Here is a 57,295-nt window from a genome sequence, read left to right as displayed (position 1 = left end):
AGAGCAGGGTGAAATAGTTGTCACTGCACTACCCCATCAGGTATCTGGGGCTAAAATTCTGGAGCAGATTGCGGCGCAGATGCAGCAGAAAAAACTGCCGATGGTCAGCGACCTGCGTGATGAATCAGATCATGAGAATCCAACCCGTCTTGTGATTATTCCTCGCTCTAATCGTGTGGATGTTGAACAGTTGATGGCGCACCTGTTTGCCTCAACTGATTTAGAGCGTACTTATCGTGTCAATATGAACATGATCGGTGTTGATGGTAAACCGCAAGTTAAAAACCTACGCCAGATTTTGGTTGAGTGGTTGGGCTGGCGAACCGATATAGTTCGCAAACGTCTACAGCACCGATTAGAGAAAGTATTGGATCGGTTGCATATCCTTGAAGGTTTAATGGTGGCCTACCTCAATATTGATGAGGTTATCGCCATTATCCGTCACGAAGATCATCCCAAAGCTGAGTTGGTTAAGCGTTTTGGGCTGACGGAAGTTCAAGCGGATGCGATTCTGGATTTGAAATTGCGTCATTTGGCTAAGCTGGAAGAGTTTAAAATTCAGTCTGAGCAAAATGAACTGGATGAAGAGCGTCAAAAGCTGGAAGCCATTCTTGGTTCTGACAGCAAGATGCGCAAGCTTATTAAGCAAGAGCTAAAAGAAGCAGCAGAGATCTATGGCGATGATCGCCGCTCACCGATTGTTGCCCGCGAAGAAGCGCAAGCGTTCAGTGAGAAAGACCTACTAACCTCAGATCCTGTGACAGTAGTTATCTCGAAACAGGGCTGGGTCCGTGCCGCTAAAGGCCATGATATTGATGGTGCGGGTTTAAATTATAAATCCGGTGATGCCTTTAAGCTTGAGTGTAAAGGCCGAACGAATCTGCCGACGATTCTGTTTGATACGACCGGACGAAGTTTTACGGTTGATACGCATAATCTACCGTCTGCCCGAGGGCAGGGCGAGCCGATTACTGGCCGTATTACCTTACCAAAAGGCTCGACCATTGATGCAGCAATCGCGGGTAAAGACAGCGATAAGGTCTTAATGGCATCGGATGCGGGTTATGGTTTTATCACTAAGATTAGTGACCTCACCAGTAAAACTAAAAATGGTAAAGCGGCACTCACGCTACCTAAAAATGCTCAGATCTTAGCGCCCACACTTGTGAGTGATACCTCAAACCTATTGGCGGCAGTGACCAATGAGGGGCGTCTCTTGGTCTTCCCTGTGGCGGAGTTACCGGAGCTAGTGAAAGGTAAAGGGAATAAAATTATTAATATTCCTTCTGCACGAGCAGCAAGCAGAGAGGAGCTGGTGGTTGCCATTGCTATTTTATCGGCGGATGACACCTTACTCGTGCATGCGGGTCGACAACATCTGAAACTGAAACCTTCAGATATTGAGCATTATCGTGGTGAACGTGGCCGACGGGGCAATAAGCTTCCACGGGGTTACCAACGGGTGGATAGTTTAGATGTTGAGCGCGCAGAAGTTGAACCAGTAGAAACGGTGGAATAAGTGCGATTGTGTAAAATTTTTCTAGGTTGTTGGTTTGCCCTGTTTGCTAGTAGCGCTTTGGCTGTGGACTTTTATGTGGTTACGGTGGATGCGCTAAATGTTAGGCAGGGGCCCGATTATACTTGGAATGTAATTGCCAAAGCGCCGCAAAATCAGTTAGTGCTGGAAACCCGCCGAGAGGGTGCTTGGTCAGAAGTTTTTTATCAAAATGCCAACAAAGCTAATGTTAAAGGCTGGGTGTATAGCAAATATATTCAGCCTCAAACATTAACACCAGAGACAGGAAAATCGGCTAAGTTTGCTATAAAAGTTACGGCAGAACAGCCTGTATGTGAGGGTCGTTCGATGATTACTGGAGGCTCTCTATGCTATTTGGATGTTAGTTTTAATGTCCAAAGTAAAACCGTTTCTCAAGAGCGCATAACCGTTAGCTGTTGGGCTGATTTTGTTGTGCCAGGTCGAGAGAGTGTAACGCCTGTACAGGCGACGGTGACGAAAAACTACCTGTTAGACCGTGGTGGCGTTGGGGATACCGTACGTTTAAAGGCAGGGCTTAAACAGCAGTTAGATTTAACAAACTTGAATGTTGCTTACTATAATTGCAGCGTTAATTAACATGGATTGTAATTAAGCCGCTTTGATTACCGGTTCAGATGATTAAGAGCTAACCTCGATTAGGTTAGCTCTTGCTACGCTGATTTAGAAATATGGATCAGCGAGGTTTATCTCTTAGTTAGTCAGGTACATTGCTGACAGCGGGAACAACTGCTGATGGCAGATCTGACAGTGCTGCCAGTGCAGCTTCTTGGATTTGAGCCGCTGGAACATCTTTTCCTGTTACTTTTGAAGGTAGGGCTCTTGTCGCTGTTGCTGATGCGACGACTGTCGGGTTGTAACCTAATGTAAACGCTGCACGAGCGGTTGAATTCACGCACATGTGAGACATAAATCCGACCAATATCAGATTCTTAACCCCAGTTTTTTCAAGTAATTCATTGAGCTCTGTTTGTGCAAATGAATTAGGATAGTTTTTAGTGATTACTGCTTCACCCTCTATAGGTGCTACTACCTCAGCAATTTGACCAATATGTTCATTTACATCGTAAGGTGTGCCTGGGCCTGCATCGTGTCTGATGTGGTAGATAGGTCTGCCTGCTTTACGGAAACGCTCTAAAAGCTTTCTACATTCAACTAAGGCTTCTTCTACACCCTCCAGTTTCATTATCCCTTCGCAATAGGTGTTTTGCGCATCAATAATAATCAGAGCGGATTCTTGTACTGAGCTTGCTTCATGTCCTAGACCAGCAAGATCGCGAATAGTGCTTAAGCTTGTCATATAAAATACCCTATCAATTGTTATGGCTGATTTAGTTTTATGTATGGAATAATCATTGGCTTATCGCTGTCTATTATTCGATGATTTTAAATCATATACTGGGGGCATAATTGGCATAAAAGAGGTTGTATATGACAATAAAGCGGATTGAAATAGGTATAGTGCATTATCCTGGTGCTTTATTGTCGGCAGTTCAGGGTATCGCTGAGCAGTTCTATCTGGCGAATCAGATCTGTCAGCAGCATGAGTTGGGTGAAGTGTTTAGTACTTCAATTTGCGTGAGTCAGCAGCTTGATGATGTTGATCATCATGGGGCATTTAAACCGCTTAATATTATTGTTTTACCACCCTGTTTAGATGACAGTTATTATCTTAAGCCGCAGCCCTCTTTATTAGCTTGGTTAAAGCAGCAGCATAAAAATGGGGCCATAATTTGTTCTGTGTGTGCGGGGGCTTTTGTCTTGGCTGAAACGGGTCTATTGGATGGCCGTAAAGTGACGACTCATTGGGCGTTAGCGGATGATTTTGCTAAGCGCTTTCCTAATGTCATGCTTGAGACAAACAAGTTACTAATAAACGATACCGATATTATTACAGCGGGTGGTTTGATGAGCTGGATCGATTTGGGACTGGAGTTGGTTGCGCAATTCACAAACTCAAAAGTGATGCGGCAGCTAGGGAAGTTTCTGATCGTTGATACGGGGCCGCGAGAGCAAAGTTATTATCAGAGCTTTTCGCCAAAATTAGACCATGGTGATGAGGCTATCATTAAAGCTCAACATCAGTTGCAGCGTAATTTTAAGAATACGATTGTTATTCAACAACTTGCTGAACATTCCCATTTAACTGGACGGACATTTTTACGGCGTTTTGTGAAAGCTACGGGGCTGAAGCCTACTCAATATTTACAGCGCCTTCGTATTCAAAAAGCGTGTGAAATTATCGAGACAAGCACGACCTCTTTTGAGAACGTTGCAGCAGAAGTCGGTTATGAAGATTTAAGTGCTTTTAGAAAAACCTTTACTAAAATTACCGGCCAGACACCTAAAGAGTTTAAGAAGCGCTTTGTAAAATAACGTGTTTTACAGTAGCTATCAGGACTTTTTGAAGATTTTTGTCAGAAGATGGTTTGCTTGTTTTTGTAAGAGTGCTTGATGCTTTGGTGTGACTTTAAGCAGCAATACTTTATCTTCATCTTCTCGGCGAATATCCGCTTGTTCCAGCAAGGCGCGTTTTAGTAAAGGCGCTTCGGTTAGGGCTGTATGGCTAATTAGTTCGTTGCTGTTTGTGGTGCGGGTGAGGAAATGAGCTTCCTCTTTGACTAAAGGATATTTGTCATAATGCCCACGTGATAGGGACATTTGTAGGCTAAGAACAGGCTGAAAACCTTTAATTCTTGCTTGGTTGAATCCTTTATATAAGAGACTAAAAAGTATGGCTGCGCATAGTGCGTTTATGCCATGGCTATCGTTGCTGTCTCGTAATTCAAAACGTAGCAGTATGTCGTTATTTTCTAGCTGTTCAGACTCGCCATTATAAATTCGCGCGACCTGTTTAGCTAAATGCAGGTAGACATTGAGCAGGGTCGCTTTTTCATCAGGGGGCATATTATCTGAGCTGGCTGTATTGCTATCTATGTAGAACAGGTAAATGGCATCTTGAGGTGCTAGAAATAACTCCAACTCATCTTCAAATGAATAGAGCCCAAGCTGGATCTCTTTTCGCTCGCGCGTTTCATCCGACATTGCTCCTTTAAAGAGCGGATTTTTAGTTTTTGTTGGGCTTTCGTCGGCATTGCCCTGTTTTTTATCAATAAGCTCCTCTTCAACTGAGAACTCATCTGGGTTTGCAGTATCTTCAGTGGGCTCTAAATCTTGCGGGTGATGCTCGAATTTTGGCATCTGCGGAGCATTACTATGTTCCGGTTTGAGTAGATCAACAAGAGATTCGGTGTGCAGTTGGTCGTCTTGTGCGGCGTCGTTGTAAGAGTCCGCTTCCTCTTCCGGTTGCGTTACCGTTTCTCGCCGGGGGTGGACATTAGCAGTGGTTTCAGGAGTTGTATCTACTTCCTTCAATGCTGATTCTGTGCCGCTTTCTGTCGATATAGGTGTGTCTTTGCTTGAGAGGGGGCTTTCTTCTGTCGCATTAATGTCGCTAAAGCGCCCTTCATTTTGTATAGCTAAAGATTCAGAGAATGTTAGACCGGATAAACGATCAGATGCGGGATCGTCCGGTGTTTGCTCCTCCTGTTCATCGGCTGCTGGATAGTGCCCAAAGTACCAAATAGCGAGTAATGACAAGAGAGCTATTACACAAGCTAGAAAGAGTAGAGGCCAGAACTGACTGCGTAGAGCTTTTTTGAGTGGGTCAGGGGTTAGCCATAAAGTGACTGTAGCAATGGTTTTCTCTTGCTGTATAAGTCGCTGTTGTAATTTTATGTCGTTTGCTTCGCCAGACCTGGCGATAATTACCCCGGATTGATCGGCTACTTGTAAACCTTTGATATAGGGAATCTGTTGCAGTTCATTTAAAAGGTAATTAAGGCTGACGCGATCATTTGAGAGGAGTAGCGGGCGAATTAAAATATCGCTTTGCTGGGCAAGTGCCTGACCTAAATGTTGGGTTTCACTTTCAGCTTGCCTCGCAGTAGAGAACTGCATGAAAAGGATGCCAAGGCTTAACCCTGAAAATAGAATTAAGCCGACAATAACCAGAAGGTTTTGTCTTGAACGGTTGTTTTTGAATCGGCTTAATGTCACAGGGCAAAATTAGCTCAAAATAGATCGAAAGTCAGATAATAACAGTTCATAACGGCGAGTGTGAATATCAATTGCATTCTGACCATGACCCCGCGTTGTCAGGCAGGTATAATACTGGGCTTAATGATAGGAAGGACGGCGATGAACGTACAAGAATATATGATCGAATTAGGCGAGAACGCACGTGATGCGGCTCGTTTAGTAGCAAAAGCAGATACTAACCTGAAAAATCAGGCTCTGTTGGCCATGGCTGATGCAATCGATAGTAGCCGACCGGAACTACATGCAGCGAATGCTATAGACCTAGAAGGTGGTCGTAATAACGGTTTAGATTCAGCGATGTTAGACCGTTTGGAGCTAACTGATGCTCGAATCGATACAATGATCGAAGGTCTTCGTCAGGTGGCGACACTGCCTGATCCTGTTGGCGCGATTAATGATCTTAAATATCTGCCAAGTGGTATTCAGGTGGGTAAGATGCGTGTGCCTCTCGGTGTTATTGGTATTATTTATGAGTCTCGTCCTAATGTAACGGTTGAGGCGGCAAGTTTGTGTCTTAAGTCGGGGAACGCAACGATTTTGCGTGGTGGTTCCGAAGCGATTAATTCCAACCGAGCTGTAGCTAACTGTATCAAAAAAGGTTTAAAGCTAGCAGGTTTGCCTGAAAATGCGGTGCAAGTCGTTGAAACGACTGATCGTGAGGCGGTAGGGCAGATGATTACTATGCCTGAATATATAGATGTTATTGTGCCGCGTGGTGGTAAAGGGCTGATTGAGCGCGTTAGTCGCGATGCGAAAGTTGCTGTTATCAAACACCTTGATGGTATCTGCCATGTTTATATTGATGATCAGGCTGATGCGGGTAAAGCGGTTAATATTGCGTTAAATGCTAAAACTCACCGCTATGGTACTTGTAATACGATGGAAACGCTGTTGGTGAATAGCTCGATTGCTGAGGAAATTCTATCTGAGCTGTCTGAACGTTATCAGGCCGCGGGTGTCGAATTGAGAGGCTGTGAGCGTACCCGTAAGCTGCTTCCGCATATTAAATTAGCGACAGAAGAGGATTGGAGTACTGAGTACCTTGCTCCTGTTTTGTCGATTAAATTGGTTGATAGCATGGATGAAGCTATTCTCCATATTAATCGTTATGGGTCGCACCATACGGATTCAATCGTGACTGAAAACTACACTAAATCACGGGCATTCCTCCGTGAAGTGGATTCCAGTTCGGTGATGGTGAATGCATCAACACGTTTTGCGGATGGTTTTGAATATGGTTTAGGGGCTGAGATCGGTATCTCTACTGATAAGATCCATGCCCGTGGTCCAGTGGGTCTTGATGGATTGACCTCAGAAAAATATGTTGTTCTAGGTGATGGTCATATCAGGCAGTAATGATCATATGAGCGTTAATGCTTACGTGTTTATGGGTGGAACCTTTGATCCTATCCATAATGGCCATTTAAGAACGGCTTTAGAACTTCAACAATGGATGGGAGTAGAGAAGGTATGTTTAATTCCTTCTAGAGATCCTGTTCATCGTAAAACGCCAGGTCGAACAGCTGAACAGCGGCTGGAAATGGTTGAGTTAGCGGTGGCTGATGAGCCTGCTTTAGCAGTGGATAAGCGAGAAGTGCTGTCCACTCAACCATCATACTCATTGCATACATTGGAATCGTTGCGTCGTGAGTTAGGCGAAAACGTATCACTTTGTATGATAATGGGGATGGATGCCTATCAGACATTACCCCATTGGCATGAGTGGCGGCGTTTTACGGATTTTGCACATCTGCTGGTGGTCAAACGGCCTGGTTACAGCTTGCCCCAATGTGATGTGCTGAATGAATTTACAGAAAAACACCAAACGACAAGTTTACAGCAAGTGTTATCGACCCCTGCTGGTTGTGTGCTTTTCCATGAGCTGACACCTATTGGGGTTTCAGCGACTCAGATTCGCCAAACTATAGCGCAAGGGCACTCCCCGCGTTATCTGTTTCCAGATCAAGTTTGGCAATATATCCAAGACAACCGTCTTTACGGTTTAACTAATTGAAGCGAAATAATGCAAACTGAAAAAGTAATTGAGATTGTTCATAACGCCCTTGAAGATATGAAAGCAAAAGAGATCGTGGATCTTGATGTGCGAGGCCGCTCAACCGTTACCGATTATATGGTTATAGCTAGTGGTACCTCTAAACGTCATGTGGGAGCTATTGCCGAAGAGGTCGGAATCCAAATTAAAGCGGCAGGTCTTCTACCTTTAGGTTCAGAAGGGCAAAGTGTTAGTGATTGGATACTGGTCGACTTAGGTGATGTGGTTGTCCATATCATGATGCCTGATGCGCGTGAGTTTTATGATTTAGAGCGCCTATGGGGCGTTGAAAAAGACGCATAAAACTTTTTATGAAAATTCGGATCATAGCTATTGGTGGAAAGATGCCTTCATGGGTTAATGAAGGTTATCGTGAGTATGAAAAGCGTCTGCCGAATGACTTTCAATTAGAGATGATTGAATTGCCTTTAGGCCACCGCGGTAAAAGCAGTGATATAGCTAAAGCAAAAAAGCAGGAGGGTGACCAAATGCTTGCGGCTATTCCTAAAGGGGATCGGGTTATTGCTTTAGAGGTGCTTGGCAAAAACTGGTCAACGGAGCAACTTGCTGCTCAAGTGGAAGATTGGCGTATGGATGGGCGTAATATTAGCTTGTTGATAGGTGGACCTGATGGTTTAGATAGCCGTTGTTCCGCTATTGCGGATCAAAAGTGGTCCCTTTCTGCATTAACTCTACCCCATCCGTTGGTTCGTGTGATGTTAGCTGAGCAACTTTATCGTGCTTGGACTGTCATTCAAGGGCACCCCTACCATAAATAATGTTTATTAATTTACCTATAGAGAAGAAGCGCTGACGTATATGGGAGCAGAACGCTTAAAAGATCACTCAAAAGAGAGTCGCACATTTAAAGTGCGTGCCGTTTTGGCCTTTTTTGTTGTGGTTGTGATGTTGTGTGTACTCGTTGGCCGACTCTATTACCTTCAGGTTGTAGAGCATGATCGCTACGCCGCTATGTCGGAAGCTAATCGTGTTCAATTGCAACCGGTGCCGCCGACCCGGGGGCTTATTTATGATCGTAACGGTGTATTGCTGGCTGATAACCGGCCTAGCTATAGCGTTACTATTTTAAAAGAGGAGGTGGAAGATCTAGACACCACCTTAACTGAACTACGCTCTTTAATCCCTATGACTGAGCGTGAGGTTGAGAGCTTTAAAAAACGTTTAAAGCAACGTCGTCGTCCTTTTGAATCTATTCCGGTGCGTTTTCGTTTAACTGAGGATGAGATTGCTAAGATCTCAGTGAACTATCACCGTTTACCCGGCGTGCGAGTGGAGGCGGAGCTGATCCGTTACTACCCTTATGGTAAATCTTTGGTGCATGCGATGGGGTATGTCGGACGTATCAATGAGAAAGAACTTGGTCGTGTTGATCCTACTAATTACGCTGCAACCCATTACATAGGTAAGCTGGGTATTGAGAAGTTTTATGAAGATGAACTTCATGGCGAAGTGGGGTTCCAGAAAGTAGAAACAAATGCGCGTGGGCGCGTTATGCGTGTATTGGAACGCCGTGATCCAAGGCCTGGTAAAGATATTGTTTTAAACCTTGATCTGCGTTTACAGCAAATAACTGAAAAATTGATAGAAGGATATCGCGCATCTATAGTCGCGATTGAACCTAAAACAGGTGGGATTTTAGCACTGGTATCTACACCCGCTTATGATCCAAATATGTTTGTTACGGGGATCTCTTCAAAAAACTATAACGCTTTGCGTGAATCTCCTGACCTACCTTTATTTAACCGCGCGATCCGCGGTCGCTATCCCCCAGGTTCAACTATTAAGCCTATGATCGCATTGTCAGCGATTGATAGTGGCATTGTGACGCCAAGTTATACGATTTTTGATCCCGGTTGGTATTCGTTGACCCATGGCGGTCGTAAATACCGAGACTGGAAAAAAGTGGGTCATGGTCGGGTTAATATGTACGAGGCGATTGCCCAATCATGTGACACTTGGTTTTACGATGTATCTCATAAGATGGGGGTAGACCCCATGTCAAAATATTTAGGTATGTTTGGTTTTGGTCAAGTAACAAGTCTTGACCTTCCTGAAGCTTTAGGTGCTATTTTGCCCTCAAAAGAGTGGAAGCGAAAAGCCCGTAAAACACCCTGGTATACAGGTGATTCCCTTAACATGAGTATTGGGCAGGGGTTCTTTGTTGCGACCCCTCTACAGTTGGCAACTGCAATGGCCGTTATTGCTAATCGTGGTGAGTGGGTGCCTCCGCATATGCTCAAGGGGACGAAAAAGATCAATGATGCAGGGGCCGAGGTATTAGAGCCTTCTGATTTCTCTGACGGCAAACCAACCCCCGCCGATGTTGTGTTAAATGATGATAAGCATTGGGATGATATTATCAAAGGTATGCGCGATGTTATGCATTCCAAACATGGTACCGCCAGACGGTCGGGTGCTAATTCCAGTTATGAGATTGCAGGTAAAACAGGGACAGCTCAAGTGGTTGGTATTAAACAGGATGCGGTTTATGACGCTGAAAAATTAGCAGAAATTCACCGTGACCATGCCTTGTTTGTTGCCTTTGCGCCGGTTGATGACCCTAAAATTGCTATCGCCGTTATCGTTGAAAATGGTGGCGGTGGCTCAAGTACTGCAGCACCTATTGCGCGTAAGATCCTTGATGCGTATCTCTTAGGTACAGATCCATTAGTTGAGGATCAAGATGATAAATAATCGCGAGTTTGAGCGTTATATGCCAGAAGCGCATGACCATCTGCGTCAAAGGCCTAGTCTTTGGAGTTACACGCGCTTAGATGGTTGGCTGTTGTTGCTTCTTTTTTTATTGTGTGGATTTGGTTTATTTATTCTATATAGCGCTTCAGGCCAAGATATAGGCTATGTCACGCGCCAAGCGATACGTATGGGTGCGGGTTTTGTTGTGATGGTTTTTTTAGCCCAGTTAACGCCACGTTTTTTTGGCCGCTGGGCTCTTTGGCTCTATGTTATAGGCGTACTATTACTGGTATGCGTAATGCTATTTGGGGTTGGCGCTAAAGGTGCACAACGCTGGATAGCTTTACCTGGGTTCAGATTCCAGCCTGCTGAAATTATGAAGTTGATTCTGCCCCTAACGGTTGCCTATTACTTGGCCCATCGCTCTCTTCCGCCTAGTTTTAGGCATATATTTATTAGTTTAGTGCTGATTGCTGTACCGACTGTGCTGATTATGAAACAGCCCGATTTAGGTACATCCCTACTGATCGCCGCATCTGGGGTGTTCGTTCTTTTACTGTCGGGTATTTTGTGGCGATATATTTTTATAGCTGTAGGTGTTGGAGCCGCGGCATTGCCTGGTTTGTGGGCAGTGATGAAAGATTATCAGAGGCAGCGTGTTCTTACCTTTCTTGATCCGGAGAGCGACCCGTTAGGTTCAGGTTGGAATATTATTCAATCCAAGACGGCTATAGGTTCGGGAGGCATTGATGGCAAAGGTTGGCTAAGTGGCACACAATCCCAGTTAGATTTTTTGCCTGAATCCCATACGGATTTTATTATTGCGGTGGTTGCTGAGGAACTTGGCTTCATTGGTGTACTCATACTTTTAACCTTGTATGTGTTGATCATTGCTAGAGGGTTGGTGATAGCCGCTAGGGCTCCGGATAGTTTCGGACGTTTGTTAGCTGGCAGTTTAACCTTAACGTTCTTTGTGTATGTTTTTGTAAATATAGGTATGGTTAGTGGTTTGTTACCGGTTGTGGGTGTGCCACTTCCTATGGTTAGCTATGGGGGGACATCTATTGTTACGCTTATGGCTGGATTTGGAATGATCATGTCGGTTTATAGCTATAGAACCATGCTTTTAAAGTAAGGATTAGCAAGCGGTATAGTTTAGGTTGTATAAACCTATGTTAGATCAAGTAGTTGGGTTGTGATCTGTTTATGGATTTTTTATTGGGAGTTTAGAGTGAATCAGTCTTTATTATTTACGGTTATTTTGGCGGCCAGTCTGTCTCTCAATGGTTGTGCAACTTCAGCGGAGCAATCTGTTGCAACTCAAGATGAAAGTTCGTCGAACAGTGAGGTTAAAAAACAGACGCTAACCCCAAGTAAGGAGGTCGTCGTAACGCCGGTAACGCAAACTAAGAAAGTCGTTGCTGCCCCAGAGAAGCCTGTAAAAGAGTCTGTAGAGAAGGTCGCTGAGCCTTTGTTATCGGGTTCCTATGCAGATTACCCTCAGGCTCAAGCCTTTATCGATGAGATGAAAGCGGAAGGTTTTAGTGAGGCTTATTTAAAAGGTGTTTTGGGCGAAGCGAAAAGGCAGCAATCCATTTTAACGGCGATCTCACGCCCAGCAGAAAAAAGCTTAAATTGGGGTGAGTACCGTAAGATCTTTATACAGCCAAAACGTATAAAGCAGGGCGTTCAGTTTTGGCAAGAAAATCAAGCAGCGTTAGCTTTAGCTGAAAAAACCTATGGGGTTCCCGCTGAAGTTATTGTTTCTATTATTGGTGTAGAAACCCGTTACGGTCGTATTATGGGTAGTTATCGAGTTTTAGATGCGGTGGCGACCCTTGGTTTTGATTATCCAAGACGTAGTGAGTTTTTTCTGGGGCAGTTGAAAGAGTATCTACGTTTGGTGCGTGAAGAAAAAACTGATGTTACCGCGCATAAAGGTTCTTATGCGGGAGCTATGGGATATGGGCAGTTTATTCCATCCAGTTACCGTAGTTTTGCTATAGATTTTGATAATGATGGTCATCGTGATATCTGGAACAATAAGACAGATGCTATAGGCAGTGTAGCTAACTATTTTGCTGAACATGGTTGGGCAAAAGGTGAGCCAGTCATTAGTGGGGTTTCTTTTAGCCAAACGGCGGATGAGGCATGGTTTAGTAAAGGCCGGAAAGGATTGATCCCTGAGTTGACGATTGCTGATTGGCAGCAAAGAGGGGTAGAGCCTGAGTTGACGTTGTCGCCTGAAGGTAAAGCTATTCTAATGAGATTAGAGATAGGTGAAGATGCTCAATATTGGTTAGGTTTACATAACTTTTATGTGATCACTCGCTATAATCACAGCAAGCTTTATGCAATGGCGGTTTATCGTTTAAGTGAGCAGATTAAAATGGCTTATGAGAAATCGCTTTCAGAAAAAACTGTAACGCAAACTAAAAAGTAGAGTGGACTATGTATAACAGGCTCTTTGTTTTTAGTTTGATTGTGTTACTCGCTGGCTGTTCCTCTACGAGTGAAAATAGTGGCCGCTATTCCATGAAGCACGATAAAGCGCCAGATGCCCCCGTTGATGTGTCGCATGTGAAGGATGCAGTGCCTCAGGTAGAACCTAAAAGCAGAGGCGGAAATAAAAGCCCGTATACTGTACTAGGTAAACAATATTATGTAATGCCGAGCGCTAATGGTTACACCGCTACGGGAACAGCATCTTGGTACGGACGTAAATTTCATGGCCATCAAACCTCCAATGGTGAGGTTTATGATATGTATAAAATGTCTGCTGCACATAAAAGTTTGCCACTACCAACTTACTTGCGGGTAACTAATTTAGCTAATGGTCGTCAAGTTATCGTTAGGGTAAATGATCGAGGGCCGTTTCATGATGATCGTTTGATCGATCTTTCTTATGCGGCCGCTTCCAAGCTGGATATGCTCAGTAAAGGCACCGCTCATGTAAAAATTGAAGCGCTTGATCCGCGCGCTTGGCAAAACTCAGAGAACCTTATCTCTTCGCCGGTTGTGAATCATCAAGTTTCTGTGGCGGGGAGATATTTACAGGTAGGTGCGTATTCTAGCCGCGCATCTGCTGAGTATGTTGAAAGTCAGTTAAGACCTATTTTGACCGATCTTGCGGTGATTATTCGTCCACTGACTAATCAGCAGGGAACTGTTTTACATAGAGTCCAAATAGGCCCGCTGAAAAGTACGACCTCTTTGGCAGATTTAACTCAGAAGGTAGAACAAATGGGCTATGCAACTCCGCACTTGGTAGACTTCCCTTAATAGCTTAAGTAGAGTTACCTACGGCGTTAAGTGGACTTAAAGTAACTATGAAAATTAAGTGTGTTATCGCTACTATATTGCAGTATCAGTAGTGGCCTCACTTAGATTTCTTTAATGATTGTTTTGGATGAACATGTTTAATAAGGTTTGGTTTAAAAAGGTGTTTTTAAATAAAGTTTCAAAAGTATTTAGTCTGCTATTTTTGACTATTGCGGTTGTCAATTTTTCATCTGCCGCAAGTTTGATTCCAGCAGAACCTCAGATCGCAGCGACTGCGTACCTTGTTATCGATGCCGATACAGGCAAAATTATTGCCGCTAAAAATGAAAATGAGCGATTTGCCCCCGCCAGCTTGACGAAAATGATGACGGCTTACATCCTCGAATACGAATTGAGTAAAGGGAATGTAAGTACTGATGATCTAGTATTGATCAGTGAAAAAGCGTGGCGTACCCAAGGCTCGCGTATGTTTATTCGTGAGGGTACGCAAGTCCGTTTAGGTGATCTGATGAAAGGGATCGTTATTCAATCGGGTAACGACGCATCGGTTGCGGTAGCTGAACATATAGCGGGTAGTGAAGCTGCTTTTGCTGATTTAATGAATCAGCATGCCAAACTATTAGGTATGAAGAATACAAACTTTATGAATGCCACCGGCCTTCCTGCTGAGGGACACGAATCTTCTGCTTTTGATTTGGCCTTATTAGCTAAAGCAATAATTCAAGATTTCCCTGAGCATTATGGGATCTACTCGGAAAAATATTTTACATATAACAAAATTCGCCAACCTAACCGTAATAAGCTTCTATGGCGCGATAAAACAGTCGATGGGTTAAAAACTGGCCATACAGATGCTGCTGGTTACTGTCTTGTTGCTTCAGCTAAGCGTGATGGCATGCGTTTGATTTCGGTAGTACTCGGCACTAGTGATGAAGAGGCCCGTGCTCGTGAGAGCCAGAAGCTACTTTCTTATGCTTTCCGTTACTATAGAACTCATCAGCTTTATAAAAGTAATGTTGTCTTGAATACAGCTAAAGTTTGGTCGGGTACTCAAGATCAATTACGTATCGGAATTTCTGATCCACTATCGGTAACTATCCCACGCGGTCAAGCGGATAAGCTGCAAGCGATAATGGATGTGGATAGAGTTATTACTGCACCTATAATGAAAGGTCAGGAGTTAGGTAAAGTACGTGTAACCTTAGATGGTGATTTAGTAACGGAAGTGCCTTTAGTTGCAATGGATGCAATTCCTGAAGCAGGCCTGTTAAAACGTATTTGGCACGCGATACTTTTATTCTTTACTAGCCTAATCGGGTAACTGTTTTTAGCGCTAGTCCTTTAATAATTGCATGGATGCCCGCATCTATATTAAATACTGAAGAGCTGTATGTAGCTTTGGTTCGGTTTTTAATATTGATGCGGGTGTTTGCGTTTAGGTTATATGAATACAGTCTATCTCAATGGTGAGTTTTTGCCGGCAGAGGAAGCCAAGGTTTCGGTATTCGATCGTGGTTTTCTGTTTGGCGATAGTGTTTATGAGGTGATCCCTTTTTATCAAGGGGTCGGTTTTCGTTTGCAAGCGCATCTTGACCGTTTACATCACAGTTTAAGAGCGGTGCGTATTAAAAATGAGCAGCATTGGGAAGAAATTTTAGAGTCCCTTGTTGCGCGTAATGGCGGCGGTAATCTATCTGTTTATCTGCAAGTCACGCGCGGTAGTGCAGGTAAACGAAGCCACGCTTACGATGATTCACTAGAGCCTACAGTATTTGCGTGTTGCACACCGATAAAAGATGTCTGGAAAGCGGGTGTTGATAGTGTTGTCCCGCTAAAAGCTATAGTGACGGAAGATTTACGTTGGCATCGCTGTGATATTAAATCAACCTGTCTACTGCCTAATATTTTAGTGTTGCAGCAAGCGAAAGATGAAGGGGCTCAAGAGGCGCTTTTCTCACGTAATGATAAGCTGACAGAAGGTTCTGCTTGTAACCTATTTTTGGTTAAACGCGGCGTTATTTATACACCTAAGCGTAGTTCTGAGATCTTAGGGGGAATTACGCGTGAGCTGATTCTTGAATTGGCAGATAAACATGCTATTCAGTTTCAAGAAGTGGATATTGATTATCAGCAGTTACTTGTTGCTGATGAAGTTTGGGTTTCTAGCTCGACGCGCGGGATTGTGCCAGTGGTAGAAGTCGATGGGCATAAGATCGGAAAGGGGCAGTCTGGGCCTGTATGGCAAAAAATGTTTGAGCTTTTCGCAGATTTCCAACGTAAGTTAATGACGGGACTGTGATAGTTAGTGATTAGTGGTATGAATAGATGACAGATAAGCAGCAAGAACCACCTAAAATTGAATTTCCATGTCCTAACTACCCTATTAAGGTGGTAGGCAGAAATGACGATGACTTTCGTGATTTTGTGATCGAGATTGTACAGGTGCATGTGCCTGATTTTGATTTTACCTCGGTTACTCTTCAGGACAGTCGGAATGGTACCTTTCAGTCTGTACGGTTTACTATTACCGCTCAAGGTGTAGAACAGCTTGCTGCACTACATGAAGCATTAATTGCTTCAGAGCGTGTAAAGATGGTGATTTGATGCTTTCAGATCAGCTAATTGTACGAGATTTAGGTTTACTGCCTTATGAACCCACTTGGCAGCGGATGCAGTCCTTCACCAACGAACGTGGTGAAGATGTAGTTGATGAGATCTGGTCTTTGCAGCATGAACCGGTGTTTACGCAGGGGCAGGCGGGTAAAGAGGAGCATTTGTTAAACACAGGTGATATTCCTGTAGTACAAGTGGATCGGGGTGGGCAGGTGACGTACCACGGCCCAGGACAGGCTATAATCTACCTAATGCTGAATCTTAAGCGTAAAAAGTTAGGTGTGCGTGAGCTTGTTTCTATAATGGAAGAGGCGGTTGTTGATACGCTTAACGAATTTAAAATCGACGCTTACCCAAAACCTGATGCACCTGGGGTCTATGTTGAGGGTAGTAAGATCGCTTCTTTAGGTTTGAGAGTTAGACGGGGCTGTTCTTTTCATGGATTAGCACTAAACCTCGCGATGGACTTAGAACCTTTTTTAAGAATAAACCCATGCGGCTATGCGGGCATGGAGATGACACAGTTAGGTATGTTGGTAGAAGACCTTGATCAGGCCGATGCTACCCAGCATTTACTTAACCATTTGATTAGTAAACTCGGGTATGAAGAAGTGACCCGAAAAACCACTCTGGATTGAGTCTAAATGTCTGAACATAATAAAGCTACGGCGAAAAAACGAGTAGAGCAGGGCGTTAAATTACGTGGTGCTGATAAAGTCGATCGTATTCCAGTAAAGGTGATCCCAACTGAGAAAAGCGACATGCTACGTAAGCCAGAATGGTTGCGTGTCAGGATGGGTTCAAATGCTGAAGTACAACGGATTAAAGACAAGCTGAGAAAGCATAAGTTGGCTTCAGTTTGTGAAGAAGCAAGTTGTCCGAACCTAGGTGAGTGCTTTAGTCACGGTACCGCGACCTTTATGATCATGGGAGATATCTGTACACGTCGTTGTCCGTTCTGCGATGTGGCCCATGGCCGTCCAAATGAGCTTGATAGAAATGAGCCTAAAGAGTTAGCGGATGCTATCGCTGATATGGGGCTTCGTTATGTAGTAGTGACCTCAGTAGATCGTGATGATCTACGTGATGGTGGTGCTCAGCATTTTGCAGATTGCGTACGTGAGACCCGCGGACAAGTACCGAGTATTGAGATGGAGATCTTAGTACCTGATTTTCGTGGCCGTATGGATATAGCGATTGATATTCTTACTGAAACGCCACCTGATGTTCTTAATCATAATATGGAAACGGTGCCGCGCCTTTACAAAGCGGTACGCCCAGGATCTGATTATGAGTGGTCTTTACGTCTGCTGAAAAAATACAAAGCCAAAAATCCAAACGTTCGAACTAAGTCAGGGTTAATGGTGGGTATTGGTGAAACCAATGAAGAGATTATTCAAGTAATGAAAGATCTTCGTGCCCATGATGTAGACATGCTGACTATAGGGCAATATCTACAACCGAGCGGTAATCATCTTAAGTTGGAGCGTTATGTAACTCCCGCGGAATTTGATGAGTTTGCTCGGATTGCAAAAGAACTCGGTTTTACTCATGCGGCTTGTGGCCCGCTAGTACGCTCCTCATATCATGCGGACTTACAGGCTAAAGGCGAAAAAGTTAGTTAGAGCCGTAAATAGGGCTCTCTTTATCGGTATGCCCTGCATAAAGACCGTCTCCCACATATGTACCTTATGTGGGAGGCTTCCTTCCTCTTATGTTTTCTATCCAATGTGAGACTTTCCATAAAGGCGTCCTAAGCCGGAGAGGCTTATAGATTGATCAAAACAGCTTTTCTTTGAACCTTCTGTGATTAAGTAACGCTTAGTCTTTCATATCAATGAAATCGTATTATTCTACGTTGTTGATCGCTTCTATATTGTTTTTTACTTTATTAATAATTAAATTAGTATTATCTAATTTAATTATTATGGAGCAGTTCAATGGGTACAAAAACAATCACTGTTATGGCTAATATGGGCTCAGGTTGTGCGATAACTGCGGATATTCGAGAGCATCATGTAGTGATTGATCAGCCAACGGCTAATGGTGGTGGTAATCAAGGGCCAACACCTTTAGAGTATTTTTTGTTCTCATTAGCGGGTTGTATCGGCAGTATTGGGCATATTGCTGCGGGTCAGCAGAAGATTGATCTTAGAGCCATGAGTATTAAAGTTGAAGCTGACCTTAATTCAATGGGTTTACTGGGAAAGCCTACTGAGGATCGTACTGGATTTCAGCAGATTCGCGTTGAAGCTACTATTGATGCTGATCTAACTGACGCTGAGAAGCTGGCGTTTTTAAATGAAGTTTGTGAGCGTTGCCCATTACATGACAACATAAAACTAGCGACTGATGTTGTGCACTGTCTTGTTTAAGTGCAAGTTTCATCGCTAAGGCCAGAGAGCTGGGTGTTTTCATCTAGCTCTTGATCCAATCGACCTAACTGTTTGCAGACAATGCCTGTAAAATCCTTCATTATTCCTATTGTTTGAATTTATCTATTTTTAATAAATAGGGGTCTTTAGGATGTGGCGTAATACTATGTTTACAACGCCTGTTATTAGTTCGCTTTTACGATTTTTTTCTCTAGTTTTGCTTAAAATATGTGGCTGGAAGGTGGAAGGCTCTTTTCCAAAAGATATGAAGCAGTGTGTATTAATTGCTGCGCCACATACGACTAATTGGGATATGCCGTTTTCTTTGATGATCGCTTTTGCATTGAGGATGCCGCTGCATTGGGTTGGTAAATCAAGTATTTTTAAATTTCCATTTGGTTTTTTGATGCGTTGGATGGGAGGAATACCGGTCGACCGTGTGAAAAAAAATAATATGGTTGATGCGACCGTTGAGAAATTTAAAACTTATCCAGATCTGAAAATTATGATGGCCCCTGAAGGAACTCGATCTCAAGTAACCCACTGGAAATCAGGTTTTTATCATATAGCGGATGGCGCAGGGGTACCTATTGTTTTGGGTTTTATAGATTATAAAAATAAACGCGGAGGGATTTTAGGCGTATTTCATACACAGGGTAATTATGAAGATGATTTAAAATTGATCCAAAAATACTATCAGCCTTATATGTGATAAAGGCTTTACCTATTAAGATGTCTTTCAATAAGGTTTACCGTGTACTCAGATACAGCCTCAGCTTGATTGTCCGATAGCTGGGTGAATGTGGTCATGCCGTGTTTAGGCGAGGCTTTGTTGAACTTGATCATCAGCATGACTTTATAAGGTTTTAAGTTTTTTTCCCCAGTATAGCGTTCCATATTGGCGCCGGGGCCTTTCAGCTCGTGACAATTTTTGCAGTAATAGTTATAGAGCTCTTCTCCCGACTGCATGTTCTCAGGGGTCGTTTCCCCATCGCAGCCACTTAGTAAAATGGTCGTTAGGATCAGTGTAGATGCCCGTTGAGATAAGTGCATAGGTAATTATACGCCTTGTGATTTTATAGTTATCATAGTTAATTTTGTCAGGTTGAGCTAATAGATCAAGGGTATAAACTGCAAGCGGTGAATGCTATCCGGCTGTTTTACACTAGGTTTTAATATGTGCAGGCATTGAGAAGGGTTAATGGTTGCCCTGCTAGCGTAAGCGAGATGGAGGTGAGAAGTAGCCAAGCATCTCCCGATGCAAGTCCTTTAACAATTTTATCGACTTCGGCACATTGCTGTAGAGCTAAGTTTATCTGTTCAGTTGAAATGCGCTGAGCTGTTTTACGGACAAGAGGTTTACGTTTCCCCCATATTCTTTCCCGTTGGCATACGGCATCGAACGATTGACCATTATGTTGAGCTTGTTGGATAGCAGATAAGCTCCGTAGCTCTTTTGAGAGTGCCCATAGAGCAACCGGTGGCTCTGTACCATCCTGCTTAAGCGCCTGAAGTATTTTACAGCAGCGAGCGGCCTGGCCATTTAATGCCGCATCGATCAGACCATAAATATCATATCGAGAGCTATCAGATACTGAGTCGATAACATCGTCAGCGGTAACAACTTGATGCGGGAAGAGTAGGCTTAGTTTATTGATCTCTTGTTTTGCTGCAAGCAGATTGCCTTCAATACGGTCACATAAGAGTTGTATTGCTTCTTCATTCAGTTGTAGGTCTATTTGTGCAGCTCGTTGTCTAATCCAATTAGGTAACTGTTCTGTTTCTACGGGCCAGATCTCTATGATAATTCCGCATTTATCGATGGCTTTGAACCATGCGCTCTTTTTGGCGCTACCATCTAGCTTATTTGCGGTGATTAAAAGGATATTGTCTGGTGCGGGATTATTAAGATAGCTTTGTAGTAGCTCACTGGATTTCTTATTCAGCTTTTGACTACCTAAACGGAGCTCGATAATTTTCTTTTCAGCGAATAGAGATAAAGCGTTGGCGCATTCGAGAAGATATTCCCAGTTAAAACTACCATCTACATGGAGTACTTCACGTTCATTAAAGCCTTGTTGCTGTATGCGGCTACGGAGCAAATCTGAGCTTTCTTCTAAAATAAGCGGCTCATCGCCGGTAATAAAATATACCGGCGCTAGGCCTTTTTTTAGCTGAGCCTCTAGCTGCTCCGGACGTAGCTTCATTCTGACTTATTATTACTGGCTAGATAGCGACGTAATATAGTTTGTGCAATTGAATCGTATAACTCGCCACGTAGAAGTTCTTCTTGCTCTGAACTTGCTGCCGCAGCGTCTGTGTCATAAGTGTAGATTCGCTCGCGCTGAATTTTGATGTTTTGCGTAAGAGGCTGTCCTTGCTTATCGGTCAGAAGCATAGTCACCTCAGCAGAGATCTCATATTCATCTACATCAGCACTGCTACTAATGGTCGCTGCACGGCGTTTATAGCGAAAGTTTGAAAGACGAATCTGGTAGTTCGCATTATCAATTTCACTGATGCCATTAAACTTCATGTTCTGTCGCAGGCTACGGAGTAACTGATTATTAGTGTTACCTGGTATAAGTGTTACGAGTTTCTTATCTTCGGATACGTCTTGTAGTCCTCGAAGTTGGAAACCGCAGGCAGATAAAAGGCTGAATAGGGTTAGTATCAACACGAACTGCCCTATTAATGTTTTCCACTGTTTAATCATGTTTACTCCTTAACCAGCGATTTCGCTTTAACCTACAACAATGTTAACTAAGCGGCCAGGTACAACAATTTTTTTACGGATTGTTTTATCTACCATATGCTTTTGTACGTTTTCATCGGCTAAGGCGGTATGAAGAATCATATCTTCATCTGCATCAGCAGCAACATTGATTTTGGCTCTTACCTTACCGTTGACTTGGATAACGAGTTGCACTGTATCTTGGATAAGCGCTGATTCGTCTATCGTTGGCCATGGGGCGGTAAGTACTTCAGAGTGACCTAGTTCCTGCCACAGCTGATGACTAATATGAGGCACTATAGGTGATAGAAGTAGGACCGCAGCTTCAAGCGCTTCTTGCATAACTGCGCGGCCTTGTTCGCTAATATCTACGAATTTAGCCACTGTGTTAGACAGCTCCATAACCGCAGCAATTGCAGTGTTGAACGTTTGGCGACGCTCCATATCATCACTTACTTTTTGAATAGTAGAATGAACTTTACGGCGCAGTTCTTTCTGCACATCAGTCAAATTGTCTTTGTCGATCGCAGCCGATGAGCCACCTACATTTAGGTGATCATGGACTTGCTTCCAAAGACGTTTAAGGAAACGGTGAGCACCTTCTACACCGGTATCTGACCATTCTAAAGATTGCTCAGGTGGTGCAGCAAACATCATAAATAAACGCACAGTATCTGCGCCGTATTTATCGATCATGATCTGTGGATCGATGCCGTTATTCTTTGATTTTGACATTTTAGACATGCCGTCGTGCTTAAGGCTTTGGCCTGTAGCGCGATGGGTTGCACTGATCACACGGCTTTTTTCATCGGTCTGAATATCAACTTCATTTGGGGCAACCCAAACTTTTCCACCTTTATCATCTTCGTAGCAGAAACTATCGGCTAGAACCATACCTTGGCAAAGAAGACGTTTAAATGGCTCGTCACTGTCTACAAGTCCTTCATCGCGCATTAACTTATGGAAAAAGCGTGAGTAAAGTAGGTGAAGAATAGCGTGTTCAATACCGCCGATATATTGATCGACAGGAAGCCAATAATTCGCTTTTTCCGGCTCAAGCATGGCGTTATCACTGCTACGTGAAGCATAGCGTGCGTAATACCATGATGATTCCATAAAGGTATCAAATGTATCGGTTTCTCGTTCTGCGGGACCGCCACATTTAGGGCAGGTGGTATTAATGAAGCTTTCCATTTTTTTGATTGGAGAGCCGCTACCATCAAACTCAACATCAGTAGGAAGAACAACGGGTAGTTGCTCTTCAGGTACGGGAAGTGCTCCGCAGCTTGGGCAGTTAATAACAGGGATTGGTGCGCCCCAGTAACGTTGGCGAGATACGCCCCAGTCACGTAAGCGGAAGTTAACCGTGACCTTACCTTTACCTTTAGCTTCTAGATCAGCTGCGATCGCTTTAAAGGCAACGTCAAATTCTAAATCATTATAGTTGCCAGAGTTAACTAAGGCGCCTTTTTCTGTATAGGCTTCAACACTTAGGTCAACGGCAGAATCGTCTAGTGGACGGATAACTTGTTTGATCTCTAGACCATATTTGGTTGCAAACTCCCAATCACGCTGGTCGTGGCCAGGTACAGACATGACTGCGCCTGAGCCATAATCCATCAAGACAAAGTTAGCAGTCCAAACAGGTACTTCTTTACCTGTAAGAGGGTGTATAGCGTTAATGCCTAGCGCCATACCTTTCTTTTCCATCGTTGCCATATCAGCTTCGGCAACTTTAATATTTTTGCACTCATCAATAAATGTAGCGAGCTCTGCGTTGTTTGCAGCTGCTTGTTGGGCAAGCGGGTGTTGTGCTGCAACAGCAACGTAGGTAACGCCCATTAGCGTGTCTGGTCGTGTTGTGAATACTTCTAGTGGACCGTAATTAGCAACATCAAAGGTAAGTTCAACCCCTTCAGAGCGACCGATCCAGTTTTTCTGCATCGTACGAACTTGCTCTGGCCACTCATCAAGTTTGTCTAAGTCCGACAGTAACTGATCAGCGTAGTCTGTGATTTTAAGGAACCACTGCGGGATTTTTTTGCGTTCGACTAATGCGCCAGAACGCCAGCCTCGACCATCAATAACCTGTTCGTTGGCTAGAACCGTTTGGTCAACTGGATCCCAGTTTACTTCTGCTTCTTTTTTGTAAACGAGGCCTTTATCCATCAACTTAGTAAAGAACCATTGTTCCCAGCGGTAGTATTCTGGATGACAAGTAGCGAGTTCGCGGTTCCAGTCATAACCAAAACCCATAAGTTGCAGCTGGTTACGCATGTAATCAATGTTTTCGTAGGTCCATTTAGCTGGCGCTACGTTATTTTTCATTGCCGCGTTTTCAGCAGGCAGGCCAAATGCGTCCCAACCCATAGGTTGCAGAACATTCTTACCTTGCATACGCTGGTAACGGGAAACTACATCTCCGATAGTGTAGTTACGAACATGACCCATATGGAGTCGACCGCTAGGGTACGGAAACATGGATAGGCAGTAGAATTTTTCTTTCTGCAGATCCTCTTCGCACTTAAAGCTATCGTTATCTTTCCAATGTTGCTGGACCTGTGGCTCAATCTTTTGTGGGCGGTATTGTTCGTTCATGTTCGTAAATCGTGATGCCTTTGATAGAAAAACCGGCATCTTTTGATGCCGGTTAATAAAAGTTTGCTTATTGGGGTATAGCATACAATATATACAGGTAAGCAAACAGAGTTTCCGCTCATAACGAGGTGGTTTTATGTCGCAAAATAATGATAAGCAAAATAAATTAGCTTCTGAGGACTACGATAGGGTCTTGTTACGTCTTACTAAAGACCTAGAGAATTCAAAAGCGGGCTCTTGGGATCTTTTGCAAGAGAAAATCCATGATGCAGTAGAGCTTGAGTTGGCAGCAGAGGAGATGACCCGCGATGAGCTTGATCTACTGAAAGCTTATTTAGCTAGAGATCTGAAGCAGCTAGGTTATTACGCTAATGAAACAGGTGAAGGTTTAGCTGCATGGCTAGGTTTTGATCTGAATATATTAGAACAGACATTGATTGAGCAGTTGAGATTAATTGCAGATCAAACACGTATAGGGCAAGAGCAGCTTCGAGAACGTTTAGATCATACTGATCAGCAGTATATGGCGGGAGAGTTGGCCACAGTAGGCACGCTTGAATGCCTTAATTGTGGGACTCAATTTAATTTATATAAAACTGAAAAGCTCAAACCTTGTTCTGAGTGTGAGCAAGGTTATTTCAAGCGCGTGTCAGCGCCTTGGCCTCACAAGTAAGCTTTAAATGGGCTTACCTGAAATTGGGATAGCGCTTAGCGTTATCTTGATTTCTGCGTTGCCCCATAGATAGAACAGTTAAACCAAGCGCTAGTAGTAACACTGGTAGTGATCCGTAACGCTGAAAAGGGGTTTCCCCTTCCATGCTGTGCGCTGTCCCTCGTAAAACGGCTGCCCGAAATTGTGGTAGTTGGTCTACTATGCTGCCTTCCGAATCAATCAGCGCTGTAATGCCATTGTTGGTTCCACGTATTACCCAGCGGCCATTTTCAACCGCTCTTACACGAGCGATTTGTAGATGTTGTGCGGGTGCAATGGATCTACCAAACCAAGTGTCATTGGAGACGGTCAGTATGATATCTGCGTGCTTTGATGCTTTTCGTACCAACTCTGGGTAAGCGATCTCATAACAAATGGCAGCACTGAGTTTGACTTGACCAACTTTTAATAAAGGCTGCTGCGCTTTAGGGAGTGAGAAGCTAGACATAGGTAGATTAAAAAAATCAAAAAGCCCTCGAATATAGTTTTCCATAGGTACGTATTCACCAAAAGGAACAAGGCGCTGTTTATGGTAAATACCGCTGCCGCTCGTCAGTACGGCTAGGCTGTTGTGGATAAGGTAGCCCTTAGGATGGTTCTGATCGGGTATAGCGCTAGGCAGGCCACTGATTAATGTAGTGCCTTTTGTATCTAAATCGTTGAGTAGCTCAGCCAGAGGTGTTGCTGCATATCTGAACAGCGAAGGAATGGCTGTTTCCGGCCAGAGCACTAGCTGTGCATCTAAATGGTCTCTTGTGAGCGTTTCATATTGAGTGAGTATATCTTCACGGTAGTTTGTATCCCACTTAACCGCCTGCGCAATATTAGGTTGGACTATAGCCACTGAAAGCGTTTCTTCGTTAGGTGTTGTCCATTGCAGTGGTAATAAGTAGCTGCCGATTAGGGGGAGAGGGGCAATGAGCAGGGGGAGTAGTTTTCGTGATCTTAACAGTTCTGCAATAGCTAGCGCTGTGATTAATATAGCGGCGCTGGCTAACCATATCCCGCCTAAAGAAAGGGTATTCTGGTAAGGGGTGTCTAAGGATGCGTTACCTAAATATAACCAAGGAAATCCGGTAAATAACCAGCTTCTTAGCCATTCAAAGAGTAGCCATAAGCCAACAAAACTAGCGGCTAAGAATCTAGCAGAAAAGAGTTTTTTCCAGAGATAAAGTTGCACGCTAAAAAGTAGAGCGAGAGCTGCTACAAAGAGTGCGGTTAAGCCGATCGCTATAGGTAAAGGCGTTTGGCTATGTTCTGAAATGCTAACAAAAACCCATGATACACCACTACCAAAAAAGCCTAACCCGAAGGCCCAGCCAAGTAGTGCGCTTTGTTTATTGTTTTTTTTGTAGCTTGAAAGGTAAAGAATAGCCGGCGGAAAAAGCGCTAAATAGGGGATATTGAAAGGGGCTAGGCTAGGGGCAATCAGTGCCCCTGCAATTAAACATATAATAAATTGCAGAGGCATAGTGCTTACTCTTCTCTTGAAACCTGTAGTAGTCGAATGCGTCGAGTATCAGCGGATAGGATTTTAAAGTGGAAACCGTCTATCTGTACCGATTCATCTTTTTTTGGAAGATGGCCGAACTGTTGAGTAACTATACCGCCAATGGTATCAAACTCTTCATCGGGGAAGGAGATAGAGAAGTAGTCATTAAAATCATCAATCGGTGTTAAAGCTTTTACAATAAACGCGTTGTCATCGAAAGGTTTGATGTTGCCATCATCTTCTTCGCTGTCGTGTTCATCTTCAATTTCGCCAACAATCTGTTCCAGCACGTCTTCGATGGTGATTAAGCCTGAAACGCCGCCGTATTCATCCATAACAACAGCCATATGATTGCGAGTCACACGGAACTCTTTAAGCAAAACATTTAAACGCTTGGATTCAGGGATAAAAGTAACGTTACGGAGCTTACTTTTTAGATCAAATTGCTCAAGGTTTCCTTCAAGTATTAAGGGTAATAAATCTTTAGCTAGCAAGATCCCTTGTACTTCATCGGGTGTTTCCCCGATAACCGGAAAGCGGGAGTGGGCGCTAGATATAATAATAGGTAGAAATTCTTTCGGTGTTTGGTCCGCTTCAACGACAACCATTTGGGAGCGTGGAATCATAACGTCGCGAACTTGCATGTCAGCGACTTGCATCGCTCCCTCCATAATAGTGAGGGCTTCGCTGTCTAGTAGGTTGTCATCGGAGGCCTGACGTAAATCGGTTAACAGGTCTTCTCGGCTTCTTGGTTCATCACTAAATGCATGGGTTAGTTTGTCGAACCAGCCTTTGTTTTGTCCCGATCGATCTTCGCTCATGGTGTTTATGTTTGTCCTTAGTTAGTTTTCTTCCCGGTAGGGATCAGCAATATCTATGCTGGCAAGAATCTTTTTTTCAAGGCTTTCCATCTCTTCAGCCTCAGCGTCATTTATATGATCGAAACCGATAAGATGCAAGCAGCCGTGTACAACCATGTGGGCCCAATGGTCGAATGGCGCTTTGTTTTGCTCATGTGCTTCTTTCTCAACGACATCGGCACAGATAACTAGGTCACCTAGTAGCTGCAGTGGAATACCTTCTGGTACTTCAAATGGGAAAGATAACACATTAGTGGGTTTATCTTTGCCTCGGTAGGTGTTGTTGAGTGTCTGGCTCTCTTCGGGAGAGACTATACGTATGCATAGCTCACCCTCTTTAATTTGAGTCGATAAAGCGGCTTCTGCCCATTTATTGAATTGAGCTTCAGATGGCAGCGTTCCTTCAATTTCATATTGTACGTCGCAGTCAAAACTCATAAAGGTTTATCCTGAGAGCTGTCTTGTTTTTCGAAACGATCGTAGGCACGCACTATATGTTGAACTAAGGGGTGGCGAACAACGTCCTTAGCGGTGAATTGTGTGAACCCTATATCTTTTACCCCATCTAACACTTGCATGGCATGGATTAAGCCGGATCGAGTACCTTTTGGTAGGTCGACTTGGGTAATATCACCAGTGATCACAGCGGTTGTGCCGAATCCAATACGGGTCAGGAACATCTTCATCTGTTCTCTTGTGGTATTTTGGCTTTCATCAAGAATAACAAAAGAGTTGTTGAGTGTTCGACCACGCATAAATGCAAGTGGCGCGACCTCAATCACATTTCTTTCTATTAATTTACCTACTCGTTCAAAGCCGAGCATCTCGTAGAGAGCGTCGTATAAAGGGCGCAGATAAGGGTCGACTTTTTGACTGAGATCGCCCGGTAGAAAGCCTAGCTTTTCGCCCGCTTCGACGGCAGGACGAACCAATAGAATACGGTCAACTTCTTCACGCTCAAGGGCATCTACAGCACAAGCTACCGCTAAATAGGTTTTACCTGTCCCAGCAGGGCCAATACCAAAGTTAATGTCGTGTTGTAGAATAGAGCGGACATAGCCTTGTTGGTTTTCACCGCGAGGACGGATTAATACTTTTTTGGTGCGGATGCTGATATCGATATCTGTTACTGCTGGGTTGCTCGTTATCTGCTCTATACCGCTTTGCTGGATCAGTAGATGAATTTGATCGGGTGATAAGCGCTTCTCTTGAACGGCGTCTTTATAAAGGTTTTCCAGCATTCCAGATACTGTTTTGATAATGTCGATATCGCCGAGCAGTTGGAAATGGTTACCGTGGTTGCGGATCTCAACCCCTAAGCGTTTTTCCAATAATTTGAGGTGCTCATTAAATGGCCCACAAAGGTTTGCCAAAAAATCGGCATTTTCTGGTTCAAGTGTCAGTTTTATTGATTGTGCAGTGCTCAAGCTAAGCCCGCCTTTTGTGGGAAGTTATCGTCTAGTTCCGAACATAGTAGCTCACCTACTAGGGAGTTAGCGTATGCGTCGACGATAGTTACATCGGCAAAATGACCGATTAGATCTGGATTATCGCAGCGGAAGTTCACTACACGATTATTTTCTGTTCTGCCTGACAGTAGTCCGGGATCTTTTTTAGAGTAGCCGTTGACGAGGATACGTTGTGTCGTACCGACCATCTTGCGACTGATCTGCTGGGCGTTTTGAACAATACGGGTTTGCAGTATTTTTAGTCGCTGTTTTTTAGTTTCGTCATCGATATTATCGGGTAGATCTGAAGCGGGAGTGCCGGGACGACGGCTGTAGATAAAGCTATAGCTGTTATCAAAGCCTATATCTTCGATCAGTTTCATTGTGGCTTCGAAATCGGCATCAGATTCATTTGGGAAGCCAATAATAAAATCAGAGGATATTTCAATATCAGGACGTACTTTACGGATACTGCGGATTTTAGACTTATACTCCAGTGCAGAGTGGCCTCGCTTCATCGCCATTAAGATCTTATCAGAGCCACTTTGTACTGGTAGATGAAGAAAACTCACCAGTTCAGGTACTTCTGCATAGGCTTCGACAAGGCTATCTGTAAACTCGACAGGATGGCTGGTGGTAAACCGAATACGGTCAATACCATCAACTGCGGCAACGCAGCGAATAAGTTCAGCTAGATCAGCTGTATCCCCGTCATGGGTTTCGCCGCGATAAGCATTTACGTTTTGGCCAAGTAAATTGACTTCGCGTACACCTTGCTCCGCTAGCTCGACACACTCTGTAATGACATCATCTAGCGGTCGACTGACTTCCTCACCGCGGGTGTATGGGACTACGCAGAACGTACAATATTTTGAACAGCCTTCCATAACGGAAACAAAGGCTTCAGCCCCTTCTACTTTAGGTGCGGGAAGGTGGTCAAATTTTTCGATCTCAGGGAAGGAAACGTCCACAATACCAACGCCGCCTGCATCTGATTCATTAATCATTTCGGGTAGGCGGTGCAAGGTCTGCGGGCCAAAAATCATATCCACATAAGGGGCACGCTTGAGGATATTGTTACCCTCTTGGCTTGCGACACAGCCACCAATACCTATCTTTATATCAGGATTTTTTGCTTTCAGTTTGCGCCAGCGTCCTAATTGATGGAACACTTTTTCTTGCGCCTTTTCACGAATAGAACAGGTGTTAAGCAACAGAACATCTGCCTCATTAGCATCTTCTGTTAGCTCTAGTTCATGACTTTCTCCCAGAAGGTCAGCCATACGCGCAGAGTCGTATTCGTTCATCTGACAACCGTGAGTCTTAATAAATAGCTTCTTCGCCATTGTTCACCTGTATCTAGCGTGTATCGTTGGATTGTCAATAAAGTGACAAGCCTATCAAAGGACCGGGCATTATACTGAAGCGACTAGATAATGAACAGGTTGAAGAGTGGTTGAGGTTAGGCTTTTTTTATCCAGTTGCTTTAGCTTCTGATATAGCGTGGTATATCTTGAAAAAGAGGATCCTGCCCTTACTTAAGGAGGCAGTTAGTTATTTTATAGACTCGGTTTTTGATAAAAATATAGCAAAAGGTAGGCTATGGCTAAGGGTGATCGTCTTTATCGTGTTATTTTTGTAAATGAAGATCAAGTGTTTGAGATTTATGCGGAACATGTTTATCAAAGTGATATGTGGGGTTTTTTAGAGGTCGAAGGCTTTGTATTTGGCAACCGCTCTGAATTGGTCGTTGATCCTAGCGAGGAGAAACTAAAGGCAAAATTCAGCGGTGTTAAACGCTCTTTTATTCCACTTAATGGGATTATTAGAATCGATGAAGTCGAGCAAGAAGGTGTGGCAAAAATCACTGAAGCTAAAGGCGTCGTGGCGGCATTTCCTATGCCGCCAGCACCGAAAAGGTAAGAATTAGTTAATATCCACAACTGAGCACTTCATGGTGATATTTATCGCCTTATTACTAAAGGTTTATATTATGTCTTACGGCGATTCTAACAGTTATCAACTCCCTGATTCACATGACCAGCAGGTAAAATCTTTTATGCGCTGGTTGCTGTTAGGTATAGCCCTTTTTATAGGCTTAGTTGTGGCCGTTATCTGGTTTGCTGATCGTTTGCTGATCCATGTGCCATTAAGTGCTGAAGCGCGTTTTGTTAAACCATATGAATCCCTATTTGAAAAATACAATACCCTTGACGCGGAGGAGCAGCGTGTAGAGCGATATTTACAGAATATTGTGGATGATCTCTCCGCTAAAAGTGGGTTTGATGAGCCTGTTCGCATAAACGTTCATTACCTCGACACGCCAGAGATCAACGCGTTTGCGACCTTAGGGGGTAATATTTTTGTTTTACGTGGATTGGTGGAGGCGATGCCCAATGAAAATGCACTTGCAATGGTGCTGGCCCATGAGATCGCACATGTAAAACATAGAGACCCTATTGTGAGCGTGAGTCGTGGCCTTGCTTTACAGGTGGCTTATAGTTTTTTTGCCGGTGATCCCGGCACCGTTTTTAATACAGGTTCTGAGTTGGGAATGCTGGTGTTTAGTCGGGGTCAGGAGGGAAGCGCTGATTTAGCCGCGTTAGATACATTGCAGCGCCATTATGGGCATGTTGCGGGTGCGACGACGTTTTTCACTATTATGCAGGAACAATATGCAGCGAAAGATGAAACTGAAAAGCTGCCGACATGGTTGCTTAGTCATCCAAAACTGCAGCACCGGATTGATACGATCAATGCACGGATCGATATGAAAAATTGGTACAAAGGCCAAGCGGTACCGAAGCAAGTAAATTTGTAATTGAAAGGAAGGTGGCGTTACGTGCTGTATAAGGCACGTAGCGCCGAGTTGTATTAGGCTGGCTTGATCGTATGACCGTTTTTGTCTTTGAAAGATCCAACAGCGATCATGATGAAGTCTACAAGCGACCAGATGCCTAACCCACCTAATGTCAGCAGCATAAGTATGCCTGTACCAACTTTTCCTACATAAAAGCGATGAACGCCTAATACGCCTAAAAAGAAGCAAAGTAACAAAGTAGGAACGAAGCCTTTTTCGCTAACGATAACTTCAGGTGCTGCATTTACTGTTGTTGGTTCAGTCATTTTTCTTATCCTTAAAATGGGGTTTTTAGCTTTTGGCCTGGGTAGCAAACGTACTTTCCTTGGCCGTCTTTAAATGATCCTGTTAGGAGCATTATGGTAATAATAAATGTGTGGATGCTATCTATAGCAAAGAAAGCGCCAGCCCAGAGCAGTTCACCGTTGGCGTAAAAATAGATGGTCAATGCAAAGAGACTAAAATCGATGATGCCTTCAATATATCGGCCAAGATAGAAGTGATGTATACCCATAACACCAAAAATTGCGGAGAGAGAAACAGCAATAGCGTAACTTTTAGGTGAGGCTTGAGAGGAGGGCTGCATTCGCGTTTCCTTTGATATCCATATACGCGACGTTCGTATAAGTGCTTTTGATGCTATTAAACATCACTGTTGTCGTCAAGTTAAGATGTTAATTTTTTACATTTTATATAACTAAATCAACTTGTTGTAAGGTTCCAGTATCGCCGCTCTCTGTTAAAAATAGCCCTGTTGCGCGTACTTTACCTGCTATTTCGTCACTATTAGGCCCTGCATTAAGATCCCAATCAGTATCGGTGTAACCTAAATAGAGTGCGCCTACATCTTTTTCTGCCAAGGTAAACAAACTGCTACTACCATCATCATGTTGAACCCAGATACGTAATTTATCCCAAGCGTCATCATTTTCATCAATAAAACCATTGTGATCATCATCATAAGCGGCAAGTTCTTTGAAACCGTTGCCACTGGATGCACCAAATAACTCGCTGCCATCATCAATTTGGCCATTACCATTATGATCAAGTGCGATGTAGCCACTCTGTTCAGATAGTTGGTGAATTAATTCTTGATCACCGTCCATATCTATATCAAAACTAATTTTATTGGCTGTTAATTCTGCTGCTTGACCAGAAAAGTTGATTACTAATGGGTCTTTCAGTGCAGCGCCCATACGTATATGTAGACTTTCGCTTTCACTGGCTGAGCGGCTTAGGTTGAGTTGTAGATCTAAATCGATCACTTTGCCATCCGCTGTTCTCACTTGTCCTTTAGCTTGGAATTGTAGTTGCTCTTGGTGTTCGGTGGTTTCCGTGTAGCGGTAATCTAAACCATATTCAACAGCGCCTACCTCTGTAGCGAGCGATATAGCGGATGATGTCGAGCTACTCTCTGAGGACGGGTTTTCTATGTTTCCGCTATTAGTGCTTGTATTGGATAGGTCGAGTACGCCGCTGTGGAAGGTTTTTCCTGTTAGATGTTCATAAATCTTTTTTAACAACTCTATCTTCATTTTATCTTCAGGCGTGAGTTCAAAGAGACTCGTGCTATCTCTGCCTGTGATATTAGTCAGTAGCTGGTCTAGCGTATATTTTCCAACGTTCTCTCGTGCTGCGTCTTGCCTGAGATCTGAATAGGTAGGCGTTTCTGTGATCTGGTTTGTTGTTTCTGTTCGTGTTTGTTCTGTATGTGTTCCTGCGATGAGATTGTTTTTACTGAAGTTGCTCCCTGTAAGCACGTAGCCTTCAGTAAGTTGTTCCCTGATATGAGTGTATGTTTGGCTGTTAGTTTGTGTATCAAATGAGATATCTGAGGCAGAAATACGCATAAAATCACCTTTTGCACTTAGATAATTTGTTATCGGCAGTATTCTTGGTTTCAGAAGATCTATTTTTGAAGCAAAGCGGTTTTGTTATCTAAGGCTAAGGCTTTAATAAAGTTTTTGAGCCTTTACCTGGGATTTCGCGAGCTAACCTAGGTAGCAGGTAACCTGGGAGTATATTTTGCAGTTTTTCAAATAGTGCAAGGGCTTCCGTATCGCTAATGTTGAAATGTGCGGCTCCCTGAACGGGATCTAAGGTGAAAAGGTAGTAAGGTAAAACACCATAGTGAAAAAGGGTTTCGCTTAGCTCTTGTAATGTATCAACGCTGTCATTGACGCCTTTTAATAGCACTGCTTGGTTAAGTACGGTTACCTGAGCACTTTTTAGTGCTGTGACTATCTTAACTGTCTGCTCGTCTAGTTCATTTGGATGGTTTGCGTGTAAAACCATCACGGTATCAAAGCGGCACTCTTTCAGGATTCTTGTCAGTGATGTTGTTACTCTTTGGGGGATCACAATAGGTAAGCGAGTGTGGATACGTAGCCGTTTTAAGTGCGGGATCTGCTCAAGATCTTTAATCATGCGGGCTAAGCGTTCATCGCTAGTGGCTAGCGGATCACCGCCTGAAAAGATAACTTCACTGATGCTCGGGTCGGCTGTCAAATAAGCCAGTATCTCTTGCCATTGTTCAGGGCCTAAACGGTTTTCCTGATAAGGAAAGTGCCGGCGGAAACAGTATCTGCAGTTGATTGCGCAAGCGCCGCTGAGGATGAGTAGCACACGGCCTTTGTATTTATGAATTAAGCCATCACGATGATTAGCGCTCATCTCCGCTAATGGGTCGATAACGTAGCCGGGAATAGCGTCTAACTCGGCATCTAAAGGTAAAATCTGTCGTAGTAATGGATCCTGTGGGTCCCCTTTTTTTATTTTGGCTAGGTAAGGTTCGGGTACTTTAAGGGGAAATTCATTTGCACCAGCGATGGCCCCATCAAGGTAGCTTTCAGAAAGCTCTAGCCTTTGTAATAATGCTTTTGGGCTGTTAATAGTATGGCTTAATAGGTGCTGCCACGGAGTGTTTTCGCCAATCTGAATCGCTGTTTCACTGATTTTGGTCGTTTTTGGGACAGAATTCATAGTGTTTTTCGGCAGAATGGCAGCTGGAAGTTGCTCGCATTCTCCTTTCTAGTAGAATGTCTGTCAATTTTACTGCTGACAGCGATGTTAGTTGAATAGCAAATTATAAGAGATGCGTAGGACATTATGGCGAATTTTTCTTCTAACCAGTTCAAGAACGGTATGAAAGTAATGATCGATGGTGATCCATGTTCAATGGTTGACGTTGAATTTGTGAAGCCGGGTAAAGGACAAGCATTTACACGTGTTAAGTTGCGTAACTTAATGTCGGGTCGTATTTGGGAGCGTACTTTCAAATCGGGTGAAAGTGTTGAAGCAGCAGATGTTATGGATACGACAATGGAGTATTCATACTACGATGGTGAGCTTTGGTACTTTATGGATCCGAATACCTTTGAGCAGGTGGGTGCGGATGAAAATGCTGTGTCTGATGCTAAACCATGGTTAAAAGAGCAGGATTCCGTCACGGTAACTTTGTTTAACGGTAATCCAATTGCTGTGATGCCAGCTAATTTCGTTGAGTTAGAGGTTGTTGAAACAGATCCAGGCCTAAAAGGCGATACGGCGCAAGGTGGATCTAAACCGGCAACTTTAGCTACTGGTGCGATTGTTCGTGTTCCGTTGTTTATCAATCAAGGCGAAGTGCTGAAAATTGATACACGTACAGGTGAATATGTTTCTCGTGCGTAATTGATCGAATCGTTAGTAAAAACGGCAGCTTAGGCTGCCGTTTTTATTGGTGCGGGATTTTATGGTTTGTTTTTGTGTAATGATTAAGTGAGAGAGTATGAGTGACTGGCGGCCATCGGCAACAATTGAAAACTTGCGTCATCGGGCGCAGCTTTTTGATCATATTCGCGACTTTTTTAAGCAATTAGATGTGCTAGAAGTTGATACGCCAGTGATGTCGCAGTGTGCCGTAAGTGATCCTTTTATCGATAGTTTTGAGCTTAACTATTGTCCTGTCGTTGGTGTTGATGAGCAAACCTATTATCTTCAAACATCACCTGAATATGCGATGAAACGTCTACTGGCTGCGGGTAGTGGCGCTATCTATCAAATGAGCAAAGTGTTTCGCAATGGTGAGTATGGCAGCCGCCACAACCCTGAGTTTACTATGTTGGAGTGGTATCAGCCCGGTTATGATGATCATCAGTTAATGGATGAAGTAGAAGCGTTAGTGGTACCTATTTTGGGCTTAAAAAGTATAGAGAGAATTACCTACTCAGACCTTTTTATGCGTTATTTAGGTTTTCGCCCAGAGCTGGTGGGAGTTGATCGTTTGGTTGCTGAAACCAAAAAATATGTGGATATAACGCTGCAAGATGATGACCCTGATACGTGGTTGAACCTTTTGATCTCCCATGTAATTGAGCCTCAGCTAAAAAAGGTCGCTGCGATTTTCGTCACTGAATACCCAGCCTCTCAAGCTGCGCTTGCGAAGGTGCGGAAAAATAGTGCTGGTGGATGGGTTGCGGCGCGGTTTGAGTTGTTTGTGAACGGTGTTGAATTGGCTAATGGCTATCATGAGCTGACCGATCCACAAGAACAACAGAAGCGTTTGCAGATTGATCAAACACACCGAGAACGATTGCAGCTTCCGCAGCGCCCCTTAGATTATCGCTTAGTCGAGGCGCTGGAAGCAGGCTTGCCCGATTGTGCTGGAGTTGCCTTAGGTGTTGATCGCTTATTAATGCTTGCATTAAATGCGGGTTCTATTGCTGAGGTCATCCCTTTTGATTATTCAAAAGCTTAGTGAGTTAGATGGCGAATAAGGGTGGCTCACTTACCGAGTGTGACTTTTCCCTTAAGCTGGCAACTCATTAAGTAAGGCCGTTTTAATACGGTGTACGGCTTCTTCTAATGTACTTCTTGGGCAACCAAAATTTAAGCGCATATAGTTCTCGTCGCCAAAGTCACGGCCTGGAGACATGCCAACCCCCGCTTGTTCAAAAAAATGTGCAGGGTTAGTTAACTTAGCACCGGATACATCGATCCATGCAAGATAGGTTGCTTCGATAGGGAGTAGTTTAAGTCCAGGGATCGAGTTGATCTCCTTTTGCAGGTAATCACGGTTGCTGCGTAGGTAGTCGAGCTGTTTTTTGTTCCACTCATCCCCATCTTTATAAGCGGCCATTGTCGCGGTATAGCCGAGTAGATTGACATCAGGGACTATGCCTTTGCGCACGTTTATGAACTGCTGGCGTAATTTTTTATCTTTGATAATGGCAAAAGAGCAGCCAAGCCCTGCGATATTGTAGGTTTTGCTGGGTGCCATGAGGGTAATGGTGCGTTGAGCAATCTCTTCATTTAGTGAAGCGAGAGGGGTATGTTTTAATCCCGTTTCTAAGATAAGGTCGCAATGGATTTCATCGGAACAGACATAAAGGTTATGTTTGATAATAAGGCTGGCAAGTGCTTCGAGTTCCTCTTGTCTGTAAACCGTTCCCCCTGGATTATGAGGGTTGCAAAAGAGAAGTAAGCGAGTGCGATCAGTTAAGTTCTTTTCTAGTGCCTCTAAGTCAAGGATAAAGCGTTGATCCACTTTTTTCAGTGGGACTGTGCATACCTCTCTATTGGATAGTCGCGGCGATGAAATAAATGGGGGATAGATAGGTTTTGGTGAGATGACGCTATCACCACTTTTACCAACCGCACGACAGGCAAGGTTTAGTCCGCATACAAGTCCGGGTAGCCAGATGATTGAGTCTGCATCTATTTCCCAATGATATAAGGTTTGCATACGCTGTATGACTAGCTGGTTTAATTCGCTAGGAACGACGGTATAACCAAAAATACCATGATCTATACGCTCCTTCAGTGCGTTGATTACGCATGGAGGAGACATGAAGTCAGTATCGGCAACCCACATTGGCAAAATGTCGCTATCACCGTACTTTTCCCACTTTTGGCTGGCGGTTCCTTTTCGGTTTATTGGGCGATCGAATTCTTTATCCATGATGATCTTCTTTTGTTGTATTAAGAGGTAAACATTGGTTGCAAAACATAGCTCCGGCGCTATAGTGGGTGGTCACTGGGTAACCACGCATATCCCTACTTTTATAGCCAAGTAATAGGTTATATAAAGAGTATTACAACGCAGATTGCTATTTCCATAAGATAGCCAGTTTTAGCTATTAAAAACTATTTTTTGGAACTTAGAGTATAGTTCTCTAGTGCCCTTTTTTGTCCAGTTTTTGTAAAGAATTTAGAGAGTGGCGATAATAGTAAATATTGATCGCTGGTGAGTTGGTTTGGAGCGCTCCTAATGAATAATGATAATCGTGTAATTATATTTGATACAACCTTACGTGACGGTGAGCAAAGTCCTGGTGCGTCCATGACTCGTGACGAGAAACTGCGTATTGCCATGCAGTTAGAGAAGATGCGAGTCGATGTGATTGAGGCTGGTTTTGCTATTGCCAGTCAAGGGGACTTTGAATCGGTTAAGGCGATTGCTGATACAGTAACTGAAAGTCGTATCTGTTCATTATCCCGTGCTTTAGATGCCGATATTGATCGTGCAGGCGAAGCGCTACAAAATGCGGCAATGGGGCGTATCCATACCTTTATTGCAACCTCGCCTATTCATATGAAGTACAAGCTGCAGATGCAGCCTGATCAAGTGGTAGAACAAGCGGTTAAAGCGGTTACTCGAGCACGTAATTTGATTGACGATGTTGAGTTCTCATTAGAAGATGCCAGCCGTTCTGAGCTTGATTTTATGTGTCGAATCATCGAAAAAGTGATTGATGCGGGTGCTCGCACTATTAATATCCCAGATACTGTAGGTTATGCAGTTCCGGGTGAGTTTGCGAATACTATAGGACAGCTGATTCAACGTATCCCTAATGCGGATAAAGCGGTTTTTTCAGTGCACTGTCATAATGATTTAGGCTTGGCTGTGGCTAACTCTCTTGCTGCGGTGGGAGCCGGTGCGCGTCAGGTTGAATGTACGATTAATGGTTTAGGTGAGCGGGCAGGTAATGCTTCGCTTGAAGAGATCGTTATGGCGATTCGGACACGTAAAGATTCTTTGGGTGTTTCGACTAATATAGATACCACTCAGATTGTTCCAGCTTCTCGCTTAGTTTCTAGTGTTACTGGTTTTCCTGTGCAGCCAAATAAGGCAATTGTGGGGGCTAACGCGTTTGCCCATGAATCAGGTATTCATCAGGATGGTGTACTTAAGCACCGTGAAACTTATGAGATTATGACAGCTCAGGATGTGGGCTGGAATACTAACCGCATGGTGTTGGGTAAGCACTCTGGGCGTGCTGCATTCCGCAGTCGTTTAGAGGAGTTAGGTACATCGCTGTCCTCTGACCTTGAATTGAATAATGCCTTTTCGCGTTTTAAAGAGCTTGCCGATAAAAAGCATGAGATCTTTGATGAGGATCTGGTTGCTCTAGTGAGTGATACACGTGCAGCAGCAAGCAGCGAGCAATTCAAACTAAGCAGTTTGTCGGTGGTATCACAAACAGGTGAAACGCCAACAGCGACTATAGTGATACAAGTCGGTGATCAAGAGAAAACGGCAGAAGCTGAAGGGAGTGGTCCAGTGGATGCGACGTTTAAAGCGATCGAATCTATCGCTAACTCGGGTGCTAGTTTACAGATCTATTCGGTGAATGCCGTTACTGAAGGCACTGATTCTCAAGGTGAAGTAACTGTTCGTCTTGAAAAAGGTGGGCGTATTGTTAATGGTTTAGGCGCAGATACTGATATTATTATCGCTTCAGCTAAGGCTTATATCCATGCGCTGAACATGCTTGAAGCAAACGTTCAGAAAGCGCATCCCCAAGTATAACAAACAGTGAAGGTTTAGATCGTCAATATGGAGCAAGAGCAGCTTCGTCATCAATATTTAGAGGCCCTAGGGGTCTCTAGTTGGCTGCCTTGTGCTGTATTACCTAATGCTGCTGATTCGGCGGAGTGGGTATCTGACTTTAGATATCCAGCGCCAGATATTCCTTTTGAGTCTGATCGGGTCGCAAGTGCTCGTTCGGCTTTGGGGCAGCAGGGGGCATCTAAAGGTAGTTCTTCACCTCAAACTCAAACCCGTGGTTCTACCGCCTCTGTGGCAACTGCTCAGCAAGGGATGTCACAAGCTAGAGCTGCTTTAGGCTTAGCGGTTGCTGAGCCTGCTGAGAAAACAGCAGCGCCATCTCCTTCTGTTCAGACACCTTCGCTATCACCAGCTGTATCCGCACCTTCGTCACCTATTGTTGAGGTGGGAGTGAGTGAGGATGATGCCGCCGCAAGTGTGCAGGTAGATACTGATCTTGAGCCACCACGATTTAAGTTAGCTTATTTCAGGATTGGAGAGTTGTTAGTGATTGATAGTGTACCTCCCCAAGGAGGGCATTTTGGGGATAACTATCAAGCATTGGCCATCGCAATTGCGGCTGCTCTTGGTTTTAGGGGTGAGCAAGGATCCGCTTTTATGCTGCCTTGGCCTATGTTTGCAAGCAAAACCTTAGATCAAGGCTATAAACAGGCCGCTATTGCGGTACAGCATAAGTTGAGTAAGGAGTTGCAGGCGCATCCTGTTAAAGCAGTTTTACTATTTGGTGAGATCGCTGTTCAAATGGTAATGGAGCGTCAAGAGCCACTTGAGCAGCTGAAAGGTATCTGTTTTGAGGTACGGGCGGGTATTAAAGCCATAGCGAGTCATAGTTTGACCGAAGCGATGCAGTTACCTGGCATTAAAAAACAGCTTTGGACCGATTTGCAGCCGTTATTAGCAAAGCTTCCATAACATAATGGCGATTATTCAACCGCTTACGGCCGCCAATTTATCGGCACTTATCCAATTGGAAAACGAGTGTTTTGTAGGGGGTTGGTCTCAAACTCAACTTGTCAGACAGCTGGAACATCCGCGTGGGATCTCTTTAGGGATATTTGCGCCAGATCTTGTCGGGTTTATTTTGCTGAGCACTTTGTTGGATGAGGCTGAGTTATTGCAGATCGCTGTTGATTCTCAACATCGCGGTGAAGGGTTAGGCCAGCAGCTGTTAGCCGCTTGTATGCCCTTACTTGAAGAGCAGCAAATAAAGCGTTTGATGTTGGAGGTTCGAGAGTCAAACCTTGTAGCGCGATCGTTGTATAATAGTTTTGGATTTATTGAAGAAGGTCGGCGTAAAGGTTACTACGTTTCGTTAGAGTCTCCTACGGTTCGAGAAGATGCGCTCCTGCTTAGTTTAATGCTGTAACAATCTTAAGCACACTGATATGAAGATATATTATGAGTTTCACTAATGGATTAATAACGGCTCCTTGGTTGTTTCTAGGGGGAGTGGTTTATCTTTTTGCTTTAGGGTTTGCTTTACGCAATACCCCTTGGCGTGTCTTCTTAGATAATAAAACCTTACAGCACATGCTGGGTGGAGCAACCGTTTTATTGGTGGTTCTCTGGTCTATGCGGGCAGGAATTTCGCCGGGTTTAGGGATTCATTTTTTAGGCGTGACGATGATGACACTGGTTTTTGGCTGGGATCTAGCGATCTTATCAGGGACTGTGGCTTTGTTAAGTATGGGAATCATCGGTCGAGAAAGCTGGGATAGTTTGTTTTTAAGTGGCGTGTGTTCCATTCTTTGCCCTGTGGCTATTACCTGTTTCGTTCATAGGTTTGTGGATAAAAAACTAAGTAAGAACTTTTTTGTCTTTCTTTTTCTTTGTGGCTTTTTCGGAGCCGGTTTATCTTCCGCTGGAGCAGGGTTGCTTGCGAGCTCGGTGTTAGTTTTAGATGGTGTGTACAGTCTGGAAAAGGTTTTCTTAGAGTATCTACGTTATTTGCCGCTTATTATGTTTCCTGAGGGGCTGATGAATGGGATTATTTTGACCGGGATGTTGGTTTTTCATCCTGATTGGGTGAGAGGCTTTGATGCTAAAGCTTATATTGATGATCAATAAGGTTTGCTTAGTGATTAACGTTTGACGGGACGTTTAGCTAATTTCCGTTGTAAGGTTCTACGGTGCATCCCTAACGCGCGTGCCGTGGCTGATATATTGCCTTCATGTTCGTTAAGTACTTTTTGAATATGTTCCCATTCCAAGCGATTAACTGACATAGGTTGTTCAGTAACTTCACGCTCAGCATCGGCTTCCACTTGATCTAAGGCGGCTAAGATTTGCTCAGCGTCAGCTGGCTTGGGTAAGTACTGTGTTGCTCCAAGTTTAATCGCTTCTACTGCAGTCGCTATGCTGGCGTAGCCGGTTAGCATTAGAATCCGCATCTCTGCATTTTTTTCTTTCAGGTGAGGGATAATACTTAAACCTGAACTACCCTCTATTTTTAGGTCGACAGTTGCTAAGTCCGGTATCCAATTCTCGATCAGCAGTGCTGTATCTTCCGCACTTCGTGCGACTTGAACATCAAACCCCCTGCGAGTCATGGCACGGGATAGAACCCGGGTAAATGTTGGATCGTCATCGACAATAAGGAAGCGCTTAGTCATGTTTTTTTCCTTATTGGGAGAGTAACTTCTGTTAATGTCCCCCCTTCGGAATGGTTATATAAACGAACATCACCATCATAACGGGCTAGCGTTGTGGCGGTTAAGAATAGGCCAATGCCTAATCCTTTGCCTTTAGTGGTAATAAACGGCTTGCCTAAGTTATCACTTTGTTCAAGGCTAATACCGGGTCCCCAATCATGAATGCGGAAGTAGGTTTGTTGTTGATCCCAATCTAATTCTATTTGAAGATTTTTTGGGTTTGCATCCGCTGCATTATTAAGCAGATTCAGTAATGATTGTTTGAGTGATGTTGTGCAGCTGAGATAGGGTGCATCACCTAGTCCCATCACTGTATAGCTCTTGCTGACCTCAGGGCGCTGCACCATTAGTTGCTCTAAAGTGTCCTCAATAAGCTCAGTTGCTGGGATCCACTGTGTTGTCGAATGTTCATCTTTAACACTTTGAGTCATCTGCTTTAAGCGATCGGCACAGATCTCCGTTTGCTGGTAAAGCAATTGGAGGTCTTCTTGTAATTCGGGGTTTTGCTTATGTTCATATTCAAGTTCTTTTAGTAGCACTTGCATAGTGCTCAAGGGAGTGCCGAGTTCGTGTGCGGTGCCTGCAGCCATGGTTGCTAATGATAATAGCTGTTGATCCTGGATATGCTTTTCTCTTTCTTGTTCCAGCTTTTCCTGCTGGTGTTGCATGGATTGGCGCATTCTAACAATGAAGTAAGTAATCACTAACACTGTCAGTAAAAAGTTAATCCACATGCCTACAATATGTATATCAAAAAGCTCCATAACACGGTGCTGGTGGCTGTCACCTAGTTTGAAAATGGGTTCGTAGTAGAACAGTAAGGAGCTATAAATGACGACGATCATAAGAGCGATAAGCCACACATATCGTTTAGAGAGTGTCGCTGAGGCAATAATAAGCGGGACTAGTAATAAAAAGATAAAGGGGTTTGTTGCGCCCCCGGTATGAAATAGTAGAGCGCCATATAATGACATCTCGGCTATAAGCTGAGTAAAAAATTCAGGTTCAGTAACCGGCCAAGGTGAAAAAAGTCGTGCGTAGGTGATTAAGTTTAGGAGGGCTAAAGTTCCTAAGGTTGAGCTGATTTTCCAAACATTTAAATCTGCGTGTAAGCCATAAATAGCGAAGATAACAGCAAGACACTGACCAAACAGTGTGACTGAACGAATATAAGAAAGCTGTAATAGATTGTCGCGATGATTAGCCATAACGATATTATACCCCAGAGAGGGTTAAGTAAGGCGAGGCAAAATGTCGCAGTTAGGCGGTTTTTTATACCTAGGATAGGGGTAGAGTATTTTTCTACTTCTATAAATTTAGATTTAGGTATAGGTTGTGAAATAGAGAAGGGATTAGGGTTTTTGATTGGCGAAAAGGGGGAGATTGCCATTTTCCCTGTAGTGATAGACTTCCTTTATTTTTGGCTGGATATTATAATCAAATTATAATATCCAGCCAACGGAAACGAATATGGAATCTAAAACTGCTCGCTTTACTGTTCTGCTCGATCCAAGAAAGAAGAAAGCTTTTGAGCAATTATGTGCGTCGCAAGATTTAACCCCTTCCCAAGTTGTTCGTCAACTTATGCGAGGTTACCTTGAGCAGCATGGCGTTGATTATTTGAGTAAAGCTGAGGATGATAGCTCAACCTCAGACTAATCCTTTTTGCCATCTGGTTGGTTACTCGTATCTTCAAAGTATTGGCGGCTAGCGTCTAAAAAGTTGTTCATGATTAATCGGTCATCCTGCTTAATATCGTTCATTTTTAGCAGTTTGCTAATCGCCTGAGTAAAATCACTAAAGAAGTACTCTTCACCTACTAAACTGACAATTCCTGCTTTTTTTAGTTTGCGCTCTACGCGTTTGTTCGCGCCTGACATTAAAACAATGACATTACGTTTATGCAGTGCGCTAATGACCTCTTCTAATGTTTGTAATCCTGTAGCGTCAATAAAGGGAACCCATTTAAGACGAATGATCAAATATTGAGGGTCTGTATGGGTGTTCGCGAGTGATCGCTCAAGTGTTTCAACTGCACCAAAGAAGAAAGGCCCTTCTACAGAGTAAACAAGGACTGAGTCAGGAAGTTTTTGGGTGCCTAAGTGAGTCAGTTCTGCATGAATATCACTAGATTCAGAGACGGATACTTCCACGCTGGAAGCCATTCGGCGTAAAAAATGCAATGTGGCAATAATAACGCCAATATTGACTGCAATAACAAGGTCTGCAAAAACGGTAAGGAAAAAGGTAACCAGTAAAATAACAACATCAGCGCGGGGGGCTTTTGTCATGATTTTTGTGAAGTGTCTGACTTCACTCATATTCCAAGCAACCACAAATAAAATAGCTGAGAGAACACAAAGAGGAATGTCACTGGCCAGTGGCGCTAATAAAACCAAAATAATGACCAAAACAGCAGAGTGAACAATACCGGCAATAGGGCTGTTACCACCGTTACGGATATTGGTCGCTGTACGGGCAATAGCGCCTGTTGCTGCAAATCCACCAAATAAAGGGGTGAGTACGTTAGCTATACCTTGGCCAACAAGTTCCTGATTTGAGTCGTGTCGTGTGCCTGACATACCATCGGCGACGACAGCTGAGAGTAAGGATTCAATTGCGCCAAGCATAGCTATAGTGAATGCCGGACCAATTAAGGAGATGACTTGCGGCCAAGTGAAAGAGGGGACTGAAAACTCAGGTAGTCCTTGTGGTATCCCGCCGAATGCACTTCCTATTGTACGTACATCTTCGAATTGAAATATTGCTTGGGTAAGGGTGATAACAATCAAAGCAACTAAAGGACCCGGAACTTTTTTTAATCCAGGTATATGTGCTGTGATAATAACCAAAAATAGGGATAAAATGGCTAAAGCGGTAGTGGCTAAATGGAAATCGGGTAGTAAGTTGAAGAGGCTGATGGCCTTCTCGTGAAAGTGTTGGCCGTCGACTTTAGCTAAGCCAAAAAAATCCTGCCATTGACCTACCCAGATGATGACAGCGATGCCTGCGGTGAAACCCACAATAACAGGGTCAGGGATAAACTTTATGATGCTTCCCAACCGAGCAACGCCCAAAGCGATGAGAATAAAACCGGCCATTAACGTTGCTATTTGCAGCCCAGACACACCGTATTCGGCGGTGATTCCCGCCAAAATAACGATGAAAGCACCCGTGGGGCCTGCGATCTGCAATCGGCTCCCACCGAAAATAGAAACCGCCAAACCCGCGATTATGGCTGTATAAATACCCTGTTCCGGCTTGACGCCTGAAGCGATCGCAAATGCCATTGCTAGAGGCAGTGCTACGACGCCAACAATGGTTCCAGCAACAATATTTCTTAACCAGTTTTTATGCGAAAATAGTCCCGCTTGAAAGGCATCTCTGATCGCGATCATATGCTGTATACACTCTAGTAAATCTATTATCATGTGATTATAATAAAATTGTAATGACAAAAGAAGTGATTATCCAAATTTCACCCTAAGAGAGGTCGTAATGAGTCTGCCTAATTGCCCAAAATGTGAGTCTGCCTACGTATATCAAGATCAAGAGATGCTGATCTGTCCTGAATGTGCATATGAATGGAATCCAAATGATAGCGGTGAAGAGGAAGAAGTGACTCTTAAAGACGCAAATGGCAATACGTTGTTAGAAGGGGATAAAGTCACTTTAATCAAGGACTTAAAAGTTAAAGGTTCATCACAAGTTCTTAAAATCGGAACGAAAGCATCCATAAAGCGTTTTGTTGATGGCGATCACGATATTGACTGTAAGGTTGATGGTGTGGGCGATATGATGCTGAAATCTAAGTTTGTGAAAAAAGCGTAGTAATGGTTTTTGAGAGTCGTATTTAGACGGCTTTTAGATTTTCTTTGCATATGATTTTGGAATGAGATTATTTAGCAAAGCGATCTTAGGGGAAAATGACTTAGCAGTGGCATTTTTCTGGATGAAGGCTAGCCAGTTTTATATTGGCTAGCCTTTTTATTAATTGGTGGGATATTCTAGTATTGGATGTTGTTTACCAACGGTTTTGATGTCTGATTTTTAGGTAAGCCCAGAGAAATAAGCGCTGTTAAAATAATAAAAGCGCTAGATATCCATAAGCATGTAGCCATTCCAAAATCTTGATAAATCCAGCCCGATAGCACTGTGCCTATCAGTCTACCCATCGCATTGGCCATATAATAAAAACCAACATCTAGTGATACACGGTCGCCACTGGCATAGCTGACAATTAAATAACTGTGTAAGGCAGAGTTGACGGCAAAGAGCGCCCCAAACGCAAGTAATCCGCTAATCAGAACGATCTGTACATTCCAGTCATAGGTTAAGGCAAGGGCGATAATAGCAGGTGTGATGCTTAGCGCTAATGCCCAAGCAATTGCATGCCTTCCATCAGGCATAAGGTCTTTGTTTTTTCCTGTGATTTTAGGGGCAAGGCTCTGAACTATGCCATAGCCGATGACCCAAAGCGCTAAAAAACCGCCCACATACCAATGATCCCAAGCAAAGGTGTTGGCAAGGAAAACAGGTAAGGCGACAACAAACCATATATCTCGTGCGCCAAAAAGAAACATGCGTGCTGCAGATAGGTAATTAACCGCTCTGCTTTTGGAAAATATAGCTGTGAACTTCGGTTTACTTTTGGCCTTTCCTAAATGCTGTTTAAGGCTGATTAGGCTCAATATCCATACGCCAGTTAATGCAATGGCCATAGTTAATATGGCACCCGCAAAGCCTAAAAGACTTAGCAATGCACCGCCCAGAAAAAAGCCTATACCTTTTAGAGCATTTTTCGAACCGGTTAAAATAGCTACCCATCTATATAACTGGCTTTCAGTGCTTTTTGAATCAGGAACCAATAATTTAATAGCACTTTTTGCGCTCATTTTATTTAGATCTTTAGCTATACCTGACAGTGCTTGTGCTCCCATAACCCAAGGAACTGTCAACAAACTGGTTGGAACCAGTAGCATCGCGAGAGCGACTATCTGTATAAAGAGACCTATATTCATGGTCCTGTTTAGACCTAGCCTCGCGCCCAGCCATCCGCCAATTAAGTTGGTGATTACACCAAAAACCTCATAGAAGATGAATAGCATTGCGATTTCCAGCGGGCTATAGCCTAGCCCGTAAAAATACAAAATAACCAACATTCTTAAGGCGCCATCGGTCAGGGTAAATGCCCAATAATTACCCGTGACGATTATATATTGGCGAACTTGAGGGGATAGCTGCGCGAGTAATTGCATCTCAGTTACTCTTTGTCTGAGCGGCCAACGAGGCGAACGAGCTCAACCGTACGATTTGCATAGCCCCACTCATTGTCATACCAAGCATAAAGTTTAACTTGGGTACCATTGATAACCATAGTTGATAGCGCATCAATGATGCTAGAGCGAGGATCTGTTTTGTAATCAATTGATACTAAGGGGCGCTCTTCATAACCGAGAATTCCTTTTAACTCGCTCTCGGCCGCTTCTTTGAGTAATTGATTAACTTCTGTCTCAGTTGTGGATTTTCCGACTTCAAATACACAATCAGTTAAAGATGCATTAGCTAATGGAATACGTACCGCATGGCCATTAAGCTTACCTTTAAGTTCAGGGAATATATGAGTGATCGCCGTTGCAGAACCGGTAGTTGTCGGTATCAGGCTCATGCCGCAGGCCCTAGCACGACGTAGATCTTTATGAGGCGCATCTAAGATGGTTTGCGTATTCGTTATATCGTGAATGGTGGTCATGGAGCCGTGTACTATGCCAAGCTTTTCATGAATCACTTTAACAACGGGGGCTAAGCAGTTTGTTGTGCAGGAAGCAGCCGTCACAATTGAGTGGATAGTCTTGTCATATAAGTGCTGATTGACACCCATAACCACATTGAGCACGCCTTCTTCCTTGACCGGTGCGGTGACAACAATGCGTTTTACACCTTGTTTTAAGTAATCCTGTAAAGCGGCTTTCGATTTCATTTTACCGCTAGCTTCAATGACTACATCACAGTTGGACCAGTCTGTATCAGCGATCGCTTTGTTTTGGGTGCAATGAATAGGTTTGTCGTTAATAACTATATCTGAACCTTCGGCGCGGGCCTCATGGTGCCAGCGGCCGTGCACAGAATCGAAGGTGATCAGGTGAGCGAGTGTTGCAGCATCACCCGCAGGATCATTAAATTGAACAAATTCTACATCATCCCAATCAAATGCAGCACGAAACGATAGCCGTCCCATACGTCCTAAGCCATTGATACCTACTTTAATCGTCATAAAAACCTCAAATCGAATAACGTCTATAAATTAATGCTAAATGTGTCGAAGTTAATGTGCTGCTTTCTTGTATTGATGCACTATGTTTAACGTCGCTGGTTCACCCTTCGCTTAACCATGCTTGGATTTGTTCTGTATGTGGTATCGAGCCGGAGTGGACGAGTTGCTCATCTACAACGACGGCAGGTGTGCTCATTACCCCGTAAGCCATGATAACTTGCGGATCTGTCTCTTTTGTTACATTCACAGAAACGCCTTGTTCAAGCGCAAGCTTGTTGATTAATTCAGCCGTTTTAGTACATTTTTTGCAGCCGCTACCTAGTACTTTTATCTGTTTCATAGATCACCTTATAAAAAAGAAGAGAATGCATTAAATAGCCATCCAACCACAGTGAATGACACGAGTAATAAGAAAAATACGGTGGCTAATAGTCGCCACTGCATGACCTGTTTAAGTAGAATGAATTCAGGGAAGCTTGCGGCAACAGTACTCATACAAAAGGCCAGTGTTGTTCCTATAGGTAAGCCATTAATAATTAAACTTTCCATTACAGGAATGACACCCGTTGCATTGGAATACAGCGGGATACCTAATAAAACCGCTGCGGGAACTGACCACCATTGACCATCTCCGAGGTATTGTTCTATCCAGCCGTCGGGAACAAAACCATGCAGCGCGGCACCCAACCCAACACCGATAATGACCCATTTCCAAACGCGGCCAAAAATCTCGAAAGTTTCATCTTTCGCAAATTGATGGCGTTCTGAAAATGGCATAATTACTGGTGTACCTTCATTTTGAGGCTGGTCTTTTTGCTGTCCCTGGACAAGGGCTTTTGCAGCAAAGGACTGTAACCAGCGCTCGGCTTTAATGCTATCAAGGAAAAAACCACCGATTGTGCCTACGCAGATCCCTATGGCGACATAGAGCAGAGTGAACTTCCAACCGAGCAAACTCATCAGTAGTAAGATCGCTACTTCATTAATTAGTGGTGAAGTGAGAAGGAACGACATAGTGATGCCTAAGGGGATACCTGCTGAGGTAAAGCCAAGAAATACAGGTATGCTTGAGCAGGAGCAAAAAGGTGTAATCGCGCCAAAACCTGATCCTAGTAGATAGCCTACACCACGGTTTTTTCCCGAAAGGTAATCTCTAACGCGTTCTATATTTAACGACGCGCGCAGGAGCGCAATAAAGTAAATCATGACGATGAGTAGCGCGTAGATCTTGGTTACATCTTCGATAAAAAAGTGTACGGCATCGCCCAATTTTGAATCAGGGGATAAGTTCAAGATTGAATAGGTTAACCAGTCAGCTAATTGTGTAAATATTGCAAACATTAGATCTCTCCAAACCAATGTCTAGTGCGGTTAGCGAACCAAACTAGACTAAGCATAACGGGAACTTCGACGAGCACGCCGACCACGGTTGCCAGTGCTGCGCCTGAGTGGAGGCCGAATAGTGAGATTGCGACAGCGACGGCTAATTCAAAAAAATTAGATGTGCTAATCATGCAGGCAGGTGCTGCAATGTTGTGAGGAAGCTTCATCTTTTTAGCCCATAAATAAGCAAGGGCAAAAATACCATAGGTTTGAATCAGCAAAGGGATCGCGATTAAAGCAATGACCTCCGGTTGAGATAGAATGATCTCTGCCTGAAAGCCAAATAATAATATAACCGTTGCTAGTAGCCCGATCATTGACCAAGGTTTTAGACGTGCCAGCAAGGTATTCAGTTTGGAATGGTCGTTTTTGTTGTCAATGCTTCTGCGGGTCAATACTCCCGCAACAAGCGGAATGACAACATAGAGAACTACGGATAGAAGGAGAGTATTCCAGGGTACAGCTATATCTGTAACACCTAAAAGAAATCCTGCTATAGGAGCAAAAGCGAAAATCATAATCAGGTCATTAATGGAGACTTGTACTAATGTGTAATTGGGGTCACCTTTAGTTAGTTGGCTCCAAACAAAAACCATAGCGGTGCAGGGCGCAACGCCTAGCAGAATCATGCCTGCGATATATTCAGTTGCTGTTTGTGGATCTACCCAGCTGGCGAAGAGAACTTTAAAAAATAACCAACCAAGAAAGGCCATAGTAAAAGGTTTAATCAACCAATTTATGACTAAGGTGAGTATCAGCCCTTTAGGTCTTGTACCAATATCTTTAATTGACGAGAAATCAATTTGCACCATCATTGGATAAATCATAATCCAGATGAGTACCGCTACGATTAAATTTACATGCGCAAATTCTAAGGTAGCAATGAGTTCGAAGAGGTCAGGGAATATATTGCCTAAAACTACGCCAGCGATAATGCAAAAGCCTACCCAAACAGATAAGTAACGTTCAAAAATGCCCATCAGAATCCTCGTTCTTTAATATTGCTTATTACAGACTAGCTTTATGCACAGCATTGGCGTGTGCGTTCAGGACGGTCGCCCATTTTATGAAGACGAATTTGATTTTCTTCAATAAATGCGGAGTTATTGTTTAGCGTTTCCGTTAAGACCTTTTTCGCCCAAGAAGGGAGTGCCTGATTAATGCTATAAAACACCCATTGTCCTTGGCGGCGATCAGTGAGTAAGTCGCAATTTCTCAACTGTGCCAAGTGTCTAGAGATCTTTGGCTGGCTTTCATCTAAGGCTTGCATAAGCTCGCACACACACAGCTCTTGCTCAGATTCAATTAATAGTAGGCAGCGAAGGCGTGTCTCGTCTGAAAGGCACTTATAAAACTGGGTAGGGGACATGGAAATTTTAAACTCCTATTATCATGCTGTGGTTATCATATATGATATTCTATATATATGTAAATACGTATATATTGGAAAGTGTATATTTGGAGCAAGAAGGGTCGCCTGCGAGTGTAGGTTCATCTAACTGATCTCTTTTCACTAAAGAGGGTAGGCGACGATGCGACGTTTTATGGGGAAAGGCTTTAGACGATGTTAGATCCTTAGGTCAAGGAAAAGTGGCTGGTATCGGTAGCCACTTTTCTTGTACTTCGCCTGATGGTGCTCAGTTGCTAGAGTTTAGGGGAGATAAACCCTTCCGGTTTAATTGCGAGGACTGAGCACTTAAGCTGAGATAGAACGGTTTCTGCTGTATTTCCAATGAGTACGCCGGCAATGCCTGAACGAGCAACGGTTCCCATGACAACTAAATCTATATCCATTTCTGTTGCTAGTTTTGGAATTTCCTCGCCTGCAATACCTCTGACAATATGGGAGTGGGGGGAGACGTATTTATAGGATTCGTCACCTAGTTGTTGCTTCATAGTACTTAAAAGTGAATCCATATTTTGTGTGCGCAAGCGGTGTTCAGATTCAAATAATTTTTGTTCTATTTTGTCGGGCTGTTCAGCCCATAAACTAATAAATCCTGCTTGCGGAACATCGTAAACATTCACTATATCGAGGGAGGTAAAATCTGATAAGGATAGAGAGCTGGCAAGGTCAACAATCATATTGTTAAGATTGTCGTTGCTCTCATTTTGGTTGTCAGTGTCAAAATCAACAGCAGCCATAATACGCTGATAGTTCTCCTTCTCTTCGTCTTTCTTCATTAGCCAGACTGGGCATGGGCACTGACGTAATAGATGCATATCATCACTGACGATTAAATGGTCAAGCCAGTTATATTCGTCAGCCTCTTTGATGACTAAGTCAAAGTTGTGAGATTGGACTGCACGTATGCTTTCGACATATTTCTTACCGGATTTTATGAGAACGTTGAGGTTAATCTCTTTCTCTAAGGATTCCGTGAGTTCTTGCAGGTTGGCGTCTTCTCGCTCTTTAATCATTTTTTGGAGTCGATTTTCATCAATACCAATGCCTTTTGCGTACATTGGTAAAGAGGTATTCGTTTGCATAGAGAGCAATGTTAAATTGGCTTGATTGTTTTTAGCTAAAGAGACTGCACGTGTTAATGAAGCCGATGGTTCATCGTTCTGATTGCTCATGACATACAAAATATTTTGAAATCTATTCATGCTGATCTCCTTTTAATCTCTTTGCTTATTGGCTTGAGCGTCAGGGCTTTCAAGTAGGAGTTCAGAAGCTCTGTCAGCAGCATCTTGGAAAGGTTCTAAGATGAGGTCTACACCAAGTAACTCTAACTCTTCTGTTTCTAGCTTGCTTTGTGACACTGTTGCCAATTTCCCTGTAAAGCCTGCAGAACGTGTTAATTGAATGATGGTTTTTCGAGTATCTTCAGATGAAAGTCCCGTATGGTGGTGGGGAATCGTTGTGACAATCCAGCGTGCATGCCGGAGAGGTAGCTCGGTTATAAATTCGGCATCAGTGACATCACCATACTGAGTATCTAACCCGATTTTATTCCAATGTTTGATCGTGGCAGGGTTAAAGTCGAGCCCTAAAACCTTGACCCCTTTCTCTCTAAGCCGCATCGCTATAGCGGTGCCTAAACGGCCTAACCCAAAGATAATAATAGGGTAGCTGCCACTGGCGTGAGTTTCCTCGGGCTGTTCTCGTGGTGCTCCTCTGCGCTCAAATATACCTAAAACGGGTTCAAGCAGCGTGTATAGCTGGTGGGAGTAGGTGATCATATAGGTTGATGCCGCAATAGTGACGATACCGACAAGTGTAACTAGACCTAGAATATCTTGCTGTAGGTGTCCTAAGCTGATCCCCATCGCAATAAAAATCAGTGAGAATTCACTAATCTGTGCCACGGTTAAGCCAGCGAGAAAGCCTGTTCTCTTACGGTAGCCCATAAGGCCCATAATAATTAAAACAATTAGAGGGTTTCCTATAAGAACAAACAGTGAAAATATCGCTGCGCCCGTTATATGGGAACCAAGGAGAGATAGATCCAGCGTTGCACCTAGTGCAATAAAGAAAAACAGCAGAAGAAAGTCTCGTAGTGGTGCGAGCCTTGCTGCAATACTTTCACGGTAAGGTGTAGAGGCGAGTGCCACACCCGCAAGCAGGCCGCCGACTTCCATGCCTAGGCCTACAAAATTGCCTATTGCTGCGAATAATGTTGCTTGAGCTATAGCATAAATAACTAATAGTTCGGGAATTTTTGCGAGTTTCTCGGTAAGTGGGTTGGCAATATAGCGGACAAAAATAATAACAAATAAAAGTAAGCTGAAGCCGGAGATCGCTACATTCCAAGCTGATGCATCACTGGCATTTCCGTGGCTATCTCCTATACCTATTGCGGCGAGCACAATCATTGCTACGACCACCACTAGATCTTGGACAATTAGAAAGCCAAGTGCGATTTGACCATGTAATGAGTCAATCTCCCTTTTGTCTGACAAGAGCTTAACGATAATAATAGTCGATGAGAACGTGAGTGCGACTGCAACGTAGAGGCTCGTCGTATGGCCCAGTCCAAGCCCAAGTCCTATAAAGTAGCCAATAATGGAGGTGAACGCGACTTGGCCGAGGCCTGTCATTAATGAGACACCACCTATAGAGCGAATAAGCTTTACATCAAGCTTAATACCAACAAGAAATAGGAGTATGGCAATCCCTAGCTCTGAAAGAAGGGTGATCTGCTCTTTGGAATGAACAATATCAAGAATGGATGGGCCCGCAATTAAACCGACAGCGATAAAACTCACGATTAGCGGCTGTCTCATCAATAAACCGATGAAACCTATTACGGTAGCCAAGACCATCAAAGCAGTAATTTCGGTGAAGGTCGATTGGGTTATTAATTCGACTAGACTCATATATTAAAACTCATTCCTTGTATTTGTAATTTATGCTGTTGCCTGTTTTTCTATTCTTTTTTGGGTGGAATTCCTATTAAAGAAATACTGGTTTTATGCAGTGATCTCTACCGTTAATAACATGAGTTAAAGTAATCATGTTGGCTGGCGAATACAATTGACGCCGGTTAAAGAAACAGAGGATAGATAACTAAAATAGAGTATCTATACATCTTCGCTTGCTTTAGATTGTTTTTGTTAGGCACTCAATTTAAGTCCAACAGAAACAATCCGAATACCATCCGTTTCTTTGACGATAATTTTTACAAGTCCAAGTTGAACTCGGTCGCCTACAACGGGCGTACCGTGGAACTGTTTGGTTAAGTACTGTTCAACGGTCATTTCCGCATTTATTGGGTCGAGCTCAAAACTATACTCTTTAGCTAAATCAGCCATTTTGGCGTTAGGTAATAAAGCAAACTCACCAAAAAAACGTTTAGCTTTAAGCATAGGTGATTGAGTGTCTGGAGCAAAAATACGTCCTAAAGCTGCTCTTGCCTCACTTGTTGCCAAAATCATTACTTGGTCTTCAGGTATAAGTTTTTGCTCTTCTGTATTGCTTATTAACCGCCCGTGCCTAATGACACCCACCATCTGGCAAGTATCAGTTAAGGGTATATTCGTAGCTGATGTACCAATAACACTGCTTCCCGCTGTTATAGGGTAGATTAAGAGATCTTTATCTAAGTCATGTTTGATAGTGAGATGTAAATAATTGGGCTCGGGTGATGTTGGGGGAAGCTCAATTTTTAGCCATCTCGCCATAGGCGCAATAGTCCAGCCTTGAAGTACCAATGATATAAGTACAACGAAGAAGACTAGATCAAAATATGTTTGTGTATGTTCTAAACCCGCTAAGGATGGGAACAGCGCCAAGATAATAGGGACCGCACCACGTAACCCGCACCAACCGATAAAGACTTGTTCCCTCCACGGGAAATGGAAAGGTAGTAAAGACACCGCTACAGCGAGAGGTCTGGCAATAAAAATAAGCACAAATGCGATAGCGATAGCGGGAATAATGATCGGTATCATATGGCTTGGTGTGATGAGCAAACCGAGCATCAAAAACATACCAATTTGGCTTAACCATGCTATACCGTCATGGAAACGATGAATCTCGTTACTGTAAATAAGCGGGGTATTACCAATGATAACGCCCGCTATAAAGATTGCGAGAAAGCCACTGCCATTAAGTAGGTTGGTTACGCCAAAGATGCAGATGCCGCCGGCTAAAGCGAGAAGTGGATAGAGTGATGATGGAAGTGGCAAACGCTTAAGTAGCTGAGCGACTATATGGCCACCCGCGAAGCCGAAAGCTAGACCTAGCCCCATCTGACTGAGTAGCTCGCTCGCAATTGTCCAGCCTTGGCTACTACTATCGCTAAGTTGAAGTAGTTGCACTAAGGTAATTGTTAAAAAGATCGCTATTGGGTCATTAGATCCTGACTCGATCTCTAGGGTTGCGCTTGTCCGTTCTTTTAAATCTAAACCAGCGCTTCTTATTAAGCCAAAGACTGCTGCAGCGTCAGTCGATCCAACGATGGCGCCTATTAATAGCCCATCGAGGAGCGGTAAGCCTAAAATAATATGCGCGGCATAGCCTGTTATGCCTGCAGTGGCGATAACACCAACGGTGGCTAATGAGAGTGCGGGTTTTAGACTGACACGAAAGCTCTGTGTTTTTGTGCCGAGCCCACCATCAAAGATAATAATGGCAAGCGCGATATTGCCGAAGAGAAAGGCCACATTAAAATCGTCAAACTTAATACCGCCGATTCCATCTTCCCCTGCAAGCATACCTAATACTAAGAAAACCAATAAAACAGGCGCGCCAATACGACGAGTCAGTACGCTGGCAACAACACATAGCATTACCAGTAAGCCGGATAAGAAAATGTATTGATAGGTTAGGTCGATGGTCATGCAGTGCCCTTAGTCAAAATTTGTATAGTGGTGGTTTGTAGATTGGCCGACACTCATTAGTGTGATTGATATGAGCGTTATTCCCTGCGTTACTTTGTGGTTCCTCCTTTTTTGCGTATACGGTTCAGTTTTTGTGATGGGGTTGGGACAAAATAGATATAAATGCGCTGCTAAATTTAGAATCTGCATAGGTGTTACACAGATGACTAAGGGTATTGTTTCAGCATTTATTATTGTTTTAGGTGATACGCCTGCAAGCGCTAAAGCCCCAAAAGGGTAAGATCATTATTAACTGATCTGTTTCTAATTACTTATGGGCCCAGTTGAATATTTCAAGGATCTGAGTGGTTATTAATATGCCCATTCTAGCATTTAAATACGGCGCCACAATATGCTTTATAGGGTGGAAGGGAAATCTCAGGGGCTTTATATAAAAGTTTTTATTATTTGATCTGTTTACTTATTTTGTTGGTGCGAACGTGAAATTAACTACAGATGGCCTGCCAGCCTTTGATTTAGTGTTTATTGTTTTTTCTTGGGTAGTTGAATAGATTATGTTTAGTATCTTTTTAGTGATATTTGCCCTTTATTTCTAGGAAATAAATATCTTGATTTGGTACTAAAGAATAGGGTGTGTATTCGAATTAATTTTTTCTATTCGCGTGTTAGAGGGGGTCTGTTTTATCGTTGATAGCGTGTTAAATACTTTCTCCTAATCCGTCTAAATCGGCTTCAGAACTCATTTGCTCGATTGCAAAAAAAGAATGGAAATATTTTACGCAAGGAGGTGAACGTTTACATTTATTCTTGAGTAAGATAAAAGGCTGTTATTCGTTTAAGAGAATGTAATGGCGTCGTAGGTTGTTTTCTCTGCGGCATTGTAAAACAGGTCTCGTGTATAGAAGTAAAAGGTATTGGCTGATATGAGTGAAGTAAACCTAGAGAGCCCCTCGCTACCCAATATAGATGATGCGTTGCTGGATCTACCATCGTTTGGAAAGTGTATCGGAAAGCAGAGTGAGCATGCGCCGCGTTTGTTATTACTCTATGGGTCTTTACGAGAGCGTTCTTTTAGTCGTTTGGTCATTGAGGAGTCTGCACGGTTATTAACTCGTTTTGGCGCGGAGGTGAAAATTTTTAACCCTGAGGGATTACCTCAGGTGGATGCTGCAGATGAAAATCATCCTAAAGTGCAAGAGTTGCGGGAATTGATGATGTGGTCTGAGGGGCAAGTGTGGTGCTCTCCTGAACGTCATGGTGCGATGACCAGTATATTTAAAAGCCAGTTAGATTGGGTGCCTTTAAATATGGGAGGGGTTAGGCCGACACAAGGCAAAACGCTTGCTGTTATGCAGGTTTGTGGTGGTTCGCAATCGTTTAATGTTGTGAATCAACTTCGCGTGCTAGGTCGATGGATGCGGATGGTTACTATACCGAATCAGTCCTCTGTTCCTAAGGCGTACCTAGAAT

The 57,295-nt window shown here is 43.5% G+C and carries 58 protein-coding genes (2 of these 58 only partly in view); 30 read left to right on the top strand and 28 right to left on the bottom strand.

Translation table 11 applies throughout. The annotated features are described in order from the left end of the window. Positions 1 to 1,519, top strand: the 3' portion of a protein-coding gene (gene parC, locus Q4486_RS11725; RefSeq protein ID WP_303416283.1) for a DNA topoisomerase IV subunit A. Its footprint begins 758 nt before the window's first position; the window shows 1,519 of its 2,277 coding nt (coding positions 759–2,277); the start codon falls outside the window, past its left edge; it ends in the stop codon at positions 1,517 to 1,519. Next, positions 1,520 to 2,134, top strand: a complete 615-nt coding sequence (locus tag Q4486_RS11720) for an SH3 domain-containing protein (RefSeq protein WP_303416284.1) — start codon at positions 1,520 to 1,522, stop codon at positions 2,132 to 2,134. Positions 2,135 to 2,252: 118 nt separating this feature from the next. Here the strand turns inward: Q4486_RS11720 and Q4486_RS11715 are convergent, their stop codons facing one another. After that, complete coding sequence (locus tag Q4486_RS11715) at positions 2,253 to 2,855, bottom strand: cysteine hydrolase family protein (RefSeq protein WP_303416285.1); 603 nt, start codon at positions 2,853 to 2,855, stop codon at positions 2,253 to 2,255. A gap of 131 nt (positions 2,856 to 2,986) precedes the next feature. On the opposite strand from Q4486_RS11715, the gene Q4486_RS11710 reads away from it, so the two are divergent. After that, positions 2,987 to 3,931, top strand: coding sequence for a GlxA family transcriptional regulator (locus tag Q4486_RS11710; protein ID WP_303416286.1), 945 nt, complete (start codon positions 2,987 to 2,989; stop codon positions 3,929 to 3,931). 18 nt (positions 3,932 to 3,949) lie between these two features. Here the strand turns inward: Q4486_RS11710 and Q4486_RS11705 are convergent, their stop codons facing one another. Next, a complete protein-coding gene (locus Q4486_RS11705) occupies positions 3,950 to 5,515 on the bottom strand; it encodes a hypothetical protein (protein ID WP_303519537.1) in 1,566 nt (521 codons plus the stop codon). Between the two features lie 240 nt (positions 5,516 to 5,755). Here Q4486_RS11705 and Q4486_RS11700 point away from each other — a divergent pair, with 240 nt between their 5' ends. From Q4486_RS11700 to Q4486_RS11630, 15 genes are all read left to right on the top strand, one after another. Next, entirely contained in the window at positions 5,756 to 7,012 is a 1,257-nt protein-coding gene (locus Q4486_RS11700) for a glutamate-5-semialdehyde dehydrogenase (RefSeq protein WP_303416288.1), read from the top strand. Between the two features lie 7 nt (positions 7,013 to 7,019). Further along, positions 7,020 to 7,670 (top strand): nicotinate-nucleotide adenylyltransferase, encoded by a 651-nt coding sequence (gene nadD, locus Q4486_RS11695; protein WP_303416289.1) that lies wholly within the window; start codon positions 7,020 to 7,022, stop codon positions 7,668 to 7,670. 9 nt (positions 7,671 to 7,679) lie between these two features. Next, positions 7,680 to 8,012 carry a ribosome silencing factor gene (gene rsfS, locus Q4486_RS11690; RefSeq protein WP_303416290.1) on the top strand — a complete coding sequence of 111 codons (333 nt, stop codon included), beginning with the start codon at positions 7,680 to 7,682 and terminating at the stop codon, positions 8,010 to 8,012. A gap of 8 nt (positions 8,013 to 8,020) precedes the next feature. Further along, on the top strand, positions 8,021 to 8,488 hold the full coding sequence (gene rlmH / locus Q4486_RS11685; RefSeq protein ID WP_303416291.1) for a 23S rRNA (pseudouridine(1915)-N(3))-methyltransferase RlmH: 468 nt from the start codon (positions 8,021 to 8,023) through the stop codon (positions 8,486 to 8,488). 40 nt (positions 8,489 to 8,528) lie between these two features. Next, positions 8,529 to 10,424, top strand: coding sequence for a penicillin-binding protein 2 (mrdA, locus tag Q4486_RS11680; RefSeq protein ID WP_303519535.1), 1,896 nt, complete (start codon positions 8,529 to 8,531; stop codon positions 10,422 to 10,424). Next, positions 10,414 to 11,559, top strand: a complete 1,146-nt coding sequence (gene rodA, locus Q4486_RS11675; RefSeq protein ID WP_303416293.1) for a rod shape-determining protein RodA — start codon at positions 10,414 to 10,416, stop codon at positions 11,557 to 11,559. The genes mrdA and rodA overlap by 11 nt, the downstream gene beginning before the upstream one ends. 96 nt (positions 11,560 to 11,655) lie before the next feature. Next, positions 11,656 to 12,867 (top strand): lytic murein transglycosylase B, encoded by a 1,212-nt coding sequence (gene mltB / locus Q4486_RS11670; protein ID WP_303519534.1) that lies wholly within the window; start codon positions 11,656 to 11,658, stop codon positions 12,865 to 12,867. A gap of 8 nt (positions 12,868 to 12,875) precedes the next feature. Then, entirely contained in the window at positions 12,876 to 13,706 is an 831-nt protein-coding gene (locus Q4486_RS11665; RefSeq protein ID WP_303416295.1) for a septal ring lytic transglycosylase RlpA family protein, read from the top strand. A 133-nt stretch (positions 13,707 to 13,839) separates the two neighbouring features. Next, complete coding sequence (locus Q4486_RS11660) at positions 13,840 to 15,027, top strand: D-alanyl-D-alanine carboxypeptidase family protein (RefSeq protein WP_303416296.1); 1,188 nt, start codon at positions 13,840 to 13,842, stop codon at positions 15,025 to 15,027. 123 nt (positions 15,028 to 15,150) lie between these two features. Next, positions 15,151 to 16,005, top strand: a complete 855-nt coding sequence (locus Q4486_RS11655; RefSeq protein WP_303416297.1) for a D-amino acid aminotransferase — start codon at positions 15,151 to 15,153, stop codon at positions 16,003 to 16,005. Between the two features lie 26 nt (positions 16,006 to 16,031). Beyond that, the gene (locus tag Q4486_RS11650; RefSeq protein ID WP_303416298.1) at positions 16,032 to 16,310 is read left to right on the top strand and encodes a YbeD family protein; all 279 of its coding nucleotides are present in this window, start codon (positions 16,032 to 16,034) and stop codon (positions 16,308 to 16,310) included. Then, on the top strand, positions 16,310 to 16,957 hold the full coding sequence (gene lipB, locus Q4486_RS11645; protein WP_303519532.1) for a lipoyl(octanoyl) transferase LipB: 648 nt from the start codon (positions 16,310 to 16,312) through the stop codon (positions 16,955 to 16,957). Before Q4486_RS11650 ends, lipB begins: the two co-directional genes overlap by 1 nt. Positions 16,958 to 16,963: 6 nt before the next feature. Then, positions 16,964 to 17,944, top strand: coding sequence for a lipoyl synthase (gene lipA, locus Q4486_RS11640; RefSeq protein WP_067866075.1), 981 nt, complete (start codon positions 16,964 to 16,966; stop codon positions 17,942 to 17,944). Between the two features lie 315 nt (positions 17,945 to 18,259). Further along, a complete protein-coding gene (locus Q4486_RS11635) occupies positions 18,260 to 18,694 on the top strand; it encodes an OsmC family protein (RefSeq protein WP_303416300.1) in 435 nt (144 codons plus the stop codon). A 166-nt stretch (positions 18,695 to 18,860) separates the two neighbouring features. After that, positions 18,861 to 19,406: a lysophospholipid acyltransferase family protein gene (locus Q4486_RS11630; protein WP_303519531.1), complete on the top strand. Its 546-nt coding sequence runs from the start codon at positions 18,861 to 18,863 to the stop codon at positions 19,404 to 19,406. Between the two features lie 8 nt (positions 19,407 to 19,414). Here Q4486_RS11630 and Q4486_RS11625 read toward each other — a convergent pair whose 3' ends face one another. From Q4486_RS11625 to leuS, 4 genes are all read right to left on the bottom strand, one after another. Beyond that, positions 19,415 to 19,747: a cytochrome c gene (locus Q4486_RS11625; protein WP_303416302.1), complete on the bottom strand. Its 333-nt coding sequence runs from the start codon at positions 19,745 to 19,747 to the stop codon at positions 19,415 to 19,417. A gap of 119 nt (positions 19,748 to 19,866) precedes the next feature. Further along, a complete protein-coding gene (gene holA, locus Q4486_RS11620) occupies positions 19,867 to 20,901 on the bottom strand; it encodes a DNA polymerase III subunit delta (RefSeq protein ID WP_303416303.1) in 1,035 nt (344 codons plus the stop codon). Next, positions 20,898 to 21,410, bottom strand: a complete 513-nt coding sequence (gene lptE / locus Q4486_RS11615) for an LPS assembly lipoprotein LptE (RefSeq protein WP_303416304.1) — start codon at positions 21,408 to 21,410, stop codon at positions 20,898 to 20,900. The genes holA and lptE overlap by 4 nt, the downstream gene beginning before the upstream one ends. A gap of 27 nt (positions 21,411 to 21,437) precedes the next feature. After that, positions 21,438 to 24,026, bottom strand: coding sequence for a leucine--tRNA ligase (gene leuS, locus Q4486_RS11610; protein WP_303519530.1), 2,589 nt, complete (start codon positions 24,024 to 24,026; stop codon positions 21,438 to 21,440). Between the two features lie 136 nt (positions 24,027 to 24,162). Here leuS and Q4486_RS11605 point away from each other — a divergent pair, with 136 nt between their 5' ends. Further along, a complete protein-coding gene (locus Q4486_RS11605) occupies positions 24,163 to 24,699 on the top strand; it encodes a zinc ribbon-containing protein (protein ID WP_303416306.1) in 537 nt (178 codons plus the stop codon). Between the two features lie 13 nt (positions 24,700 to 24,712). Here the strand turns inward: Q4486_RS11605 and lnt are convergent, their stop codons facing one another. From lnt to miaB, 5 genes are read right to left on the bottom strand one after another with little or no spacing between them, the layout of a single operon-like run. Further along, entirely contained in the window at positions 24,713 to 26,209 is a 1,497-nt protein-coding gene (gene lnt, locus Q4486_RS11600; protein ID WP_303416307.1) for an apolipoprotein N-acyltransferase, read from the bottom strand. A 5-nt stretch (positions 26,210 to 26,214) separates the two neighbouring features. Next, positions 26,215 to 27,051 carry an HlyC/CorC family transporter gene (locus Q4486_RS11595; protein WP_303416308.1) on the bottom strand — a complete coding sequence of 279 codons (837 nt, stop codon included), beginning with the start codon at positions 27,049 to 27,051 and terminating at the stop codon, positions 26,215 to 26,217. Positions 27,052 to 27,072: 21 nt separating this feature from the next. Further along, positions 27,073 to 27,528 (bottom strand): rRNA maturation RNase YbeY, encoded by a 456-nt coding sequence (gene ybeY, locus Q4486_RS11590; protein ID WP_303416309.1) that lies wholly within the window; start codon positions 27,526 to 27,528, stop codon positions 27,073 to 27,075. After that, complete coding sequence (locus Q4486_RS11585; protein WP_303416310.1) at positions 27,525 to 28,517, bottom strand: PhoH family protein; 993 nt, start codon at positions 28,515 to 28,517, stop codon at positions 27,525 to 27,527. The genes ybeY and Q4486_RS11585 overlap by 4 nt, the downstream gene beginning before the upstream one ends. Continuing rightward, on the bottom strand, positions 28,514 to 29,884 hold the full coding sequence (gene miaB / locus Q4486_RS11580) for a tRNA (N6-isopentenyl adenosine(37)-C2)-methylthiotransferase MiaB (protein ID WP_303519529.1): 1,371 nt from the start codon (positions 29,882 to 29,884) through the stop codon (positions 28,514 to 28,516). Before miaB ends, Q4486_RS11585 begins: the two co-directional genes overlap by 4 nt. A 256-nt stretch (positions 29,885 to 30,140) precedes the next feature. On the opposite strand from miaB, the gene Q4486_RS11575 reads away from it, so the two are divergent. After that, entirely contained in the window at positions 30,141 to 30,461 is a 321-nt protein-coding gene (locus Q4486_RS11575; RefSeq protein ID WP_303519527.1) for a DUF1820 family protein, read from the top strand. 70 nt (positions 30,462 to 30,531) lie between these two features. Beyond that, positions 30,532 to 31,359: a M48 family metallopeptidase gene (locus Q4486_RS11570; RefSeq protein WP_303519525.1), complete on the top strand. Its 828-nt coding sequence runs from the start codon at positions 30,532 to 30,534 to the stop codon at positions 31,357 to 31,359. Positions 31,360 to 31,412: 53 nt separating this feature from the next. Here the strand turns inward: Q4486_RS11570 and Q4486_RS11565 are convergent, their stop codons facing one another. From Q4486_RS11565 to epmB, 4 genes are all read right to left on the bottom strand, one after another. After that, positions 31,413 to 31,664 (bottom strand): TM2 domain-containing protein, encoded by a 252-nt coding sequence (locus Q4486_RS11565; protein WP_303416314.1) that lies wholly within the window; start codon positions 31,662 to 31,664, stop codon positions 31,413 to 31,415. 11 nt (positions 31,665 to 31,675) lie between these two features. Next, on the bottom strand, positions 31,676 to 31,984 hold the full coding sequence (locus Q4486_RS11560; protein WP_067866120.1) for an NINE protein: 309 nt from the start codon (positions 31,982 to 31,984) through the stop codon (positions 31,676 to 31,678). Positions 31,985 to 32,087: 103 nt separating this feature from the next. Next, positions 32,088 to 33,248 carry a hypothetical protein gene (locus tag Q4486_RS11555; RefSeq protein ID WP_303519523.1) on the bottom strand — a complete coding sequence of 387 codons (1,161 nt, stop codon included), beginning with the start codon at positions 33,246 to 33,248 and terminating at the stop codon, positions 32,088 to 32,090. A 94-nt stretch (positions 33,249 to 33,342) separates the two neighbouring features. Continuing rightward, a complete protein-coding gene (gene epmB / locus Q4486_RS11550; protein WP_303416317.1) occupies positions 33,343 to 34,380 on the bottom strand; it encodes an EF-P beta-lysylation protein EpmB in 1,038 nt (345 codons plus the stop codon). 126 nt (positions 34,381 to 34,506) lie between these two features. On the opposite strand from epmB, the gene efp reads away from it, so the two are divergent. Together efp and epmA are read left to right on the top strand one after the other, a co-directional pair. Continuing rightward, entirely contained in the window at positions 34,507 to 35,070 is a 564-nt protein-coding gene (gene efp / locus Q4486_RS11545) for an elongation factor P (protein ID WP_067986493.1), read from the top strand. A 97-nt stretch (positions 35,071 to 35,167) separates the two neighbouring features. Next, positions 35,168 to 36,136: an EF-P lysine aminoacylase EpmA gene (epmA, locus tag Q4486_RS11540; protein ID WP_303416318.1), complete on the top strand. Its 969-nt coding sequence runs from the start codon at positions 35,168 to 35,170 to the stop codon at positions 36,134 to 36,136. 51 nt (positions 36,137 to 36,187) lie between these two features. On the opposite strand, the gene Q4486_RS11535 is transcribed toward epmA, so the two are convergent. Then, entirely contained in the window at positions 36,188 to 37,339 is a 1,152-nt protein-coding gene (locus Q4486_RS11535; RefSeq protein WP_303519522.1) for a MalY/PatB family protein, read from the bottom strand. Between the two features lie 309 nt (positions 37,340 to 37,648). Here Q4486_RS11535 and Q4486_RS11530 point away from each other — a divergent pair, with 309 nt between their 5' ends. Genes Q4486_RS11530 through Q4486_RS11515 form a run of 4 tightly spaced genes read left to right on the top strand, consistent with a single transcriptional unit; the run spans position 37,649 to position 41,296 of the window. Further along, positions 37,649 to 39,190, top strand: coding sequence for a 2-isopropylmalate synthase (locus Q4486_RS11530; protein ID WP_303519520.1), 1,542 nt, complete (start codon positions 37,649 to 37,651; stop codon positions 39,188 to 39,190). Between the two features lie 27 nt (positions 39,191 to 39,217). Next, positions 39,218 to 40,141 (top strand): hypothetical protein, encoded by a 924-nt coding sequence (locus Q4486_RS11525; protein WP_303519518.1) that lies wholly within the window; start codon positions 39,218 to 39,220, stop codon positions 40,139 to 40,141. A 4-nt stretch (positions 40,142 to 40,145) separates the two neighbouring features. Then, positions 40,146 to 40,595, top strand: a complete 450-nt coding sequence (gene rimI / locus Q4486_RS11520; RefSeq protein WP_303519515.1) for a ribosomal protein S18-alanine N-acetyltransferase — start codon at positions 40,146 to 40,148, stop codon at positions 40,593 to 40,595. Between the two features lie 32 nt (positions 40,596 to 40,627). Further along, positions 40,628 to 41,296 (top strand): energy-coupling factor ABC transporter permease, encoded by a 669-nt coding sequence (locus Q4486_RS11515; protein ID WP_303416323.1) that lies wholly within the window; start codon positions 40,628 to 40,630, stop codon positions 41,294 to 41,296. Between the two features lie 14 nt (positions 41,297 to 41,310). Here the strand turns inward: Q4486_RS11515 and Q4486_RS11510 are convergent, their stop codons facing one another. Beyond that, positions 41,311 to 41,841 (bottom strand): response regulator transcription factor, encoded by a 531-nt coding sequence (locus Q4486_RS11510; protein ID WP_303519514.1) that lies wholly within the window; start codon positions 41,839 to 41,841, stop codon positions 41,311 to 41,313. Further along, positions 41,838 to 43,088 (bottom strand): ATP-binding protein, encoded by a 1,251-nt coding sequence (locus Q4486_RS11505; RefSeq protein WP_303519513.1) that lies wholly within the window; start codon positions 43,086 to 43,088, stop codon positions 41,838 to 41,840. The genes Q4486_RS11510 and Q4486_RS11505 overlap by 4 nt, the downstream gene beginning before the upstream one ends. Before the next feature lie 262 nt (positions 43,089 to 43,350). Here Q4486_RS11505 and Q4486_RS11500 point away from each other — a divergent pair, with 262 nt between their 5' ends. Continuing rightward, positions 43,351 to 43,539 (top strand): CopG family transcriptional regulator, encoded by a 189-nt coding sequence (locus tag Q4486_RS11500; protein ID WP_303519512.1) that lies wholly within the window; start codon positions 43,351 to 43,353, stop codon positions 43,537 to 43,539. Here Q4486_RS11500 and Q4486_RS11495 read toward each other — a convergent pair. Then, positions 43,536 to 45,278, bottom strand: a complete 1,743-nt coding sequence (locus Q4486_RS11495; RefSeq protein ID WP_303416326.1) for a SulP family inorganic anion transporter — start codon at positions 45,276 to 45,278, stop codon at positions 43,536 to 43,538. The genes Q4486_RS11500 and Q4486_RS11495 overlap by 4 nt on opposite strands. A 100-nt stretch (positions 45,279 to 45,378) precedes the next feature. Here Q4486_RS11495 and Q4486_RS11490 point away from each other — a divergent pair, with 100 nt between their 5' ends. Next, complete coding sequence (locus tag Q4486_RS11490; RefSeq protein ID WP_067866149.1) at positions 45,379 to 45,711, top strand: zinc ribbon domain-containing protein YjdM; 333 nt, start codon at positions 45,379 to 45,381, stop codon at positions 45,709 to 45,711. A gap of 176 nt (positions 45,712 to 45,887) precedes the next feature. On the opposite strand, the gene arsJ is transcribed toward Q4486_RS11490, so the two are convergent. The 9 genes from arsJ to Q4486_RS11445 form a co-directional block, all read right to left on the bottom strand. Further along, positions 45,888 to 47,138 carry an organoarsenical effux MFS transporter ArsJ gene (gene arsJ, locus Q4486_RS11485; RefSeq protein WP_303519511.1) on the bottom strand — a complete coding sequence of 417 codons (1,251 nt, stop codon included), beginning with the start codon at positions 47,136 to 47,138 and terminating at the stop codon, positions 45,888 to 45,890. Between the two features lie 5 nt (positions 47,139 to 47,143). Continuing rightward, positions 47,144 to 48,154 (bottom strand): ArsJ-associated glyceraldehyde-3-phosphate dehydrogenase, encoded by a 1,011-nt coding sequence (locus tag Q4486_RS11480; RefSeq protein ID WP_303416329.1) that lies wholly within the window; start codon positions 48,152 to 48,154, stop codon positions 47,144 to 47,146. Between the two features lie 100 nt (positions 48,155 to 48,254). Further along, complete coding sequence (locus tag Q4486_RS11475; protein WP_303416330.1) at positions 48,255 to 48,494, bottom strand: thioredoxin family protein; 240 nt, start codon at positions 48,492 to 48,494, stop codon at positions 48,255 to 48,257. Positions 48,495 to 48,502: 8 nt separating this feature from the next. Next, complete coding sequence (locus Q4486_RS11470) at positions 48,503 to 49,495, bottom strand: permease (protein WP_303519509.1); 993 nt, start codon at positions 49,493 to 49,495, stop codon at positions 48,503 to 48,505. Beyond that, positions 49,495 to 50,517, bottom strand: a complete 1,023-nt coding sequence (gene arsB, locus Q4486_RS11465) for an ACR3 family arsenite efflux transporter (RefSeq protein WP_303519508.1) — start codon at positions 50,515 to 50,517, stop codon at positions 49,495 to 49,497. Before arsB ends, Q4486_RS11470 begins: the two co-directional genes overlap by 1 nt. A 41-nt stretch (positions 50,518 to 50,558) precedes the next feature. Next, entirely contained in the window at positions 50,559 to 50,906 is a 348-nt protein-coding gene (locus Q4486_RS11460) for a metalloregulator ArsR/SmtB family transcription factor (protein WP_303416333.1), read from the bottom strand. Between the two features lie 275 nt (positions 50,907 to 51,181). Further along, entirely contained in the window at positions 51,182 to 52,147 is a 966-nt protein-coding gene (locus Q4486_RS11455) for a universal stress protein (RefSeq protein WP_303416334.1), read from the bottom strand. A 12-nt stretch (positions 52,148 to 52,159) separates the two neighbouring features. Further along, positions 52,160 to 53,860 carry a cation:proton antiporter gene (locus tag Q4486_RS11450; protein WP_303416335.1) on the bottom strand — a complete coding sequence of 567 codons (1,701 nt, stop codon included), beginning with the start codon at positions 53,858 to 53,860 and terminating at the stop codon, positions 52,160 to 52,162. Between the two features lie 237 nt (positions 53,861 to 54,097). Then, positions 54,098 to 55,825 carry a potassium/proton antiporter gene (locus Q4486_RS11445; RefSeq protein WP_303519507.1) on the bottom strand — a complete coding sequence of 576 codons (1,728 nt, stop codon included), beginning with the start codon at positions 55,823 to 55,825 and terminating at the stop codon, positions 54,098 to 54,100. 923 nt (positions 55,826 to 56,748) lie between these two features. Between Q4486_RS11445 and arsH the strand changes: the two genes are divergently transcribed. Further along, positions 56,749 to 57,295, top strand: the 5' portion of a protein-coding gene (gene arsH / locus Q4486_RS11440) for an arsenical resistance protein ArsH (protein WP_303416337.1). 182 nt of this gene lie beyond the right edge of the window; 547 of the gene's 729 nt are visible here — the first part of the coding sequence; its start codon is at positions 56,749 to 56,751; its stop codon lies off the right edge, out of view.

The sequence above is a fragment of the Neptuniibacter sp. 2_MG-2023 genome (assembly GCF_030547495.1).
Taxonomy (GTDB): domain Bacteria; phylum Pseudomonadota; class Gammaproteobacteria; order Pseudomonadales; family Balneatricaceae; genus Neptuniibacter.
The sequence above is the reverse complement of the archived record's forward strand: the minus strand, read 5'-3'. Positions and strand labels throughout refer to the sequence as shown.

Bases quoted from the DNA above. Each gene is read 5' to 3' on its own strand.
- efp (WP_067986493.1), top strand. From the start codon at position 34,507: ATGGCGAATTTTTCTTCTAACCAGTTCAAGAACGGTATGAAAGTAATG.
- Q4486_RS11510 (WP_303519514.1), bottom strand. From the start codon at position 41,841: ATGACTAAGCGCTTCCTTATTGTCGATGACGATCCAACATTTACCCGG.
- lptE (WP_303416304.1), bottom strand. From the start codon at position 21,410: ATGATTAAACAGTGGAAAACATTAATAGGGCAGTTCGTGTTGATACTA.
- lipB (WP_303519532.1), top strand. From the start codon at position 16,310: ATGCTTTCAGATCAGCTAATTGTACGAGATTTAGGTTTACTGCCTTAT.
- Q4486_RS11665 (WP_303416295.1), top strand. From the start codon at position 12,876: ATGTATAACAGGCTCTTTGTTTTTAGTTTGATTGTGTTACTCGCTGGC.
- holA (WP_303416303.1), bottom strand. From the start codon at position 20,901: ATGAAGCTACGTCCGGAGCAGCTAGAGGCTCAGCTAAAAAAAGGCCTA.
- nadD (WP_303416289.1), top strand. From the start codon at position 7,020: ATGAGCGTTAATGCTTACGTGTTTATGGGTGGAACCTTTGATCCTATC.
- lnt (WP_303416307.1), bottom strand. From the start codon at position 26,209: ATGCCTCTGCAATTTATTATATGTTTAATTGCAGGGGCACTGATTGCC.
- Q4486_RS11650 (WP_303416298.1), top strand. From the start codon at position 16,032: ATGACAGATAAGCAGCAAGAACCACCTAAAATTGAATTTCCATGTCCT.
- Q4486_RS11635 (WP_303416300.1), top strand. From the start codon at position 18,260: ATGGGTACAAAAACAATCACTGTTATGGCTAATATGGGCTCAGGTTGT.
- Q4486_RS11500 (WP_303519512.1), top strand. From the start codon at position 43,351: ATGGAATCTAAAACTGCTCGCTTTACTGTTCTGCTCGATCCAAGAAAG.
- mrdA (WP_303519535.1), top strand. From the start codon at position 8,529: ATGGGAGCAGAACGCTTAAAAGATCACTCAAAAGAGAGTCGCACATTT.
- Q4486_RS11525 (WP_303519518.1), top strand. From the start codon at position 39,218: ATGGAGCAAGAGCAGCTTCGTCATCAATATTTAGAGGCCCTAGGGGTC.
- arsJ (WP_303519511.1), bottom strand. From the start codon at position 47,138: ATGCAATTACTCGCGCAGCTATCCCCTCAAGTTCGCCAATATATAATC.
- Q4486_RS11530 (WP_303519520.1), top strand. From the start codon at position 37,649: ATGAATAATGATAATCGTGTAATTATATTTGATACAACCTTACGTGAC.
- epmA (WP_303416318.1), top strand. From the start codon at position 35,168: ATGAGTGACTGGCGGCCATCGGCAACAATTGAAAACTTGCGTCATCGG.
- Q4486_RS11495 (WP_303416326.1), bottom strand. From the start codon at position 45,278: ATGATCGCGATCAGAGATGCCTTTCAAGCGGGACTATTTTCGCATAAA.
- Q4486_RS11535 (WP_303519522.1), bottom strand. From the start codon at position 37,339: ATGGATAAAGAATTCGATCGCCCAATAAACCGAAAAGGAACCGCCAGC.
- ybeY (WP_303416309.1), bottom strand. From the start codon at position 27,528: ATGAGTTTTGACTGCGACGTACAATATGAAATTGAAGGAACGCTGCCA.
- Q4486_RS11570 (WP_303519525.1), top strand. From the start codon at position 30,532: ATGTCTTACGGCGATTCTAACAGTTATCAACTCCCTGATTCACATGAC.
- rlmH (WP_303416291.1), top strand. From the start codon at position 8,021: ATGAAAATTCGGATCATAGCTATTGGTGGAAAGATGCCTTCATGGGTT.
- Q4486_RS11660 (WP_303416296.1), top strand. From the start codon at position 13,840: ATGTTTAATAAGGTTTGGTTTAAAAAGGTGTTTTTAAATAAAGTTTCA.
- epmB (WP_303416317.1), bottom strand. From the start codon at position 34,380: ATGAATTCTGTCCCAAAAACGACCAAAATCAGTGAAACAGCGATTCAG.
- Q4486_RS11655 (WP_303416297.1), top strand. From the start codon at position 15,151: ATGAATACAGTCTATCTCAATGGTGAGTTTTTGCCGGCAGAGGAAGCC.
- Q4486_RS11625 (WP_303416302.1), bottom strand. From the start codon at position 19,747: ATGCACTTATCTCAACGGGCATCTACACTGATCCTAACGACCATTTTA.
- Q4486_RS11710 (WP_303416286.1), top strand. From the start codon at position 2,987: ATGACAATAAAGCGGATTGAAATAGGTATAGTGCATTATCCTGGTGCT.
- Q4486_RS11715 (WP_303416285.1), bottom strand. From the start codon at position 2,855: ATGACAAGCTTAAGCACTATTCGCGATCTTGCTGGTCTAGGACATGAA.
- lipA (WP_067866075.1), top strand. From the start codon at position 16,964: ATGTCTGAACATAATAAAGCTACGGCGAAAAAACGAGTAGAGCAGGGC.
- miaB (WP_303519529.1), bottom strand. From the start codon at position 29,884: ATGGCGAAGAAGCTATTTATTAAGACTCACGGTTGTCAGATGAACGAA.
- Q4486_RS11555 (WP_303519523.1), bottom strand. From the start codon at position 33,248: ATGCGTATTTCTGCCTCAGATATCTCATTTGATACACAAACTAACAGC.
- rsfS (WP_303416290.1), top strand. From the start codon at position 7,680: ATGCAAACTGAAAAAGTAATTGAGATTGTTCATAACGCCCTTGAAGAT.
- Q4486_RS11460 (WP_303416333.1), bottom strand. From the start codon at position 50,906: ATGTCCCCTACCCAGTTTTATAAGTGCCTTTCAGACGAGACACGCCTT.
- rimI (WP_303519515.1), top strand. From the start codon at position 40,146: ATGGCGATTATTCAACCGCTTACGGCCGCCAATTTATCGGCACTTATC.
- Q4486_RS11475 (WP_303416330.1), bottom strand. From the start codon at position 48,494: ATGAAACAGATAAAAGTACTAGGTAGCGGCTGCAAAAAATGTACTAAA.
- Q4486_RS11630 (WP_303519531.1), top strand. From the start codon at position 18,861: ATGTTTACAACGCCTGTTATTAGTTCGCTTTTACGATTTTTTTCTCTA.
- Q4486_RS11560 (WP_067866120.1), bottom strand. From the start codon at position 31,984: ATGCAGCCCTCCTCTCAAGCCTCACCTAAAAGTTACGCTATTGCTGTT.
- Q4486_RS11480 (WP_303416329.1), bottom strand. From the start codon at position 48,154: ATGACGATTAAAGTAGGTATCAATGGCTTAGGACGTATGGGACGGCTA.
- Q4486_RS11445 (WP_303519507.1), bottom strand. From the start codon at position 55,825: ATGACCATCGACCTAACCTATCAATACATTTTCTTATCCGGCTTACTG.
- Q4486_RS11515 (WP_303416323.1), top strand. From the start codon at position 40,628: ATGAGTTTCACTAATGGATTAATAACGGCTCCTTGGTTGTTTCTAGGG.
- rodA (WP_303416293.1), top strand. From the start codon at position 10,414: ATGATAAATAATCGCGAGTTTGAGCGTTATATGCCAGAAGCGCATGAC.
- leuS (WP_303519530.1), bottom strand. From the start codon at position 24,026: ATGAACGAACAATACCGCCCACAAAAGATTGAGCCACAGGTCCAGCAA.
- Q4486_RS11700 (WP_303416288.1), top strand. From the start codon at position 5,756: ATGAACGTACAAGAATATATGATCGAATTAGGCGAGAACGCACGTGAT.
- Q4486_RS11505 (WP_303519513.1), bottom strand. From the start codon at position 43,088: ATGGCTAATCATCGCGACAATCTATTACAGCTTTCTTATATTCGTTCA.
- Q4486_RS11470 (WP_303519509.1), bottom strand. From the start codon at position 49,495: ATGTTTGCAATATTTACACAATTAGCTGACTGGTTAACCTATTCAATC.
- Q4486_RS11490 (WP_067866149.1), top strand. From the start codon at position 45,379: ATGAGTCTGCCTAATTGCCCAAAATGTGAGTCTGCCTACGTATATCAA.
- Q4486_RS11575 (WP_303519527.1), top strand. From the start codon at position 30,141: ATGGCTAAGGGTGATCGTCTTTATCGTGTTATTTTTGTAAATGAAGAT.
- Q4486_RS11705 (WP_303519537.1), bottom strand. From the start codon at position 5,515: ATGCAGTTCTCTACTGCGAGGCAAGCTGAAAGTGAAACCCAACATTTA.
- Q4486_RS11455 (WP_303416334.1), bottom strand. From the start codon at position 52,147: ATGAATAGATTTCAAAATATTTTGTATGTCATGAGCAATCAGAACGAT.
- Q4486_RS11565 (WP_303416314.1), bottom strand. From the start codon at position 31,664: ATGACTGAACCAACAACAGTAAATGCAGCACCTGAAGTTATCGTTAGC.
- Q4486_RS11595 (WP_303416308.1), bottom strand. From the start codon at position 27,051: ATGAGCGAAGATCGATCGGGACAAAACAAAGGCTGGTTCGACAAACTA.
- arsB (WP_303519508.1), bottom strand. From the start codon at position 50,517: ATGGGCATTTTTGAACGTTACTTATCTGTTTGGGTAGGCTTTTGCATT.
- Q4486_RS11605 (WP_303416306.1), top strand. From the start codon at position 24,163: ATGTCGCAAAATAATGATAAGCAAAATAAATTAGCTTCTGAGGACTAC.
- Q4486_RS11450 (WP_303416335.1), bottom strand. From the start codon at position 53,860: ATGAGTCTAGTCGAATTAATAACCCAATCGACCTTCACCGAAATTACT.